The organism is Allobosea sp. FG18, assembly GCF_057809495.1.
This window is the reverse complement of sequence record NZ_JBMDKB010000016.1, coordinates 55,322-112,069: the sequence shown is the minus strand read 5'-3', so window position 1 is coordinate 112,069 and position 56,748 is coordinate 55,322. Positions and strand designations below refer to the sequence as shown.

Here is a 56,748-nt window from a genome sequence, read left to right as displayed (position 1 = left end):
CGGTGCCGGACGCCTTGAGTTTGCCGGGAGGTGCGGCCTTGATCGCATCGGCCAGCGCCTTGATGTCCTTGTAGGGGCCGGCGGTCGAAACCTGCACGCCCGGAGGGTCCTCGTTCATCAGCGCGAGCGAGGTATAGCTCGTCGATTTCAGGTCGGTCAGGCCCTGATGATGCATCATGGCGATCTCGACCGTCAGCATGCCGATATTGTAACCGTCCGGCGCGGCCGTCGCGATGGCCGAATGGCCGACCACGCCGGAACCGCCGGTGCGGTTGACGACGTTGACCGGCTGGCCGAGGTCCTTTTCCAGGAGCTGCGCGACGATGCGCGCGGTCGCGTCCGTGCCGCCGCCTGCGCCCCACGGACAGACCATGGTGATCGGCCGCGACGGATAGTTCGCCTGCGCGACGGCAGGTGCCGCGATCAGGCTCGCGCCGGCTGCGGCCGCGCCCTTGAGCACAGTTCGTCTGTCGATGAAATCGGTCATTCCCCAGTTCCTCCCGTTAAATCGATTTAGTGTCCGGGCGCTCCTCGTCCACGACGGGGCTCCCTTGATATGACGGGCGTCATCTGAGCCGATCGCGCGGCCAGTGACAACCCTCATTTTGGCCGAGGCTACAGCCCGCAGATGATGGGCTGGACGGCGCTCGAAACCCGCTCGACCACCGCGCCAGTGCTGAGCTCCGCCCCCGCCGCGGCCGCGGCCGTCGGCAGCGCGACGCCAGCCTTGCCCAGCATCGCCTGGATGGCAGTCGCATCGGCGAAGCCATAACTGCGCTGCGGCGCGACGCCCGCGATCAGGATCTTGTCGGAAGGGTTGTCGGTGACGATGCCGACGAGCCGCCCCTGCCGGTCGAAGGCCGGTGCGCCCGCCTGCCCCGGCTGGAGCGGCGCCTTGAGCGCCGGTTTGCTGGCGGCCTGCACACCCTGCCCGGGCAGGGCGACGGCGGCCCGCTTGCCGGCATCGTTGCCATAGGCCACCAGCACCAGCGCCTCGGAAGCGCCCGCGGCTTCGCTGCGCAGGCCCGGCGGCTTCGCCGCGCCCGTGCCCTCCAGATCGAGCAGCACGAGGCCACTCGCATCATCCTTCAGGCGCAGCTTGGCGTTGCGACTGCCGACGCGCAAGGTCCGGCAGTTATCGACCGCCGACGACGCGCTGAGCGCCACTCGCTCGTTGAGCGCCAGCGCGACGCCGTAGCGCTCATTCGTACGGGCAGCCGGCGCCAGCAACGACGACAATCCCGAGGACGGGCTGGCGGTGGCACCGGCGACCGCCGCAGGCTGGGCCGGAACCGCCCCGGTCGGGAAGGGCTCGAAACTCGCCGCGATCGCGATGACCAGCTTGTCGACGCTCGGCGCCAGCGCCTTGTCATAGCCGATCGAGAAACCGCGCAGGCCCTGCGGCCCGGCCGAAAGCCGGCGATAGAATCGGCCGGTCGGCGTCTCGCCGGTGACGACGAAGAAATCCGGCCGCAGCAGCTTGTAGGTGATCTTGCGCGGGCTGTTCGGGCTGACGGTGATCGCCTTCTCGAAGATCGCCGCGAGGTCCTCGCCGCCCGGCGGGGTGGTCGAGGTGTCGAGCGTCACCTTCTGGTCGGCGCTTTGCCAGCGGCTGCCGCCGGATGGCGTCACGTCGCGCTTCGGCAGCAGCTTCTGGGGGATACCGATCTGCACCCCGGTCTTGTCGTCGGCCAGCAGCTTGAACCCAGCCGCATCGCGCGCCGCCTGTGCGGCCTTCGCCAACGCCGCCCGCTCGGCCGCTGGCAGCAGGCCGTCGGCCGGACCTCGCGCACCCTTGAAGGCATTGATCGCGCGGAAGGTCAGCGGCCCATAGGAGCCGGAAACCGCGCCGTTGAACTGCCCGGCCCAGATCAGGTCGTTCTGGATCGCCTTGCGCTCGGCCTCGGGCAAGGCCTCGAACCCTGCCTGCGCCGCGGCCATCTGCGGCGAGGGCCCGGCAGCCGGAGCCTGCGCGCCGGCAAGCGGCGCCGACAGAAGCGCAAGCACGAGCACCACGCTGCGGAGCAGTGTGATTCGCTGGGATCGGAGAATGGCGCGCGGCATGGGTCTCGTCCTTGAGAACGGGCGAAGCGGCTGCATTGAGCGTCAGAACGCGCCGCGCCGCAACCGGGAGATGGCATTTACGCGCGGGTCATCCCGGGCGACCGGAGGGAGACCCGGGATCCATGCCGGACCCTCTATCGGCAAGGCTCCGGCATGGATCCCGGATCTTCGCTTCGCTGCGTCCGGGATGACCCGCGCGTGAGGATCGGAATGGGTATCTCAACCGCTCAACACCGTGCGCCCTGCATTCGCATGACTTGAACACGCGCGGCACGGTGATAGCCTGCCGGCCCCGTCTCACGCCGTCATCGGCCTGAAGCCATGCCCGCTGATCCTTGGCTGGCCGATCGACGAAGAGGACCGACGATGACCCTGCTTTCCCGTCTCGCGCTCGCCCTCTCGCTCACGCTGGCGGCGGCCCCCGCCTTGGCCCAGAAGGCTTATGTCCGCAATGACCTGCTGGCCGACGGACAGCGCCTGGAAGAGCGCCTGAAGCGCGAGGTCGCGGCCGGGAACCGCTCGGCGGTGGATGCCATTCGCGCGGGCGAGATCGCGCTCGGGCGCGGCGATGCCCGCTCCGCCCTGCCCCAGGCCAATGCCGCCGTCGTCGCCGATTCCGGCAATGCCGCCGGCTGGCGCCTGATGGCCCGCGCCGCCAACGCGATCGAGCCGCGCGACTATCGCGAGCGCTGGGAATTGCGTGAGCGCGCCGTCGCCGCCGCCTATCTCGCCTATCAGCGCTCGACCAATCGCAATGACGAGGCCGCCTCGCTCGGCGTGCTCGCCCGCACCTTCGAGAAGAACGAGCTCTGGCGCCCGGCGCTGACCACCTATCGGCTCAGCCTCGACCTCGCCGCCAATCCCACCCTACAGAGCTCCTATGAGAGCCTGCGCGAAAAGCGCGGTTTTCGCCTGATCTCCAACAAGACGGATTCCGACGCCGCCTCCCCGCGCGCCTGCTTCGAGTTCTCGGAAGCCCTGGCCCGCGGCCGCGTCGATTTCGCGCCTTATGTGGCGATTTCCGGCGGCAAGGGCGATTTCGCCGTCAGCGCCGAAGATCGCCAGATCTGCGTCGACGGCCTCAAGCATGGCGAGCGCTATGCCATCGTCATCCGGCAGGGCGTGCCCTCGGCCATCCCCGACGAGACGCTGCTGAAATCGGCCGATTACGAGATCTATGTCCGCGACCGCACCCCCTCGGTGCGCTTCACCGGCAAGAACTACGTGCTGCCGCGCACCGGCCAGCAGGGCATTCCGGTGGTTTCGGTCAATTCCGGCAAGCTCGATCTCGAGGTCATGCGGATCGGCGACCGCAACCTGATCAACTCCGTCCATTCCGAGGATTTCCTCAGCCAGATCGGCTCCTATTCCGCCCGGCAGATTTCCAGCGACAAGGGCCAGACCGTCTGGACCGGCACGATGGACGTGAAGTCCGAGCAGAACCAGGACGTGATCACCGCCTTCCCGGTCACGGAGGCGGTCGGCAGCCTCAAGCCCGGCGTCTATGTGATGTTCGCCAAGCCCTCGGGCGGGCCCGCCGCAGCAGCGCCCAGCGACGACGGCGATTCCTATGATGATGGTTCGACCCGGGCGACGCAGTGGTTCGTCGTCTCCGATCTCGGCCTGACCTCCTTCACCGGGCCGGACGGCGTGCATGTGCTTGCCCGCTCGCTCGCCGACGCCAAGCCGATCGCCAATGCGACCTTGAGCCTGATCGCCCGCAACAACGAGGTGCTCGGCACGGCGAAGACCGACGGCAACGGCTATGCCCGCTTCGATGCCGGCCTCGGCAAGGGCCAGGGCGGCAATGCGCCCGGCCTCGTCACCGCCTCGCTCGCCGAGGATTACGGCTTCCTCGACCTCAAGCAGACCGCCTTCGACCTCTCGGACCGCGGCGTGAAGGGCCGAGTAGCCCCCGCCGGGCTCGACGCCTATCTCTACACCGAGCGCGGCGTCTATCGTTCGGGCGAGACGATCTATCTGACGTCACTGCTGCGCGACGCCAAGGGTGCTGCCGTCACCGGCCTGCCGCTGACCATCGTCGTTAAGCGCCCGGATGGCGTCGAATATCGCCGCCGGCAGGTCGAGGACCAAGGCGCGGGCGGCCGCGCCCATTCGATCCAGCTCGTCTCAGGCTCCGCGACCGGCACTTGGCGCGTCCTCGCCTACTCCGACCCGAAGGGCCAGGCGATCGGCGAGACCTCCTTCCTTGTCGAGGATTACGTGCCCGAGCGGCTGGAGCTGACGCTGACGCCGAAGGCGCCGCTGCTCCAGGCCGGCCAGCCGGCCGAGCTCGATGTCAACGCGCGCTATCTCTACGGCGCACCCGGCTCCGAGCTCGACGTCACCGGCTCGATGACCATCCGCGCTGCCGATGCCAGCGCCATCCCCGGCTTCAAGGACTATCAGGTCGGCCTCACCGACGAAGCCTTCGAGCCGATCCAGAGCGAGTTCGAGGAGAGCACCACGACCGACGCTGCCGGCAAGGCGACGATCTCGAACCCCGTCCAACAGGCCGACACCAACCGCCCGCTCGAAGTCGAGATGACCGTGCGCGTCGGCGAGCCCGGCGGGCGCGCCATCGCCCGCTCCGTCACCTTGCCGATCGTGCCCAAGGGCGCCGCCATCGGCGTGAAGAAGCTGTTCCGCGACGGCGATCTCGGCAACGGCCAGACCGCCAATTTCGAAGTCATCATGGCGACCGGCGACGGCAAGCGCCTCGCTCGGCCTGGCGTCAAATGGGTGCTGTCGAAGGTCCGCCGCAACTATCAGTGGTTCTTCCAGGACGGCCGCTGGAACTATGAGGGCGTCAAGACCACCCGCCGCGTCGCCGATGGCGAGATCGCGGTGGCGGAAGCGGCCGGCGCGAAGATCGCCGCGCCCGTCGAATGGGGCAATTACCGGCTCGATGTGACCTCGGATGGCAACGAGGCGGCCGAGACCTCGGTCTCCTTCAGCGTCGGCTATGAGAGCGACAAGACCGCCGATACGCCTGACGTGCTCGATGTAGCGCTCGACAAGGCTTCCTACGCCGATGGCGAAAGCCTGCAGGTCCGCCTCTCGCCGCGCTTCGCCGGCAAGGCGACGCTCGCCGTCGTCACCGACAAGGTCGCGGATATCCGCATCATCGACATCACGGAGGGCGGCACTTCGGCCAGCATTCCCGTGAAGGCCGAATGGGGCGCCAGCGCCTATCTCGTCGTGCTCGCCCATCGCCCGATGGACGCCGCCGCCAAGCGCCTGCCCGGCCGCGCCATCGGCCTCTCCTGGTTCCAGATCGGCAAGGAGACGCGCACGCTCGCGCTCGACCTCGGCGCGCCCAAGCTGGTGCGCCCGCTCACGACGCTGTCGCTCCCGGTCAAGGTCACCGGCATGAAGGCCGGCGAAGAGGCCTATGTCACGCTCGCCGCTGTCGATATCGGCATCCTCAACCTCACCCGCTACGAGAGCCCCGACCCGAGCAAGTTCTTCTTCGGCCAGCGCCAGCTCGGCCATGACCTGCGCGATCTCTACGGCTACCTGATCGACGGCATGCAGGGCACGCGCGGTGCGATCCGCACCGGCGGCGACGCCGCGCCCAAGATGGACGGCGAGAAGCCGACGCAGGAGCCGCTCGCCCGCTATTCCGGCGTGGTCAAGGTCGGGGCCGACGGCACCGCGAAGATCGATTTCGACATGCCGGCCTTCAACGGCTCCGTCCGCGTCATGGGCGTCGCCTGGTCGGCCGGCCGCACCGGCCAGGCCAGCGCCGATGTGATCATCCGCGATCAGATCGTCGCCCAGGCGACGCTGCCACGCTTCCTCGCCATCGGTGACCAGTCGCGGTTCCATCTCCAGGTCGACAATGTCGAGGGTCCCGCCGGTTCCTACACCGTCGATCTCGACGTGAAGGGTCCGGTGCTGGTCGCAGCCGACGCCACCCGCCGCACCATGCAGATGGGTGCCGGCGCCAAGACGCAGATGACGATTCCCGTCACCGCCGCAGGGCTCGGCCGCGCCGAATTCGACGTGCGCGTCTCCGGCCCGAACGGGCTCAGTACGGCGCAGAATCTCGCCGTGCGCGTGCAGCCTTCGGCCGCGACGATCGCGCGCCGCATCGTCCGCGCCATCCCCGGCAATGGCGGGGCGATCACCGTGTCGTCGGACCTTCTGGCTGATCTCGTGCCGAATTCCGGGCAGGTCTCTGTGACGGTCTCGCCCTTCGGCTCGCTCGACGTGCCCGGCCTGCTCAAGGCGCTCGACCGCTATCCCTATGGCTGCACCGAGCAGACCGTCTCGCGCGCCTTGCCGCTGCTCGCGGTCAACCAGCTCGCCTCGCTGGAGCAGCTCGCGCTCGACGACAAGGCCGATGAGCGCGTCGTCAACGCAATCGAGCGCGTGCTGGCGCGCCAGGGCGGCAACGGCTCCTTCGGCCTCTGGAGCGTCGGCGGCGACGATCTCTGGCTCGACGCCTTCGTCACCGACTTCCTGACGCGGGCCCGCGAGAAGCAGTTCGCGGTGCCGCAGATCGCCTTCAATCTCGCGCTCGACCGTCTGCGCAATCAGGTCGTCAACACCAGCGAGATCAACAAGGAAGAGGCGGCCGGCATCGCCTATGCGCTCTATGTGCTGGCCCGCAACGGCCGGCCGGTGATGGGCGACCTGCGCTATCTCGCCGACAACAAGCTCGGCGATTTCGCGACGCCGCTCGCCCGCGCCCAGATCGGCGCCGCGCTCTCGGCGCTGGGCGATCGCGGCCGCGGCCGCGCCGCCTTCGGCAGCGCGCTGGGCCTCCTCCAGCAGGCGAGCGATGACGGCCTCTCGCGGCCGGATTACGGCTCCCGCCTGCGTGACGGCGCCGGCGTGCTCGCCTTGATCGCCGAAGCCAATGGCGAGCGCGCCGATATCAGCCGCGCCGTCTCGATCGTCGACGCCACCCGCAACAGCGCCCGCTACAACTACACCTCGACGCAAGAGCAGATGTGGATGGTGCTGGCGGCGCAGGCCATGGCGAAGGACGCCGAGGGCATGACGCTGACGGTCGACGGTGCCGCCCGCAAGGGCGCGCTCTACCGCACGCTCTCGGCCGAGGCGCTGGAGGCGAAGTCCCTGACCATCGCCAATCCCAGCGCGGGCAATGCCCAGGCGGTGATCACCGTCGCCGGCATCCCGACCGCGCCAGAGCCTGCGCTGAACCAGGGCTTCGGGCTGGAACGCGTCATCTACACGATGAAGGGCGAGAAGGCCGATCCGGCCCGCCTGCGCCAGAACGAGCGCTATGTCGTGGCGCTGACCGTGACGGAGGCCGCGCCGCGCTATGGCCGTCTGCTGCTGGTCGATCCGGTCCCGGCCGGACTTGAGATCGAAAACGCCAACCTGACGGAAGGTGCCTCGGTCGCGGGTCTCGACTGGCTCAAGCAGGAGATCTACCCGGTCCATACCGAGTCGCGCGACGACCGCTATGTCGCGGCCTTCGAGCGCTCGGGTTCGAAGAGCGACAAGCTCTCCTACACCGTCGCCTATATCGCGCGCGCCGTCTCGCCCGGCCGCTATGTCTCGCCCGCCGCCGTGATCGAAGACATGTACCGGCCGTATCGCTTCGGCCGGACGGGCTTCGGCGCGGTGGAGATCACCTCGGCACGGTGATGGATGCGCAGCGCGAAAAGACGAGCGCATCGGAGCCCCCTCTCCCCTCGGGGGAGAGGGATGGGGTGAGGGCCGGCGCGGCGCTTGATCGTTTGCCCGTCCGTCTAGCCGCCCTCATCCGTCAGCGCTTCGCGCTGCCACCTTCTCCCCCGAGGGGAGAAGGGAGGGCCCCGCGCCACTTCCGCAAACTGAAGATCGCGACCGGCGCTCTCGCCGTCTCGGCTATCGCCGCAACAACAGCACTCGCCCTCTACGCCCGCTCCCTGCCCCCGCTCGACCTCTCGGCCGCAGCCGACCGCTCGACCGTCGTGCTCGACCGCGAGGGCAAGCTCCTGCGCCCCTTCCTCACCGCCGACGGACGCTGGAAGCTCCCCGTCACATCAGAGGATGTCGATCCGCGCTATCTCGCCATGCTCAAGGCCTTCGAGGACAAGCGCTTCGACCAACATCACGGCATCGACCCGCTCGGCATGCTGCGCGCCGCCGGCCAGATGCTGCTGAATGGCCGCGTCGTCTCCGGCGGCTCGACCTTGACCATGCAGGTCGCGCGCCTGCTCGAACCGCGCGAGGAGCGCACGCTTGCCGCCAAGCTCCGGCAGGGCGTGCGCGCAGTCGAGCTGGAGCAGCGCTTCGACAAGGCCCGAATTCTCGACCTCTACCTCACCCTCGCCCCCTTCGGCGGCAATCTCGAAGGCGTGCGCGCCGCGAGCTTTGCCTATTTCGGCAAGGAGCCGAAGCGGCTCTCGACCGCCGAGGCCGCGCTGCTCGTCGCGCTCCCGCAATCGCCCGAGACACGCCGGCCGGATCGCTTCGTCGAGGCTGCCCGCAGGGCGCGCGAGCGCGTGCTGGAACGGGTCGAGCAGGCGGGCCTCGCCACACGCGACGAGGTCGCCGCCGCCCGCAACGAGCCGATCCCGACCGCGCGCCGCCCCTTCCCGAACCTGAGCCCCCATATCGCCGAGCAGGCCGTGGCGGAGGCGCCGTCTGAGCGCGTCCAGAAGCTCTCGCTTGATGCGCGCTGGCAGGCCGCGCTCGAAGGGCTGGCCCGCGAGCGCAGCCTCGGCCTTGCGCCACAGGTCTCGATCGCGATCCTCACCGTAGACAACGAGACCGGCGAGATCCGCGCCTCGGTCGGCGGCGTCGATTACTTCGCGACGGAACGCGCCGGCGCGCTCGACCTGACGCGCGCGCTGCGCTCGCCCGGCTCGGCGCTGAAACCCTTCATCTACGCGCTCGCCTTCGACAACGGCATCGCCCATCCCGAGACGATGCTGGAGGACCGGCCGGCGCGCTACGGCATCTATATCCCCGAAAATTTCGACATGACCTTCCAGGGCATGGTCAGCGCGCGAAAAGCGCTCCAGCTCTCGCTCAATGTGCCTGCCGTTGAATTGCTCTCGGCGCTCGGCCCGCAACGCTTCCTGTCGCGCCTGCGTGATGCCGGCGTCGCCATCGCCATGCCCAGGGATAGCGGCGCGCCCGGCCTCGCAGTGGGTCTCGGTGGCCTCGGCATCACCTTGCAGGACCTGACCCGCGCCTATGTCGGGCTGGCGCGCGGCGGCGAGATGCTGCCGCTGCGCTTCCGCCAGCAGGCGACGCAAACCGGTCCAGCCCCGCGCCTCGTCGATCCCGTTGCCGCCTGGTATGTCGCCGATACCTTGCTCGGCGCGCCGCCGCCGCTGAACGCCGTGCCCGGCCGCATCGCCTACAAGACCGGCACCTCCTACGGCTATCGCGATGCCTGGGCCGCGGGCTTCGACCGCAAGCACACGATCGGCGTCTGGGTTGGCCGGGCCGATAACGGCGCCGTGCCTGGCCTCGTCGGGCGCACGGTCGCCGCGCCGATCCTGTTCGACGCCTTCGCCCGGCTCGGCATCGATCCGCGTCCCTTCCCGCAGCCGGCGGACGCCATCGTCGCCAGCACCGGCCATCTGCCGCCGCCGCTCAGGCATCTCCGGCAGGACGTCCCCAAGACCGTGACCGCGATGACGACGCCTGCGCTCAGGCTCGCCTTCCCACCGGACGGCGCCCGCATCGACCTCTCCGCCGCCGCGCTCGACGGCTATGGCCGGCTCAACCTCAAGGCCGCGGGTGGCTCGCCGCCCTATACCTGGCTGGTCGACGGCACGCCGGTGACCGAGCCGCAGCGCCGCCGCGAGACGCAGTGGCAGCCGCCGGGCAAGGGCTTCATGCGGATCTCGGTGATCGACGCGACCGGGGCGAGCGAAAGCGTGTCGGTGCGGCTGCAGTAGCGCCCCGCGCGTCATCCCGCATCTGCGCTGCGGCACGAAGTGCTGCAGCGCAGATGCGGGACCGTTCTCAGGAGAAAGCGCCGCTCCTGTGCAGGGAGCGCCCTTTCGTTTGAAGGGCGCCCTCTCGTCACGCGGTCCCGTGTCTGCGCAGCAGCACTTCGTGCCGCAGCGCGCACGGGATGACAGCGGGTGTCGATTACTCCGCCGGGGCCGGATGCGCGCCGAGAGCGCCATGCGCCTCGTCATGCGGGGCATGACGCGAGCCATGAACCTTGCGGGCGAGGTAACTATAGGCGACCGGCACCACATAGAGCGTCAGCAGCGTGCCGAAGGTCATGCCACCGACGATGACCCAACCGATCTGCGAGCGGCTCTCCGCGCCGGCACCGGTCGCGATGGCGAGGGGCACGGCGCCGAGCACCATGGCGCCGGTCGTCATCAGGATCGGCCGCAGGCGTAGCTCCGCCGCCTCGACGAGGGCGTCGATCGTCTCCTTGCCCTCCTCGCGCAGCTGGTTGGTGAACTCCAGGATCAGGATGCCGTGCTTGGTGATCAGGCCGACGAGCGTGATCAGGCCGATCTGGCTGTACACGTTCATTGTCCCGCCCGTGTAGTACAGCGCCGCGAGCGCGCCGGTCAGCGAGAGCGGCACCGAGACCATGATCACGACCGGATCGACGAAGCTCTCGAACTGCGCCGCCAGAACGAGATAGATGAAGCCCAGCGCCAGCAGGAAGACGATGAAGATGCTCGCGCCCGACTGCTTGAACTCGCGGCTCTGGCCGGAATAGTCGATCTGCACCGAGGAAGGCAGCACGCGCGCCGCGCCTTCCTCCAGCACCTTGAGCGCATCGCCGAGCGAATAGCCGGGCGCGGGGATCGCGGTGATCGTTGCCGAGCGCAGCTGGTTGAAGCGGGTCAGCTCCTTGGGCGCCACGTTCTCGTCGATCCTGACCAGGCTGGAGAGCTGCACCACGGCGCCGCCACGACCCATCATATAGATCGACTGCAATGCCTGCGGCGTATTGCGCTCTGAACCCTCGACCTGCAGCATGACGTCGTACTGCTTGCTGTTCATGTTGAAGCGCGTCACCTGCCGGCCGCCGAGCAGCGTCTCCATCGAGCGCCCGATGATGTCGACGCCGACGCCGAGATCGGCCGCCCGCTGCCGGTCGATCGAAACCTTGATCTGCGGCTTGTCGAGGATGAGGTTGGTCTCGACATTGGTCAGCACCGGCGAGTTCGAGACCTCGGCCATCAGCTGGTCGACATAGGACTTGATCTGCGTATAGGGCTCCGACGAGCGCAGCACGAACTCGACCGGCTTGCTGTTCGCCTGGCCCTGCCCGAGCGAGGCCGGGTTGGTCGCGAACAGGCGGATGCCCGGAATCTGCGACAGGCCCCGGTTGATCTCGGCGACGATGTCTTGCTGCTTGCGCTGGCGCTCCTCCCAGGGCTTGAGCCGCGCGAAGGCGACGGCGCGCGTCACGTCGGGGAAACCGACGATGACCAGGTAGGTGTCGACCTCGGGAACCTTCTTGAAATATTCCTCGACCTGACGGGCATACGCCGCCGTGAAGGAAATCGTGGCCCCCTCCGGGGCGACGCCGATGGCATTGATCGTGCCGCGATCCTCGACTGGCGCCAGCTCCGCGCGCAGGTGGGTGAAGAAGTAATAGCCGCCGCCGGCCACCCCGAGCGCCAGCAGGACGACCAGTGGGCGGATCGCGAACGCCCCGCGCAGCGAGGCCTTGTAGCCGCGCGACAGCCCGTCGAAGCCACGCTCGAGCACGTTGTAGAGCCAGTTATGCTTTTCGTGGTGGCGCAGCAGCTTGGCGCACATCATGGGCGTCAGAGTCAGCGCGACGAAGCCGGAGACCAGCACGGCGCCGGCCAGCGTCAGCGCGAACTCGATGAAGAGCTTGCCGGTGCGTCCGGTCGAGAACGCCATCGGCGCATAGACCGCGACCAGGGTCAGCGTCATCGCCACCACGGCGAAGGCAATCTCGTTGATGCCGCGGATCGCCGCCGGGGTCGGCTGCATGCCGTCCTCGATATGGCGGTGCACGTTTTCCAGCACCACGATGGCGTCGTCGACGACGAGGCCGATGGCGAGCACCATCGACAGCAGCGTCAGCGTGTTCACGGTGAAGCCGAACGCATACATCAGCGCAAACGAGCCGATCAGTGAGACCGGGATCGTCACCAGCGGGATCAGGGTCGCGCGGACCGAGCGCAGGAAGATGAAGATGATCAGCACAACCAGCACGATCGCTTCGATGATCGTCTGGTAAACCGCCTTGATCGAGCGGTCGATGAAGACCGAGGTATCGTAGGACTTGGCGATCGACATGCCCTCGGGCAGGTCCTCGATGATGCCCGGCAGGGCTTCCTCGATGCCGGCGGAGACGTCGAGCGGGTTCGCCGTCGCCTGCTTCACGATACCGATCGTCACCGAAGGCGTGCCCTTGAACCAGGCGGCATTGCGCTCCTCGCGCGCAGCGAGCTCGACCTTGGCGATGTCCTTGACCTTGACGGCGAAACCGTTGGCGTCCTTGACGACGATCTCGCGGAACTCCTCCGGCGTCGTCATGCTGGTCTGCGAGAGCACGGTGAATTCGCGGTCGTTGCTCTCGATCCGGCCTGACGGGATCTCGACATTCTGCGCCCGGACGGCCGCCTCGATCTGCTGGACCGAGATGTCGTAGGCCGAAAGGCGGGCGCGATCGAGCCAGATGCGCATCGCATATTGCCGCTGGCCGAGAATGCGGACCTCCGCCACGCCGGTCACGTTCTGGACCCGGTCGGAGATGAAACGATCGGCGAAATCGGTGAGCTCGAGCGGCCCGTGCCGCGAACTCGTCAGCGAGAGGTAGAGGATCGGCTGCGCGTCGGCCTCGACCTTGGCGATGACCGGTTCGTCGATCTCGTCCGGCAGGCGGCTGCGCACGCGGCTGACGCGGTCGCGCACGTCGGACGCCGCGACGTCGGGGTCGACATCCGGGCGGAAGCGCACCTGGATGAAGCTGCGCTCCTGGCGGCTGGCCGAGGAGATGATCTCGATGCCCTCGATACCGGCGATCGAGTTCTCCAGGATCTGCGTGACCTGCGTCTCGATGATCTCGGCCGAGGCGCCGCGATAATCGGTACGGACCGAGACGATCGGCTCGTCGATATTCGGATATTCGCGGATCGTCAGGCGGCCATAGGAGACGATGCCGATCAGCATCACCAGAAGGCTCAGCACCGTCGAGAGGACGGGCCGGCGGACGAAGAGTTCGAAGAGGCTCATGGGCCGGTCCTCAAAGCATTTTCGTAAAGAGCGGAGGCCGGTTTACGTGAAGAACCGAAGGTCCGCGTCAGCGAATATGCGATAAACAAAGAGATAGAGCATTTCGCGGAAAGCGCGAAAATGCTCTAGAGCTGGCTCGTCCGGACGACCTTGTCCTTGATCGCGATGATCGCGCCGTCGCGCAGCCGCATCTGGCCGGCGGTGATGATCTGCATGTCGGGCGTCAGCCCGCGGACGATCTCGACCTTGCCCGGCAGGCGCTTGCCCAGCTCGACCGTGACCTTCTTCGCCTTGCCCTTGTCGACGACGTAGATGATCTTGCCGACGGCATCCGGCACTACGGCCATCTCCGGTACGACGATCGCCTTCTCGCGATAGTCGACCGTGATCGCGAGCCGGGCGAAGAGGCCGGGCTTCAGCGCGAGATCGGCGTTCGGGATGTTGGCGCGCAGGCGGATCGCCCGGCCGTTGACATCGACCACCGGGTCGATCGCGTAGATCTGCCCCTGGAACCTCCGGTCCGGAACCGCATCGACCCGCATCTGCACGGGCTGGCCGACCTTGAGGCGGCTGAGATAGATCTCGGGCACGCGGAAATCGATCTTGATCGGGTCGATGCTGGTCAGCACGATCAGCGGCTTGCCGACCGAGACGTAGTCGCCGACGCCGACCGAGCGCAGGCCGACGACGCCGTTGAACGGCGCCACGATGGTCGACTGCGCCAGCTTGGCCTTGGCGAGCTGGACGCGCGCCTCGCTGGAAGCGAGCTTCGCCGCGGATTCGTCGAGCGCGACCTGCGTGCCCGAGCCGCGCGAGACCAGCCCCCTGAGCCGGTCATTGGTGTCGCGGGCGAGGCCGAGATCGGCCATTGCCTGCTTCAGCTCGGCATCGAGGATCGCCGTGTCGAGCTTGACCAGCTCCTGCGCGGCCTTGACGCGCTCGCCCTCGCGGAAGCCGAGGAAGATGACGCGGCCGGCGATTTCCGGCGCGATCACCACGGATTCATCGGCGGCGAGCGTGCCGAGCGCCTCGACCTCCTCGCTCACGGTCGCCAGTTCGACGGACGCGACCTCCACCGGAACGGCGCGCGGCCCCGAGACCGCGCTCGCCTGAGCCTGCTGGGTGCCGGCGCGCTGGTTGCGGTAGGCATAGTAACCACCGCCCGCGATGGCGGCGACGAGAATAAGGAGAACGAACCGCTTCATCAGGCTGGAGGCTCCGTTGCCGCCCATTGGTCTTAAATGGAACGAAAGGCATTGCTAAGATGCCGGCACGCCACAGCGGCACAAAAACAAAGGCTTTTGCGCCGATGCCGCATCGATCCGGCCTCGCAGGCATCAAAGCAAGATGCTTGCCGATAAGAAGCCCACCGTCACGGGCATCTCCGCCGCACACAGACATCCACCATCATCCTGCCGGGAAGCCGCTGATCGTCCAAGCGCATTCTCGAGACCTCACGAAACGTTGACCGGTCCACAGGTCGTACATCGTTCTTTTCAGGGCCGTCACGCCGCTGTCATCCGCGGCATTTAGGGCTCGCCGCGATCGAGACGCTCCCTCCCGCACCGCCGGACGGGGACGCGCTCATGCCCGCATCGTGCCCGAGAACCAGTCCATGCTCCGCATCGAAGGCCTGACCAAGCGCTTTGGCGACAGGAACGCGGTCGACACCGTCACCCTGACCGTCCCGAAGGGAGAGATGGTCGGCGTTATCGGCCCCTCCGGCGCCGGCAAGTCGACGCTCTTGCGCATGCTGAACCGCCTGACCGAGCCGACCGCAGGCCAGATCATCTGCGAGGAGCAGGACGTCACCGGCCTGAAAGGTGCCTCGCTCCGGCGCTGGCGCCGCGACACGGCGATGATCTTCCAGCAGTTCAACCTCGTCGGCCGCCTGGACGTGCTGACCAATGTCCTGCTCGGCCGGCTGAACCATCGTTCGGCGGCGCTGACGCTGGTCAAGAGCTTCTCCGAGGACGACAAGGTCCGCGCCATCGCGGCACTCGAGCGTCTCGATATGGGCCATCTGCTGGCGCAGCGCGCCGAGACGCTTTCGGGCGGCCAGCAACAGCGCGTCGCCATCGCCCGCGCCCTCGTCCAGGAACCGCGCATCATCCTCGCCGACGAGCCAATCGCCTCGCTCGACCCGCGCAATACCCAGGTCGTCATGGACGCGCTGTTCCGCATCAATCGCGAGGACGGCATCACCGTGATGTGCAACCTGCACGACCTCGACATCGCCGCGAAATACTGTGACCGCCTGATCGGCATGTCCGCCGGCAAGGTCGTGTTCGATGATGTGCCGCAGGCGCTGACCCGCGAGATCGCAGCTGAACTCTACGGCATCGAGGCCAAGGATGCCGGCGCCGAGGCGCTGGATGCGCTCGACGCCATCGCCGCCTCCGAGGCGAAGCGCGCCCGCCAGAAGATCGCCTGATTTCCAGAGATCGCCGGACCGGCCCGAAGGCCGTCGCCGCGAGAAGACCATCCCCGACTACAACCAGGAGCACATCGATGCTGACCCGCCGTCATACCCTCTCGCTCGCCGTCGCCGGCCTCGCGCTCGCAGCCGCTCCGGCCTTCGCGCAGGACTGGAAGGCCAAGTATCCCGAGCTCGTCTTCGCGATCATCCCCTCCGAGAACGCCTCCGGCGTCACCGAGCGCTACACCCCCTTCGTGCAGTATCTCGCCAAGGAGCTCGGCACCAAGGTCACCCTGCGCATCGCCAACGACTACGCCGCGATCATCGAGGGCCAGCGCACCGGCAACATCCACATCGCCTCCTACGGCCCGTCCTCCTTCGCCCGCGCCCGCATGACCGGCGCCAAGGTCGATGCCTTCGCCATCGAGACCAATCTCGACGGCACGAAGGGCTATCACTCGGTCTTCTACGTGAAGAAGGACTCGCCCTATCAGAAGGTCGAGGACCTCAAGGGCAAGAATCTCGGCCTCGTCGATCCGAACTCGACCTCGGGCAACAACGTCCCGCGCTTCGCGCTGAACGGCATGAAGATCGAGCCGGAAACCTTCTTCTCGAAGGTCGTCTATACCGGCAGCCACGAGAACGCGATCATCGCGCTCCAGCAGGGCACCGTCGACATCGCCGCCAACTGGTGGAACGACGAGCAGGAATCGAACCTGCAGCGCATGGCCCGCAAGAACATGGCCAAGGCCGAGGACTTCCGGATCATCTTCAAGTCCGAGCAGATCGTGAATTCGCCGATGGCCTATCTCACCGACATGCCGGAAGAGCTGAAGGCCAAGATCCGCGACGCCGTCCTGAACCTCGCCACCAAGGACAAGGCCGCCTTCGACAAGATCTATGAAGGCAAGCAGGGCCCGCTCGTCGCCGTCGACAACAAGGCCTACGACCCGATCATCGAGCTGAACAAGTTCGTCGACGAGCTCCGCAAGAAGAAGTCGTCGTAAGCAGCACGCCTGCTCTCGCCGTCATGGCCGGGCCTGTCCCGACCATCCACGTCTTCGCTGCGCCGATCGCATGCGTTGCTCAGGACGCGGATGCTCGCCACAAGGGCGAGCATGACGGCTGCGGCGCCACCCGCGCCCTCTCCGGCAACGGACGCAAAATCTCATGACCCTCGCGATCGACCGCAACGACCCGGCCATCCGGGCCCATGCCGAGGCCTATCGGCAGGCTTCGTCCGCCAAGCGCCGGCAGGCCCTGATCGGCATCGCCGTCTTCATCGCCTGCGTGCTCCTGTCCGCGCGCGGCGCGGAGGTTGATCTCGCCAAGTTCTTCGAGAACATCCACCGCTTCCCGAAATATATCTACGAGACGCTGCCGACGCTGCGCCTTTCCAGCCTCGGCACCGATCTCTCCGAATGGTATTGGGGCCTGAAGGGCTGGCTGAAGCTGCTCTGGCAGACCGTGCTCATCGCCTATGTCGGCACGATCCTCGGCGTCGCCGGCGCTTTCCTGTTCTGTTTCGCCGCTGCCGCCAATCTCGGCCGTGCCACCTGGCTGCGCTTCGCCGTGCGCCGCTATCTCGAATTCTGCCGCACCGTTCCCGAGATCGTCTTCGCGCTGATCTTCGTCATCGCCTTTGGCCTTGGGCCCCTGCCCGGCGTGCTGGCCATCGCGATCCACACCATGGGCGCGCTCGGTAAGCTCTTCTCCGAAGTCGTCGAGAATATCGACCTGAAGCCGGTCGACGGCGTCACCGCTGCCGGGGGGAGCTGGTGGCAGATCGTACGCTTCGCTGTGGTGCCCCAGGTGCTCTCCAATTTCGCGAGCTACGCGCTGCTGCGCTTCGAGATCAATGTCCGCGGCGCTTCGATCATGGGGTTCGTCGGCGCCGGCGGCATCGGCCAGGACCTGATCGAAGCCATCCGCAAGTTCTACTTCACCGATGTCAGCGCCATCCTGCTGCTGATCATCGTGACGGTCATGCTGATCGACTACGCGACCGAGCGGCTACGCCACGCCCTCCTCAGCCTGGAGCACGGCCGATGAGCCTCGCCCTCTCGACGGCCGAGCGCGCCGACATCCTGCGCCGCCACGACGCCGCGATCCGCGGCTCGCTCAAGACGAAGCTCGCCACGATCGGCACCATCGTCGCGCTGGCCGGCTTCTTCGTCTACGGGCTGACGACGCTCGAAACCTCGCTCTGGAAGATCATCGCCGGCTTCGGCAATCTCGGCACCTTCGTGATGTTGATGCTGCCGCCCGATCCCGGCTCCTTCGCCCGCGCCGTCATCTTCGTGAAGGCGCTGTTCGAGACCATCGCCATCGCCTTCCTCGGCACGGTCCTCGCGGCCATCCTTGCCTTGCCGCTCGGCTTCATCGCGGCGCGCAACGTCGTCGCCAACCGCATCGTGCATTTCCTCGCCCGCCGTTCGCTCGACACCGTGCGCGGCGTCGATGCGCTGATCTGGGCGCTGATCTGGGTGAATGTCGTGGGTCTCGGCCCCTTCGCCGGCATGCTCGCGATCATGACCAGCGATCTCGGCGCCTTCGGCAAGCTCTATTCGGAAGCGATCGAGGCCGCTGACCGCAAGCCGGTCGAAGGTGTCTCCTCGGTCGGCGGCGGCAAGGCGCATGAGATCCGCTTCGGCCTCTTGCCGCAGGTGCTGCCGGTGATCGCGAGCCAGGTGCTGTATTTCATCGAGTCGAACACGCGATCCTCGACCATCATCGGCATCGTCGGCGCCGGCGGCATCGGCCTCTATCTCGCCGAGACGATCCGCACGCTGGAATGGCAGCAGGTCTCCTTCCTGATCCTGCTCGTCCTCGCCGCGGTCTCGGCCATCGACTTCCTGTCGGGCAAGCTGCGCTTCGCGATCATCGGCAAGCGGGCGAGCTGACCTTTTCCTTCTCCCCTCGGGGGAGAAGGTGTCTGCGAAGCAGACGGATGAGGGTCGCGCGACCGGCCTCACCGGTCATCGGCTCGCCAAGCCTTCCCTCATCCGTCAGCGCTCCGCGCTGCCACCTTCTCCCCCAAGGGGAGAAGGGGAGTCCCCGAACGGCTCGATCACCATCTCCATGCGTTCGGCTGCGAAGACGCTTGAGACCAGATGCACCGGCGTCAGGTCCGGCAGCGCATCGACGGCTGTCGAGATCATCACGGCAGCCTCAGGCGCGATCTCCAGCAACTCCGCCTCGCCCTCGTCGGCCAGTCGCGCCGTAAGGCGCGTCGACAAGCGCACGTAATCTGCGATGCCATAGACCTTGAAGGCCGCCGTGATCGAGCCGGCCGCCTCGCGATAGGCCTTGTCGAAATCCGGGAAGCGCTCGACCGAGAGCCAATGCGTGCCGGCGCCCATCGGCACACCATCGGCGAGGCTGACGCCCCGCACCTGCCAGAGCGGCGTCCCGGTCTTCAGCTTGAGCGCCGCGCAGGCCGCAGCCTCCCCCACGACCACCTGCGCCGAGAGCATGCGGCTCGTGCCGGTGATGCCGAGCTTGCCCATATTGGTGCGCATGCTGACGCGCCGGCCGATCGGGTAAGGCAGACGCGGCGCCGTCACCTGCGTGCCGCGTCCGCGCGAGACCGTCACCAGCCCCTGATCCGCCAGATGGCGAAAAGCCTGTCGCACCGTATGGCGATGCACGCCGTAGCGCTCGGCCAGCGCAACCGAGGCCGGCAGCGTGTCGCCGAGCTTGTACTCACCGCGCCCGATCGCATCCGCCAGTTCATCGGCGATGCGCCGCCAGGCCGTTCCGCCGTCGCGCTCCGCCAGTGCCACATCCGTCATCAAAGTTTCATCCGAAAAGTATAGACCTTTACCATCAACTCCCCTAGCATAGTCTAGACATTCGGAACTGACCAGCGAGCCCGCGCCGATGACCCCAAGAACCCCGAGGCAAAGCTGGATGGCGACGCTGGCGCGCGCCTCCCGCAGCGAGATCGAAACCCTGCTCGGTGATCCGCCGAACCACGACCTGCTCAAGGCGCCGGAGACCGGCACCGTGATGGTCGAGGGTCGCGCCGGCGGCGCCGGCCGCCGCTTCAATCTCGGCGAGGCCACCGTGACGCGCTGCGTCGTGCGTCTCTCCAACGGACGGATGGGCTTCTCCTATGCGCTCGGCCGCGACGGCCGGAAGGCGCGGCTCGCCGCCCTGCTCGACGCCCGCCTCCAGGATGAGGCCGATGGCAGCGGATTGCATCAAGGCATCGCCATGCTCGCCGCGCGGCAGGCCTCGGCCCGCGACCTCGCCTCGCGCAAGGCGGCGGCGACCAAGGTCGATTTCTTCACGCTGGTCAGGGGCTCGTGATGTCGACTCAAGCCATGATCGCTCCCGGCTTCTCCGACCCGGTCTTCCAGCCGCAGGCTGCTTTCCGCGCCCTGCTCGCCGCTCTCTCCGAGCCCGGCACGCTGCAGCAAGTCGCGAGCGAGATCACGCCGCCGGAAGGTCTGGCGACAGCAACCGCAACCGCGCTGCTGACGCTCGCCGATTACGAAACCCCGGTCTGGCTACCGGAAGCCCTGCGCAACGGCCCCGCCGGTGCCTGGCTCCGCTTCCATTGCGCCGCCGCGCTCGTCGATAGTCCCGCCGAGGCCGCCTTCGCGGTCATCGACGGTACTGCCTCCGAGCCGAAGCTCTCGGCCTTCAACCTCGGCACCGACCAGTTCCCGGATCGCTCGACCACCGTAATCGTGCAGGTCACTGGCTTGGAGGGCGGCACTACCCTCGCCCTCGCCGGCCCCGGAATTCCCGGCACCCGAACGACTGCCCCGCAGGGCCTGCGCTCCGGCTTCACCGACGAACTGCGCGAAAACGGCGCGCTCTACCCGCTCGGCGTCGATGTCCTGCTGGCGCATGGCGAGCGCCTGATCGGCCTGCCGCGCTCGACACAGGTTGAGGAGGCTCGCTGATGTATGTCGCAGTGAAAGGCGGCGAGGCCGCCATCCTCGCCACGCATGACCTCGTCGCCGAGGCGCGCCGCGGCGATCCAGCCGTGCCGGAAATCACCGTCGCCCAGATCCGCGAGCAGCAGGCCCTGGCCTGCGCCCGCGTGATGAACGAGGGCTCGCTCTACGATCAGGACCTCGCCGCGCTCGCGCTGAAGCAGTCGCAGGGCGACGTGATCGAGGCCGCTTTCCTGATGCGCGCCTATCGCACGACGCTGCCGCGCTTCGGCTCCTCCGAACCGCTCGATACGGCCGCGATGGCGATCCGCCGCCGTGTCTCGGCGACCTACAAGGATCTGCCCGGCGGGCAGGTGCTCGGCCCGACCTATGACTACACGCATCGGCTCTTCGATTTCGCCCTGATGGAACCGCAACAGGCCCCCTCACCCCTCGGGGGAGAGGGATGGGGTGAGGGCATGCCGAGCGATGCGCAAGGTACGGTAGCGCCAAGTCTTCCCTCATCCGACCCGGCTTCGCCGGGCCACCTTCTCCCCCGAGGGGAGAAGGAAAGAGCTCCGCTCGACGCCACCATGCCGCGCGTGCCGGACATCCTCGGCGCCGAAGGCCTTATGGAGGCGGAAGAGCCGCCGGAAGGCGATCCGCGTCCCTTCGACCTGACGCGTGATCCCGTCTCCTTCCCGGCCGATCGCGATGTGCGCCTGCAATCGATGGCGCGCGGCGACGAGGGTTTCCTGCTCGGCCTCGGCTATTCCGTGCAGCGCGGTTTTGGCGGCACGCATCCCTTCGTCGGCGAGGTCCGGGTCGGCGAGGTTGCGGTCGAGTTCGTTCCGGAGGAGCTCGGCTTCGCTGTCGATCTCGGTGACGTCACCTTGACCGAATGCCAGATGGTCAACCAGTTCCAGGGTTCGAAAGAGGTGCCGCCGCAATTCACCCGCGGCTACGGCCTCGTCTTCGGCCATAGCGAGCGCAAGGCGATGTCGATGTCGCTGGTCGACCGCGCCCTGAAGGCGCGCGATTTCGGCGAGGCCACCAACTATCCGGCGCAGCAGGACGAGTTCGTCCTCTACCACGCCGACAATGTCGAGGCGGCCGGCTTCGTCGAGCATCTCAAGCTACCGCATTATGTCGATTTCCAGGGCGAGCTCGAACTGATCCGCCGCATCCGCAGGGAGCGCGAGGAGCGCCTTGCACAGGAACAGGACGCCATGCCGGAGGCTGCGGAATGACCATCCATCAGATGCCGGCGGACGATACAAAGCCGGCTTACAACTACGCCTATCTCGACGAGCAGACCAAGCGGATGATCCGCCGCGCCTTGCTCAAGGCCGTCGCGGTGCCCGGCTATCAGGTGCCGTTCGGTTCGCGCGAGATGCCCCTGGCTCGTGGCTGGGGCACGGGCGGTATTCAGATCACCGCCGCGATCATCGGTCCGGCCGATACGCTGAAAGTGATCGACCAGGGCGCCGACGACACCACGAACGCCGTCTCGATCCGCAGGTTCTTCGAGCGCACGGCCGATGCCCGCACCTGCGAGGCGACGGATAAGGCGACGATCATCCAGACCCGCCACCGCATCCCGGAAGCGCCGCTGAAGCCCGGACAGGTCATGGTCTATCAGGTGCCGACGCCCGAACCCTTACGCCGTCTGGAACCGCGCGAGGCCGAGACTCGCAAGATGCACGCCTGGGCCGAGTATGGGCTGATGCAGGTCAAGCTCTACGAGGACATCGCCCGCTACGGCGAGATCACCAAGACCTATGACTACCCGGTCATGGTCAATGGCCGCTACGTGATGGCGCCCTCGCCCATCCCGAAATTCGACAATCCGAAGATGCACATGTCGCCCGCGCTCCAGCTCTTCGGGGCCGGCCGCGAAAAGCGCATCTACGCGCTACCGCCCTATACCAGCGTGCGCAGCCTCGATTTCGAGGACCACCCCTTCCGCATCCAGAGCTGGGCGCAGCCCTGCGGGCTCTGCGGCGCGGACGACAGCTATCTCGACGAGGTCGTGATCGACGACCAGGGCGGGCGCATGTTCGTCTGCTCCGACAGCCATTATTGCGAGACCCGCCGGGCGGAAGGCCATCGCGGCACGATGCTGGGCGATGCCGCCGCAAGCGGCCTGGTCGAGGAGACCACCCCATGACGCTCCATGTCGCAGCGGCCGAGCTTGCGCTCGAACCCGCCCCCCTGCTCTCCATCGACGGCGTCAGCCGCTTCTATGGCGAGCGCATCGGCTGCGCCGATGTCTCCTTCGATCTCTGGCCGGGCGAGGTGCTCGGCATCGTCGGCGAATCCGGCTCTGGCAAGTCCACCCTGCTGCGCTGCCTCGCCGGCATCGACAAGCCCGACGAGGGCGAGGTGCTGTTCCGTGGCGGCGCCGAGCCGCTCGACATCTACTCGGTCTCCGAGCAGGAGCGCCGCCGTCTGATGCGCACGGCCTGGGGCATCGTCCACCAGAACCCGCGCGACGGCCTGCGCATGGATGTCACCGCCGGCGGCAATGTCGGCGAGCGCCTGATGGACCGCGGCGACCGGCATTACGGTGAGATCCGCGAGCGCGCGCTCGACTGGCTCCAGCGCGTCGAAATCGCCGGCACCCGCATCGACGACCGGCCGCGCCAGTTCTCCGGCGGCATGCAGCAGCGCCTGCAGATCGCCCGCGTGCTGGTCTCGGAACCGCGCCTCGTCTTCATGGACGAGCCGACGGGCGGTCTCGACGTCTCCGTGCAGGCCCGCCTGCTCGACCTCCTGCGCGTGCTGGTGCGCGATCTCGGCCTCGCCGCGATCATCGTCACCCATGATCTCGCTGTCGCGCGCCTCCTGACCGACCGGCTGATGGTGATGAAGGATGGCCGCGTCGTCGAGCAGGGCCTGACCGACCAGGTCCTCGACGATCCGCACCACGCCTATACGCAGCTTCTCACCTCGGCGGTGCTGAGTGTGTGACCTGTTCCCTTGTCATTCCGGGGCTTCGCGCAGCGAAGAACCCGGAACCCACGACCGGGTGAGATCTACGCCAATGGCAATCGGGACCGCGCGCCCAGTCGTGGGTTCCGGGTTCGGGCCTGACGGCCCACCCCGGAATGACAAGAACGATCCGTCACACCCTCGTCACCTCGCCGGCACAAGGCACTGACCCCATGACCACGATGATTCAGGTCGAGAACGTCGCCAAGACCTTCACCCTGCACAACCAGGGCGGAGCGCGTCTGCCCGTCTTCGACAACGTCAATTTCCATGTCGATGCCGGCGAGGCGCTGGTGCTGGCGGGTGCCTCCGGCGCCGGCAAGTCGAGCCTGCTGCGCATCCTCTACGGCAACTACAAGCCGACTTCAGGCGCGATCCGCATCACCCATGCCGGCCGGCCCGTCGACATCGTCGCCGCCGTGCCGCGCACCGTGCTCGACATCCGCCGCCGCACGCTGGGCTTCGTCTCGCAGTTCCTGCGCGTGATCCCGCGCGTCTCGACCCTCGACATCGTCCGCGACCCGCTGCTGGCGCGCGGCGCCACGCCGGAGACCGCGACCGAACGCGCCAAGGCCATGCTGGCCCGGCTCAACCTGCCGGAGCGGCTCTGGAATATCGCGCCCGCGACCTTCTCCGGCGGCGAGCAGCAGCGCGTCAATATCGCCCGCTCCTTCGTCGACCCCTCGGCGATCATGCTGATCGACGAGCCGACCGCTTCGCTCGACGCCGCCAATCGCGACGTCGTCGTCGAACTCATTGCCGAGGCGCGCGCCGCCGGCTCCGCCATCGTCGGGATTTTCCATGACGAGGCGGTTCGCGAACGCGTCGCGACGCGCTATCTCGACATCACCGCTTTCCGGAAGGCCTGACGATGCAGACCGTTCTCACCAATGCCAGGTTGATCCTCGAGAACGAGGTCGTCACCGGCACGATCGCCTTCGACCGGACCGGTATCACGGCTGTCGACCAGGGCAACTCGTCCCTGCCCGGCGCGATCGATGCCGGCGGCGACTATGTCGCGCCCGGCCTCGTCGAAATGCACACCGACAACATGGAAAAGCATTTCATGCCGCGCCCGAAGGTCTTCTGGCCGAACGGGCTGGCGGCGGCGCTCGTCCATGACGCGCAGATGGCCGCGGCTGGCGTTACCACGGTCTATGACGCGGTCTGCGCCGGCACGCCCTTCTCTGCCAAGGACTATCGCAAGGACATCTTCGCGGACGTGATGAAGTCGCTCGCCTATGGCAAGAGCGAGAACGTCTTCCGCATCGACCACCGCATCCATATGCGCTGCGAGCTGACGAGCCCGCACCTGCTCGCCGACATCGCGCCCTATCAGGACGACGAGCTCGTCCAGCTCGTCTCGCTGATGGACCACACCCCCGGCCAGCGCCAGTGGCGCGATCTCCAGCACCTCAAGACCTATGCGGTCGGCAACGGCAAGACGGTCGCGGAGTTCGAGGAGGACGTCGAGGTTCGCCAGCGCGAAGGCGCCGCCAATGTCGCGAAGAACTGGCAGGCCGTGGTCGACATCTTCCGCGCGCGCGGCATCCCGCTTGCGACCCATGACGACACGATCCCCGAACATGTCGAGGAAGGCGTCGCCTCCGGCGCGGTGATCTCGGAATTCCCGACCACGGTCGAGGCGGCGGCCGCCGCCAAGCAGGCCGGCCTCGCGACGGTCGCGGGCGCGCCAAACGTCGTGCGCGGCGGCTCGCATTCCGGCGGCGTCTCGGTTTCCGAGCTCGCCGAGAAAGGTCTGCTCGATGGCCTGTCCTCGGATTACGTGCCCGCGAGCCTGCTGCAGGCCGTGGTCAAGCTCAATGCCGACCACGGCATCGCGCTGCCGGAAGCCATGGGCATGGTGACCTGGAAGATTGCCGATATTCTCGGCCTGCGCGACCGCGGGCATCTCAAGACCGGCCTGCGCGCCGATCTCGTGCGCTTCAAGGTGCTCGGCGCGACCCCGGTGCTGGCCGCGGTCTGGTCGCAGGGCGAGCGCGCATTTTGAGCAAGCCGCGCTACGCCGTCTATTACGCCCCCGCCGCCGACAGCGCCCTCTGGCGCTTCGGTTCGGCGGTGCTGGGCTATGACGCATTGACCGGCGAGGATCTGCCTTTCGCGATCCCGCCGGGCTGCGATCCGGCGACCTGGCCGGGCTTCACTGAAGAGCCGCGGCGATACGGTTTCCACGCCACGCTGAAGGCACCTTTCGAACTCGCCTATGGCCGCAGCGAGGAGCAGTTGCGCGCGTTCGCCCGCAATCATGCGGCCGGGCTCGACGCCGTGGAGCTGGAGGGGTTGAGCGTGACCGCACTCGGCTCCTTCGTCGCGCTGACGCCCTCCGCCCCGAGCGAGGCTCTGCAGCGCTTCGCCTTCTCGATCGTGCAAGCCTTCGAACTCTTCCGCGCGCCACTCTCCGAAGCGGACAAGGCGCGGCGCCTCAAGAGCCCGCTTACCCCGGCACAGCACGCCTATCTCGAAGCTTACGGCTATCCTTATGTCGGCGACGCCTTCCGCTTCCACATGACGTTGACCGGCTCCCTGCCGGGCGACCAGACGGGGCCGGTGAAGCAGGCTCTTGAAACCGCCGGTGCCGCGGCGCTGCCGGCCGAGCCTGTCAGGATCGATCGCTTCGCGCTGTTCAGGCAGGATGATCGCGCCGGCCGCTTCCGCCTGCTCGATTCCTATTCCTTCGGCTAGGAGCCATGTCGTCCGAGCGCGCGCAGGACGGCCAGAAGCTCCTCCGCTGCCTCGGCAACGCTGCGGTCGTTCAGAATCGTGACGATCTCCGCACGCTCCGCCGTCAGGGGCGCCTCGCGCTTCAGGCGAGCCGCGATATCGGCCTCGGCCTCTCGCCCGCGCGCCGCCAGCCGCTGCGCCAGCACCGCGACCGGCGCGGTAATGTTGAGCACCACCACCCGCTCCGCCAGCCGCTCCGCCGTCGCAATGGCTGCGCGCGAGACATTGACGATCACCACGCCGCCCGTGCCGATGCCGGCAAGCTCGGCCGCCGGAATGCCGTAGCTCAGCCCATGCGCCTGCCAGCTCAACGCCAACCCGCCCTGCGCTTCGATCTCGCGAAAACCCGTCTCGTCGCAGGAATCGTGATCCTCGGCCCCGGCCATGGCCGGCCGGGTGATCAGGCGGCGGGCGAAGCGATAGCCGGGATTACCGGCGAGGCCCGCCCGCGCCGCCTCCATCAACGTGTCCTTCCCCGCTCCGGAGGGACCGACCACGAGAACGAGCACGCCCGTCTGCACGGCGGGAATCGCGATATCTGGAGAGGATGAGGACATGGCTACGAAGAAACTGGGACTCGAACCGCTGATCGACCCGACTGCCCAGGTGAGGCAGGCGACGCTCGGCCGCTACACCGCGATCGGCGCGCGCACCGTCTTCGCCGAGTCGACGATGGGTGACTACTCCTATGTCGTGAACGACGCGAATGTCATTTACACGACAATCGGCAAATTCTGCTCGATCGCGGCAATGACACGGATCAATCCCGGCAATCATCCGATGCATCGCGCCAGCCAATCGCATTTCACCTATCGCGCCGCCGCCTATTTCGACGATGCGGAGGACGACGAAGCCTTCTTCGACTGGCGCCGGGCCCATGCCGTGACGATCGGCCATGATGTCTGGATAGGCCATGGCGCGATCGTTCTCGCCGGCCGGAGCATCGGCACGGGGGCGGTGGTTGCGGGCGGCGCCATCGTCACCAAGGACGTCGCGCCCTACACGATCGTGGCCGGCAATCCGGCAAGACCGATACGGCGACGGTTCACGGAAGAAATTGCGGAAAGACTGCAGAGCCTCGCCTGGTGGGATTGGGAGCATGCACGGCTGCGCGCCACTCTCCTCGATTTCCGGCACCTTTCGGTCGAGGACTTTCTCGATCGCTACGAAGCAGGCTGAGCGCCCCCCTGTCGTTGCGCATTTTGTCGCACGTGCCCCCCACGCAGGTTGGCTTCTGCTTCGCAATGCACAATAATGCGGAATAACTCGTATAAATTGATCCATATCAAAAAATGCACTCATAGGTTGTTAACCTCGAAGAGCCATGGTCGGTCTCCGGCGGGAACAGTTTCCGCCCGAGGCTGAGGACCTCCTGATGTCGGCACTGGATCATCTCGCCAAGCGGCTCGCCTTCATGCAGCTCGGCCCGGAGGCGCAGGCGCGCATACGCGACGTCGGTGATGCCCTGGGCTCGTCCGTTCCGGGCGCACTCGACGCCTTCTACAAGCAGCTGCGCGCCTTTCCCGAAACGAAGGCGTTCTTCAGCAACGAACAGCACATCGAAAGCGCCAAGCAGCGCCAGGGCAAGCACTGGAGTGGCATCGCCACCGGCACCTTCGACGAGCAATATGTCGGCGCCGTCACCCAGGTCGGAAGGATCCATGCCCGCATCGGGCTGGAGCCGCGCTGGTATATCGGCGGCTACGCACTGATCCTCGAAAAGCTGCTCGCCGGTGTGCTCGAAGCGCGCTGGCCCAGGAATGCATTGGGCAGGCGCATGCCCGGCGCCGAGGAGCGATCGGCCGAGATCGGCGCCATCGTCAAGGCGGCATTGCTCGACATGGACTATGCCATCACCGTCTATCTCGAAGCCTCCGAGGAGGCCCGGCTGAAGGCCGAGGCCGAGGCCCGCGCCCTCGAACAGGCCAAGGCGGCCGAGCGTGAGCAAGCCATCGCCTGCGTCAGCCAGAGCATGGCCGCGCTCGCCGAGGGCGACCTGACCTATCGCATGAGCGCCGAAATCCCGGCCGAATATTCCGAGATCCGCGACCATTTCAACGGCGCGATGGCGCGTCTCCAGGAGATGGTCGGCACGATCAAGGCGACCTCGGCCGCGATCGCCTCCTCCTCGCAGGAGATCAGCACCGGCGCCCAGGACCTCTCGATGCGCACCGAACAGCAGGCCTCGGCGCTGGAAGAGAGCGCTGCGACGACCGAGCAGCTCGCGGCTTCGGTCAAGACTTCGACGCAGGCCTCGCGTGAATCCGTTTCGCTCGCCGACGAAGCCCGCAATGTGGCGCGCACCGGCGGTGATATCGTCCGCGAGGCCGTCGAGGCGATGGCCCGGATCGAGGGTGCTTCGAAACGCATCTCGGAGATCACCGACGTGATCGACGGCATCGCCTTCCAGACCAACCTGCTGGCGCTCAATGCCGCCGTCGAGGCGGCCCGTGCCGGCGATGCCGGCCGCGGCTTCGCGGTCGTCGCCGCCGAGGTCCGGGCGCTGGCCCAGCGTTCGGCCGGCGCCGCCAAGGACATCACAGGCCTGATCTCATCCTCGGACGTAGAGGTCGCCGAAGGCGTCAAGCTCGTCCGCCAGGCGGGCGAGACACTCGACCGCATCGTCGCGGCCTCCGCAAAGGTCTCCAGCACGGTCGAGGAGATCGCCTCCGCCTCCAGCGAGCAGGCCAACGGCATCGACGAGATGAGCCAGACCGTCAGCCATATGGACGAGATCACCCAGCAGAACGCGGCGCTGGCCGAGGAAAGCGCCGCCTCGGCCCGCGTGCTGCTCGACCAGATCGAGCAGCTCAACCGGCTGGTCGCGGCCTTCCGGACCGAACAGAACGGGGCTGTCGGCAGCGCCACGATCCGGCGGCGCGCAGCCTAGCCTTCCCGGTCTGGCGGCAAACCTACCCGGCGAGCCGCCAGACCGAACTGCGCTTGATCTCGGCATCCTCCAGCGCGCGCGTCACCGGCACCTCATAGGTCGCGAGCGCTTCCAGCCTTTCGCGTGGCAGATAGCTGCGGCCGGGATCGCCGATCAGCACCGTTGCGCCTCGCGCCGACAGCCCGGACAACCAGCCGATGACGCGCTCGGCCATCTCGCGCTCGTAGCAGACGTCGCCGGCGCAGACGACGTCCCAGCCCTCGTCACGACCGATCAGGTCCTCACAGCGCGGCGTCACCGCGACACCGTTCGCCTCGGCATTGATGCCGATCGCCGCTGCAGCGAAGGCATCGATATCGCAGGCCTCGACCGGCGCCGCCCCGACCTTCGCCGCCGCGATCGCGACGAGGCCCGAGCCCGAGGCGAAGTCCAGCACCCGCCGCCCGGCGACGATTTCCGGATGATCCAGCAGATAGCGCGCCAAGGCTTGCCCGCCCGCCCAGGCGAAGGCCCAGAACGGCGGCGGCAGGCCGATCACGGCAAGCTCGTCCTCTGTCTTCTGCCAGAGCTCGGTCGCCTCCTCGGCGACATGCAATGCGAGCTCCGGCGCATACGGCACCGGCAGCAGCCTGGTGTGGGCGCGGATGAAGGCTTCGCGATCGAGGGCGGCGGCCTCGCTCATGCCGCGGCGTCCGGCGGGGCGCGGCCGAGCAGGCCGAGATAAAGCGCCTTTACTCCGTTCATCACGTCGCGCTCGGTATGCCCGTCGAGCAGGCGGGCGCGGGCGCTGTCGCCCATGCGCTCAACGAGGCGCGGAGCACCGGCGAGGGCGACGAGCGCCCGGGCGAGTGCCGCAGCATCGTCAGCCGGCACGACCATGCCGTCCTGCCCGTCGCGGACGAAGCTGCGGCAACCCGGCACATCGGTCGTCAGGATCGCCCGGCCGCAGGACGCGGCCTCCAGGATGGTGCGGGGCAGGCCCTCCCCGCCCCGCGAAGGCAGGATGCAGAGATGATGCGCCTTCCAGACACCCTCGATATCGCGCGTCGGCCCGGCCCAGGCGATGCCCGGCCGCGCCGCCCATTCCTTCAGCGTCGCCTCGGGGATAGCCTTGGGATTGGACGGGTCAGGCGCGCCATGGATGGTGAGCGTGACCTTGGCACCCTCGGCCCGCGCGAGCCGGACCGCCTCGACGGCAAGGTCGACGCCCTTGGACCAGAGCATACGCGCCACCAGCGCGACCTTGAGCGGCGGCGACGGCGGCATCGGCGAGGGCATCAGGATCAGCGGATCGACGCCGGCCCCGCCGACGATCACGACCTTCGTGGTGTCCTGCGGATCGAGCCCGAGGGTGACGGGGTCGTCTGGATTCTCGAACAAGAAGCGCACCTGCGGCCCGTCGATGGCGCCGCGCAGCCAGGTGATCGCCGCGAAGCGGGCCATCGCCGCGAGCGCGCCCTGTTTCGCGCCGAGGAAGCCGAGCCCGGTCAGCGCATAGACCCGGCGCTCGACGCCCGCCAGCTTGCCGGCAAGACCCGCGAGCGCGATCGGCTTCAGCGCGATACAATGCAGGATGTCTGGCTTCTCCGCCGCGATCAGGCGTTTCAGCGCCCCGATCTGCTTGAACAGCGCGCGCGGATCGAGGCTGCGCCGTTCCGCCTCCAGCCCGATCAGCCGCGCCCCGGTCGCCTCGATCACGCGCCGGTGGTTGCGCTCGCGTGCGATCACCGCGACATCGAAGCCGAGTTCGCGCGCCGCGCGCGCCATCGGCAGGAAATGCGAGGCGAAGAACCAGTCCTCGGTGACGACGAAAAGGAGTTTCGGGCGCGGCATCGCGCCATCAGGCCGATGCGGCGGCGAAGGTCAAGCCCACTGGCAGATCAGGGCCGCGCGGTCGCGACCGGCAGCACGCGAGCGAGCGCCGTCGGCGGATCGATCCGGCCGGCGCCATAGACCGGGTCGCGCCCGCGCGAGCCGAGATCGGTCGCGCTTTCGGCGAGCACCCGGCGGGCGCCATCCGAATCGAGCTCCGGCTGCTTTTCGAGCAGGAGCGCGACCAACGCCGTGACATGGGCGGCAGCGATCGAGGTGCCCGAGGTGAAGGCGTAGCGCCCGCCGGGCTCGGCCGTCAGCACGTCGACGCCGGGCGCTGCGATAGCAACGTAAGCACCGCGATTGGCGTCGCTGAAGACCTTGTCCTCGGCATCGGTCGCTGTCACCGCGATCACGCTCGGATCGGCGCCGGGATAGAGCGGAGCCGACCGCGCACCGCCATTGCCGGCGGCGGCGACGGTGATGACGCCGCGCTCCTTCGCGCCGGCGAGAGCCTTGGAGAGCAGGCGATCCTGCGGGCCAGCGAAGCTGAGATTGACCACCTTGGCGCGCTGCTGGACGACCCATTCGAGCGCGGTGACGATCTGGAACGACTTGCCGTTGGCGGAAGCCGCCTGCGGGCCGCCGAAGGCGCGGGCGACGATGAGGCGGGCCGCAGGCGCAATGCCCTGCAGCTCGCCATGGGCGACGATCGCCGTCGCCATCGAGGTGCCATGGGCATGCGGCGTCGCCAGCCCGTCGACCGCGTCGAGATAACCGAGGACCGAACCCCGGATCTCTGGATGCTCCATGTCGACGCCGGAATCGATCAGGCCGACCCGGATGTTGCGCCCCTGCGCAAACTTGCGCGCCTCGCTTAGCCGCAGCTTGTCGACCACATATTGCGGCGGCAGGATGCGCCGAACCGCCGCGCTACCCCGCGCCGCCGTCGTGGGGTCGGCCAGCCGCAGGCCCTGTGTCGGCGCACGCGTGCTCGCCTCCGAGGACGCGGTGGACGCGCCCGCCGGCGCGCCGGTGCCGGACAGCGAATCCTGCTGCAGTTCGAAGAGGAAGTTCGGCTGCGCCCCGGCGATATTGGTGTCGTCGCCCATCTCGGTGAGCACGGCGCGCAGGTCGCGTCCCGCCTCGAGCTTGGCCCGGATGATGGTGACGCCGGCGAGATCGAAGCGCTGGCGCGCAATCAATGTCGCGCCATAGCGGCGCAGCACGGTTTCCGCCTCGACATTGGGCGCGAGCTCGAACAGTACCTCGTCGGGCACGAAGCGGGTCTCGTCCAGGGCAGGGACGATGCTGCGCTGGGTCCGCGGCTGGAGCCAGGAGCCCGGCGGCACGCGCATCGAGCGATTGGTTCCGCCGGCCGATGGCTGCTGCGGGATCGTCGTCGGCGCGATCCGCTTGCCGTCGCCGCTCCCGACAGCCGTTTGGGCGGAAGCCAGCCCCGGCACGAGCGCCAGCACGCATGCGAGCAGGCCGGCACCGGCGAGGCACCGAACCGTGGATTTGCGGAGAGCAAACGGGGACGGCAGCATGACCTGACCCTCCTGCGACGACGACATCATGCCATGGCGCCTTGCAACCGCGCCAGCCGGATCACGGCGCCGGTGCGACGAAGCTGACGATCGCGCTCTCGCCCTTCATTCGCGTCGCGATCGCATCGAGCTGGGCGGAGGAGAGCGAGGCATCGCCGACGCGCACCTTGAAGAAGCCGTTGGCGCGCGGCCCGTCGACCACCGAGGCATCGAAACGCTTGAAGAAGGAGGCGATCTCGCCGGCCCGCGCCTCCGGCGAGAAGCTCAGCAACACATAGCTTTCCGAAGGCCGGGCGCCGGGAGCCGAGGCGGTCTGGAAGCCGGGGCCGCCATCACGCAGCGCAAGCCCGGTGATCGCCACGCCCTGCAGCGCGATCAGGGCGATGGCCCCAGCGCTGGCATAGGCGAGGCGGCGCGGCGACTGCGCGGCCAGAAGCCCGCCGAGCCAGCCGAGAAAGCCACGGCTGCTTTCCTGGGCGCGGGCTAGAAGAGGCACCGGACGGGCTTCGGCCTCGATACCGGCCATCAGCTTTTCGAGAGCGTTGTGAGAGGGAGCTCCGAGGCTCTCGTTGAGCAGCACCGTCTCGGCCATGTCGTCGCGGATGAGGTCGAGCCGGGCGGCGAGCTCGGCATCGGCGGCGAGCGCGGTCTCGACGCGGCGCTTGTCGGCGTCCGAGATCCGGCCATTGGCATAGAAGGGCAGCAGCTCCTCGAGCTCGCGGCGCTTCGGATCGCTGGCGATGCTGTCGTTCATCACGCCACTCCCTGGGCGGCGGGGCCGCGCCTCATGAAAACGGAAATCTTACGGCCAGCCGCGGTCGATGCCGGCTGCCTTGAGCATCTCGCCCAGCTTCTTGCGGGCGTGGAAAAGCCGGGTCTTGACGGTATTCTCGGGGATGCCGACGATCCGCGCGACCTCCTCGACGGAGGTCTCGTGGTAATAGACGAGGTCGATGACCTCGCGATGCTCGACCGAGAGCCGCTCGAGGCAGGCGCGGATGGCGAGACCCTTGTCCTGCTTCTGCAGCACGATCTCGGGGCCGTCGGCGTCGTCTTCGAGGCTTTCGGCATAGTCCTCGTCCAGCTCGGCATCGCGGCGCTTGCGCAGCAGCGACCAGGCCTTGTTCCGGGCAATGGCGAGCAGCCAGGTCGAGACCGAGGCGCGAGCCTCGAACCGGTCCGCCTGTCGCCACAGATCCATGAACACGTCACTGATCACATCCTCGGCAAGCGTCTCGTCGCGGACGAGCCGCAGCACGAAACGGTAGACCCGCACCTGATGCCGCGAAAACAGCACCTTCATCGCGAGCCGGTCACCAGAGGCGATCCGTTTGACGAGATCCTCGTCCGATTCCGTATGCATTGCCCCTCGAAGGCCAGGCATCCCGGCTCGCATCCGGTTGTCGCGGCGAGCGGGGAAAAGGTTCAACCCGGCGCGCACATTAATCTGCATGCGCGGATTTGCCGATAGGTCGGCGGGGATCGGAGAGGAGTTTTTTGCCCGAAAAGCAGCCATTGCGCGGCGCGGACGCTGCCAACACAGTTAAGCGGATATGAAAAGGGGCGCTCACGGCGCCCCAGATCGCATTCAGGTGTATGCGGAAATTCCTGGCCTCAGCGGCGCTTGCCGGCCGTGCGCATCTGCATGTACTGCACGGCTTCCAGCAGCACCTTGCGCGGACGCTCGGCATCGCGCTTGGCCTGTTCGGCCTTGCGGGCGACTTCGCGGGCGATCTCTTCCTGGCGCTTCTCTTCCTCGATGCGCGCACGCTCGATCGCTTCCAGGCGCTCCTTCTCGGCCCGGATCTTCGCCTTCTCGGCTTCGCGCTCGGCGCGAGCCTGGGCGATGGCTTCCCGCTCCTCGCGTCGCTGCACCATCACCGGGTCGTCGGCCTTCGGCCGGGCCTTGAAACGCTCGAGCAGCGCCTTCTTGGCATTGGCGGAATTGGACTGGCGGTCGGTAAAGCTGCGGTCGTTCGGGTTCTTCAAGGGTGATCTTCTCTCGGGTTGTTACGGGCGTTTACTCGGCCTGCGCGGGCGAGATAATCCAGATCCGGCCGGATTGGTATCGAAATCGACGCGCGGCAGCCCCGCTTCCAGCGCTTATCGGGCGGCAGGTCCTGCATACTGCACGCTTGAAACGCATGAGAACGGCAGGATCGGCACCCTTCAGGCGGGCGGGCCGGGTCCTGCATATGGGCAGCCCGCCCCGCCCTGTCAATGCAAACGGCCGGTGGCGGACGGTATTGGGGCTCGAAAAGCAGCTCTATGCTTTACAAGCGCCGCATTTTCCCCAACAGGCAGGGCGACTGCCGCAACAACGTCGTGCTCCCGTGAAGACGCCTCAGCTCTCCGATTTCCGTCGCATCGTCGTCAAGGTCGGCTCCAGCCTGCTGGTCGACCGCAGCCGCGGCCGCCTACGTCATGCCTGGCTCGCGGCCCTGGCCGAGGACCTCGCCGACCTGCACCAGCGCGGTGCCGACGTGCTCGTCGTCTCCTCCGGTGCGATCGCGCTCGGGCGCACCGTGCTCGGCCTGCCCTCCGGCCCGCTGCGGCTGGAGGAGAGTCAGGCCGCTGCCGCCGTCGGCCAGATCGCGCTCGCCCGCAACTGGGCCGAAGCGCTCGGCGCCCATGGCCTGACCGCCGGACAGGTGCTGCTGACCCTGGCCGACACCGAGCAGCGCCGCCGCTATCTCAATGCGCGCGCGACGCTAGGCCGCCTGCTCGACCTGCGCGCCATCCCGGTCATCAACGAGAACGACACGGTCGCCACCACCGAGATCCGCTATGGCGACAACGACCGGCTCGCCGCCCGGGTCGCGACCATGGCCGGCGCCGATCTTCTGGTGCTCTTCTCTGATATCGACGGGCTCTATACCGCCCCGCCCGCGAAGGATCCGGACGCACGGCATATCCCCGTCGTCGAGCGGATCACCCCGGAGATCGACGCCATGGCCGGCGGCGCGGCCTCCGAGCTCTCGCGCGGCGGCATGCGCACCAAGATTGAGGCCGGCAAGATCGCGGCGGCCGGAGGCACCCATATGCTGATCGCCGACGGCCGGGCCAAGAACCCGCTCGCCAGCGTCGCCGAGGGTGGCCGCTGCACCTGGTTCCTCACCGGATCGACGCCCGCCACCGCGCGCAAGACCTGGATCGCCGGCTCGCTGGAGCCGCGCGGTACGCTGCATCTCGATGCCGGCGCGGCCCGCGCGCTGCGCGGCGGCGCAAGCCTGCTGCCGGTCGGCGTCACGCGGATCGAGGGCGAGTTCGCGCGCGGCGACGCCGTGCTGATCCGCGATCCCGAAGGCCAGCTCCTCGGCCGCGGCCTCGTCGCCTATGACGCCTCCGACGCGGCGCTGGTGCTCGGCAAGGCCTCGCGCGATATCGAAGCCGTGCTGGGCTATCCCGGCCGCGCCGAGATGATCCACCGGGACGACATGGCGCTCGGGCTGGGCTAAGCTTCCTCACGGGCTGGCTTTCGCCAGCGAACCTTGGGCTTGAACGAGATGACCGGCGACAGCGCATTGCGCATCATCGCGACGAACGAGACGGCCGATGTCGGCCGCGTCATGCAGGAGCTAGGCCGCCGTGCCCGCACTGCCGCGCGCAAGGTCGCGCTCAGCCCGGCCGAACAGCGCAATGCGGCGCTCCTCGCCATGGCCGAGGCGCTGCGCGCCCGCACAGCCAAAATCCTCGCCGCCAATGCGCAGGACCTCGCGGACGGCAAGGCCGCAGGCTTGAGCGCTTCCTTCATGGACCGCCTCGCCCTCGACGAGAAACGCCTCGCGGCCATTGCGGACGCCGTCGCCGCGGTCGCCGACCTGCCCGATCCGCTCGGCCGCGTGCTGGCGGAATGGACCCGGCCGAACGGCCTGCGCTTCGAGCGTGTCGCGACGCCGCTCGGCGTCATCGCCGTGATCTTCGAGAGCCGCCCCAATGTGACGGCCGATGCCGGCGCGCTCTGCCTGAAGAGCGGCAATGCCGCGATCCTGCGGGCCGGCTCCGATTCCTTCCGCTCCTCGACCGAAATCGCCGCCGCGATGCGCGAAGGCCTGGAAGCCGCCGGCCTGCCCGGAGACGCGATCCAGCTCGTGCCGACGCGCGACCGCGCCGCGGTCGGCGAAATCCTCTCAGGGCTCAACGGCAATATCGACGTCGTCGTACCGCGCGGCGGCAAGAGCCTGGTTGCCCGCGTCCAGAGCGAGGCGCGCGTGCCGGTCTTCGCCCATCTCGACGGCAACTGCCATGTCTATGTCGATGCCAAGGCCGATCTCGCCATGGCCCGCGAGATCCTGCTCAACGCCAAATTGCGCCGCACCGGCGTCTGCGGCGCCGCCGAGACGCTGCTGGTTGACGAGGCCTGCGCCGCGACCCATCTCGCCCCGCTCGTCACCGCCCTGCTCGATGCCGGCTGCGCCGTGCGCGGCGATAAAGCCGCTCGCGCCGTCGATGCTCGCGTCACGACCGCCACCGAAGAAGACTGGGCAACCGAATATCTCGACCGGATCATCGCGGTGAAGACCGTGCCGGGCCTCGATGCTGCGATCGACCATATCGAGCGCTACGGCTCGCATCACACCGATGCGATCGTCACCGCTGACGAGGCCGCCGCCAGCCGCTTCCTCGCCGAGGTCGATTCCGCCATCGTCATCCACAACGCTTCGACCCAGTTCGCCGATGGCGGCGAATTCGGCTTCGGCGCCGAGATCGGCATCGCCACCGGCCGCATGCATGCGCGCGGCCCGGTCGGCGTCGAGCAGCTCTGCTCCTTCAAGTACCGCGTCCATGGCGCGGGCCAGACCCGGCCCTGAGGCGAAGCAGGACGCATGACGAGCGAGCTTACGCGCCTGCCGTCCCGGCTGCCCTCTTTTGCGCCCGGCCTGCGCATCGGCCTGTTCGGCGGCAGCTTCAACCCGGCCCATGACGGTCACCGGCTTGCGAGTCTGACCGCCCTGCGCCGGCTCCAGCTCGACCGGGTCTGGTGGCTGGTCACGCCCGGCAATCCGCTGAAGGACAATGCCAGGCTGCCCTCGCTAGCCGAACGCATCCACCAGGCGGAAAACGTCGCGGGCCATACCCGCATCGACGTCACCGGCGTCGAGGCGATGCTGCGCACGCGCTATACCGCCGACACGCTGCGCGCCTTGAAGCGGCGCTGCCCGGGCGTCAATTTCGTCTGGATCATGGGCTCCGACAATCTCGCCGGTTTGCACCGCTGGAACGAATGGCGCACTATTGCCCGGATGATGCCGATCGCGATCATCGACCGGCCCGGCTCGACCCACAGTGCCATGGCCTCGCCTGCCGCCAACTGGCTCTCGCGCTGGCGCCTGCCCGAAAGCCGGGCCGCGAGCCTGCCGCGCATGCAGCCTCCGGCCTGGGTCTTCCTGCATGGCAAGCGCTCAACGTTATCCTCGACGATGCTACGCCGGCAGGCCGGCCGCGATTGAACTCCGGCGCCTTCCGGCTTATTTTGGACCCATCGCGCCACACGCGCATCAGGATCGAGAGGATACGTCACTGACCCGTCAAACCCTTGGTGAAGCCGAGCCGAAGCCGCTTCCCCAGGCTGCCGTCGCGGACAATCCCTCTGCCGACAGCATCACCCTCGCCCTGCGTGTTCTCGAGGACATGAAGGCCGAGGACATCACGGTGATCGACCTCGTTGGCAAGACCTCGCTGGCCGACGCGATGATCATCGCCTCGGGCAACGTCAACCGCCATGTCGCCGCCATCTCGGATGCCCTGGTCGAAGCCCTCAAGGCTTCGGGACTGCCCACGCCCAACGTCGAAGGCGTCCCTGCCTGCGACTGGGTGCTGATCGATACCGGCGACATCATCATCCACGTCTTCCGGCCCGAAGTGCGCCAGTTCTACAATCTCGAGAAGATGTGGGGCACCGACCGGCCGAACGAACGCCTCGACAGCTGACGTTCGCTTCGCATGCGGCTCGCGGTCATCGCCGTCGGCCGGCTCAAGGATGGGCCGGAACGCGAACTCTGCGAGCGCTATCGTGAGCGCGGCCTCGCGCTTGGCCGCGGCATCGGCCTCAGCGGTCCCGACATCGTCGAGATCACCGAGGGCCGTGGCCGCCGCCCCGAGGAGCGCAAGCGCGAGGAAGCCCAAGCCATCCTTGCGAAAGTCCAGCCCGGCCTGATCATCGCGCTCGACGAGCGCGGCCGCCAGCTCGGCAGCGATGCCTTCGCCACCCGCCTCGCCACCGCCCGCGATTCCGGCACCGGCCATGCCAGCCTGATCATCGGCGGTGCCGACGGCCTGAGCGAGGAGATCCGCGACAGGGCTGACATCACGCTGGCTTTCGGCGCGCTGACCATTCCGCACCAGATCGTGCGGGCGCTCGTGCTTGAGCAGCTCTATCGCGCGATGACGATTATCTCCGGCCACCCCTATCATCGCGTATGACCTTGCTGATTCGCCCCGGACTGCGCGGCCTGTGCCTTGCCGCCCTGCTGGCGAGTTCGGCCGCCGCCCTCGCCCAGGCGCCCCAGCCCGACCCGGAAGCCCTGCAGCGCGAGGCGATGCAGAAGCTCGTCGAGAAGCAGGCCCGCGAAAGCGAGCTCAAGGCGATCGAGCAGCGTCTCGCCGGAAATACCGAGGCTCGCGCGAATCTCGAAAAGGAAGTGGCTGCGATCCGCGCCGATCGCGCCGCCCTCAACAAGGCGTTGCTCGACACCACCGCGAAAACCCAGACCGCCGAAGAACGCTTGGGCGCGCTGGAAAACCGGCTCGGCCTGCTGCAATCCAGCGAAGCCGCGATCCGGCGCTCACTCGAGGGCCGGCGCAACCTGATCGCCGAAGTGCTGGCCGCGTTGCAGCGCATCGGCCGGCGCCCGCCACCCGCCGTGCTGGTCCGCCCCGAGGATATCCTGGAAGCCGTGCGCGCCTCGATGCTGCTCGGCGCCGTCGTGCCGGACCTCCGGCAGGAGGTCGAGATCCTCGGCACCGACCTCGCCGAACTCGTGCGGCTGCGCCAGGGCATCGCCACCGAAAAAGGCCGGATCGGCACCGAGATGGAGCAGATCGCGGCCGAGCGCCAGCGCCTGGCCTCCCTGATCGAGGCGCGGCGCGAGCGCGAGGCCAGCGCCGCCAGGGATGTCGAGCAGCAAGCCGCTCTCGGCAAGGAGCTCGCCGGCCAGGCCCGCTCGATGCGGGATTTCGTCGAGAAGATCGAGAAGGAGATCTCCGTCGCCAACAAGGCGGCCGAAGCCGCCCGTCAGGCCATCGAGCAGGAGACCCGCGAGCAGCGCGAGCGCATGACGGCGCTAGCCTTCAAGGATCCGGCGCGGCTTGCCCCCAAGATCGCCTTCGCCGAGGCGAAGGGCCTGCTCTCCCTGCCCGTATCGGGATCACGATTGCGTGGTTTCGGCGATCCTGACGGTGCCGGCGGCACCATTCGGGGGATTTCTCTGGAAACCCGCGCCAACGCCCTAGTTTCGGCGCCTTCCGACGCTTGGGTAGTGTATGCGGGACCGTTCCGTTCGTTCGGGCAACTCTTGATCCTGAACGCCGGCGGGGGGTACTACATCTTGCTAGCCGGCATGCAGCGGATCGATGTCGCGCTCAATCAGTTCGTGCTGGCGGGCGAGCCGGTTGCGACGATGGGCGAAACGTCGGAAGCTGCCGCGACGACTGTAGGGGTGGGAACCGGGCAGCCGGTTCTGTATATCGAATTCAGGAAAGACGGCGTCTCGATCGACCCGACGCCGTGGTGGACGAAATCGCAAGGCGAAAAGGTTCGCGGATGATGCGCAAGGTTTCCCTCGTTCTCGCCGGCGCCATCATGGGCGCGGGCCTGACAGGACTGGCTACCCAGACGAGGCTGCTGTCCTCGACCAGCGCGGTCGCGGCCTCGGCCGAGGTCTATCGCAGCCTCAACCTGTTCGGTGACATCTTCGAGAAGATCCGCACCGACTATGTCGACAAGCCCGACGAGCAGAAGCTGATCGAGGCCGCCATCAACGGCATGGTCTCCTCGCTCGACCCGCACTCCTCCTATCTCGACGCCAAGTCCTTCCGCGACATGGACACCGACATGCGCGGCCAGTTCGGCGGCCTCGGCATCGAGGTGACGATGGAGGACGGCGTCCTCAAGGTCGCCAAGCCGATCAGGGACACGCCCGCTTCCAAGGCCGGCATCCTCGCCAACGACATCATCCGCCAAATCGACGGCGCCGAGGTGAAGGGCCTGTCCCTGACCCAGGCGGTCGAGAAGATGCGCGGACTGATCAACACCCAGGTCACGCTGAAGATCGACCGCCCCGGCAAGACCGAGCCGCTCGAATTCACCCTGACCCGCTCGACCATCGTCGTCCCGGCCGTCGAGGAGCGTGTCGAGGGCGATATCGGCTATATCCGCATCGGCACCTTCTCCGAGCAGACCTATGACGGCCTGCGCAAGGCGATCGAGAAGACCACGAGCGAGATCGGCGCCGACAAGCTCAAGGGCTACATCATCGACCTCCGCAACAACCGCGGCGGGCGCCTCGACCAGTCCGTGCTGGTCTCCGACGCCTTCCTCGATCGCGGCAAGATCGTCTCGACCCGCGGCCGCAACGCCGAGGAGACCCAGGTCTTCAACGCCAAGTCGGGCGACCTGACCAAGGGCAAGCCGGTCGTGGTGCTGATCAACGGCTCGTCCGCCTCGGCGGCCGAGATCGTCGCCGGCGCCCTGCAGGACCACAAGCGCGCGACCGTGATGGGCACGCGCTCCTTCGGCAAGGGCTCGGTTCAGACCGTGATCCCGCTCGGCGCGAACGGCGGCCTGCGCCTGACCACGGCGCGCTACTACACGCCGTCGGGCAACTCGATCCAGGCCAAGGGTATCACGCCCGATATCGAGATCCAGCAGGAGATCCCGCAGGAGATCAAGGACAAGCTCGTCGAGAACAAGGGTGAAGCCGCACTCAAGGGCCATCTCAAGGCCGGCGAGGGCGAGGAGCAGTCCGGTTCGAGCTCCTATGTCCCCTCCGACGCGACCAAGGACACCCAGCTCGTCGCCGCGCTGAACCAGCTCCGCGGCGTCAAGAAGGATGTCGCGGCCCCCGCCGACAAGCCCGCGACGCCCGAAGCGCCCAAGCAGCCGAACTGAGCCTGCGGGCTTCCGAGGCGACAGGCCGAGAGCCGGTCCGGCGCTCGTTTCCAGATCGATAACGCGTGACCGATCGGATTGCGATGCAATCTGATCGGCGCGTACTCTGACGCGCGGGCTGCTGATTCGGGTCCGCGTCGCAATTTCGAGGACGGCCTCTCTCGGCCGATACGCCGCTGACGGAGCTCAATCGACCGCTCGGCCAGGATCGCCCGGCGGCCTCTGGCAGGCCCTGGGGACGTTGGCTCGCGACGGCGGCGGCCGGCAGCGTTGGCGTGGCCATTCTGGGGCTCGTGCTGACAGTGGCGCTGCGCCGCGATCCCGATGGCGGCGAGCCGATCGCAGTGGCCTCGATCGAGAAGCGTTCTGCCCCCGTCTCCTCCGCCCCCGCCACCGCCGATCCCGCGGCTGCCACGCCCCGCGGGCCTGCCACCGCCGCCCAGCTCGAGAACAGCGCAGGGGTGACCGTGGTACGCGTCGGCGAGGACGCTCCGGAAGCCATCGTCATCACCATTCCCGACACGGCGCGCACGATCAAGCTCGCGACGGCCCCCGACAATCGCCTGGTCGAGCGCTCGCGTTACGGCCTGCTGCCGAAATCCGGGCCCGAAGGTGCGACGCCGGCCAAGATCTACGCCCGCCCGCTCGGCCCGGAACCCGCGACCAAGCCGGTCGGCCGTATCGCCATCCTCGTCGGCGGGCTCGGCATCAGCCAGAGCGGCACGGCCGACGCGATCGCGAAACTGCCGGCGCCGGTCTCGCTCGCCTTCGCGCCCTATGGCGCCGAACTCGAACGCACCGTCCAGCGCGCCCGCAGCGAAGGCCATGAGGTCTTCCTGCAATTGCCGATGGAGCCCTTCGACTATCCCGACAACGATCCCGGCCCGCATACGCTGCTGACCGGCCCGAAGGCGCCCGACAACCTCGACAAGCTGCATTGGGCGCTCGGCCGCTTTACCGGCTATGTCGGCATCGTCAATTTCCTCGGCGGCCGCTTTACCGCGGACGAAAGCGCGCTCTCCCCTGTCCTGCGCGAGCTTGCCGGCCGCGGCCTGATGGTCGTCGACGACGGCTCCTCCGCGCGCAGCCTGCTCGCCGGCTCGGCCGACCGCGCCCGCATCCCCTCCCTGAAGATCGACCGCGTCATCGACGGCGTCACCCGTGCCGACGCGATCGACAAGGAACTGGCCGCGCTCGAAAACCTGTCGCGCGAGCAGGGCATTGCGGTCGCAGCCGCGAGCGCCCTGCCGGTCTCGATCGAGCGGATCAACCGCTGGGCGCAGTCTCTGGAAGCCAAGAAGATCGCGATCGTTCCCGTCAGCGCCGCCCGCGACTTCCGTTCGCCCAAGAGTACCGGGTCGATCTCGACCGGATCGATCAAGACCACCGGATCGCTGCAATGACCGACAAGGCCCCCGAAGGCTACCGTCCCTGCGTCGGGCTCGCCCTCTTCAATGCCGAGGGCCTCGTCTTCGTCGGCCGGCGTGCCGACAAGACCAAGCGCGAGCATGTCGCGCCCGGCCATGCCTGGCAGATGCCGCAGGGTGGCATCGACGAGGGCGAGACGCCGCTGGAGGCCGCGCGCCGCGAACTCGCCGAGGAAACCAACGTCACCTCGGTCGAGCTTCTCGCCGAGGCGCCGGGCTGGCTCGCCTATGATCTGCCGGTCGATATCGGCAAGGAAGCCTGGAAGGGGCGCTGGCGCGGCCAGGCGCAGAAATGGTTCGCCTTCCGCCTCATCGGTTCCGAGGACGAGGTCGACATCCTGACCCCGGCCGGCGGGCACAAGGCCGAGTTCGACGCCTGGCGCTGGGCGCGTCTCGACGAGACCCCGGGGCTCATCATCCCCTTCAAGCGGGAGGTCTACCGGCAGGTCGCGCAGCATTTCGCGCCCTTCGCGGACGCCTCCGGCAAAAGGCGCTGAACGCGCGTCAGCCCATCGTGTAGACGACCCGCACGACCCAGTAGCTCTGGTAGAGGATATGCACGCTGGCGAGCGCGATATGGACCCAGCGCCGTGCGGAAACATATGCGACGAGACAGAGTGCCAGTCCGATCGGGACCTGCACGAGATAGTCGCCGCTGAGCTGGCTCCAGTGCTCGTTGCCCTTGATCAGGGTATCGACGACATCGAGCACGAAGGTTGCCGCCAGCAAGCCGAAGAACCAGTGCCGCCGCCGGATGAAGAAATCCTCGTAGCCGGCATATTCGGCGATATTGTCCGGGAACAGCAACGCCGAGATCAGATAGAGCACGACGGCATAGCCGATCAGGAAGAGATAGGCGCCGAAGCTCCAGACCGGGATGCGCGACAGGCCGAACTCCCACCACCAGAACAGCACGAGTTCGAGCAGGATCGAGCCGACCCAGAGCATGTGGAGCAGCGAGACCCGATACCGCCCGGGATGCTGTATGAAGCCGGCGATCCCCGCCAGCATCCGCGTGATGCCGAGGCCGATGACCATGCCCATGACGATGCGGACATGGGTAAATATTTCATGCGGCGAGACGGTCTCCATGCTTCGTGCTTAGAGCATGCCGCTTTTTCGCGGAAGCACCGTCATTCCGGACCGTCCGGTTCATCAATGTCGGCGCAGTCGGTCGAGGACCTCGCCATGCTGGCCGAGCTGCCGCTTGCCACGACGCAGCGATGGCCGGAATGGATCGTCAGCTCCCGGCCGTCCCAATCGGTGATCGCGCCGCCGGCATTGCGCACGATCGGCGCCATCGCGCAGTCGTCGGACGGGTCGAGCCCGCCATAGACGCTGATATCGAGTGCTCCACCCGAGACGCGGCCATAGGCATGGCAGGTTAAGCCGGCGTCAGCCCGAAGACCGCCTGTGCCGTCTGACCGGCCTTCAGAGCCTCTTCCCATTTCGCTTCCAGCACCAGCCGGGCCTCGGCATCGGCGATGCGGCTGCGGATCGTCGCTGGCGTCAGCGCCACCAGCCCGTCATCGTCGCCGATCAGGAGATCGCCGGGCGAGACGATCGTACCGCCGATCGTGACCGGGCGGTTGATCTCGCCCCGCTCCGCCGAGGACGGGCCGCGCGGCGTCACCGAGCGGGTGAAGACCGAGAAATCAGTCCAGCCGGCGAGCGTCCCGACATCGCGGATCGCCCCGTCGCAGACGAGGCCGACCGCGCCCTTACGGCGGATGTGACCGCCGAGGATCTCGCCGATCATCGCGCTCTCCGCATGGCCCGCCGCCGCGATGACGAGGACATCGCCGGGGCCGATAATGTCCATTGCCCGCACAACCGAGCCGAAATCCGGCGCCTCGCAGAAGGCGGTAACCGCGCGCCCGAACAGGCGCGGCTGCTGTCCGGGCGGCATCAGCGGGCGGATCGCCGGGTCGATCTGATTGAGGTTGCGGCCGAGATCGACCGCGACCGCGACGGGGATCGCCCGCCAGCGCGCAATCTCGGCCTCCGTCAGGTCGCTCTTCGGAGCGGGATAGATGATCACGGGCATGGTGCGGTCCTCAGCTATCGGTATCGGATGGGTAGGCTTCGCTCAGCCGCCTGCGCGCGACCCGAGATGGGCCTTCAGGACACGGCCGAGCGCCGTGATGCCGGCCACGAGCCGTTCGTCCGTCTGGGTCGAGTAGCTGAGGCGGGCATGGTTCGGCCGCTGGTCGAGCGCGAAGAAGGTCGCGCCGGGCACATAGGCGACGCGGGCCTCCGGAAGCGCGTGGTCGAGCATGAAGGCAGCGGCATCGAAGCCTTCCGGGAAGGTCAGCCAGGTGAAAAGCCCGCCGCTCGCATCCGTGCAGGCGATCTCCTGCGGGAAGCTCCGCCGGATCGTCTCCAGCATCAGGTTCTTCTTGTGGCGATAGGCGCTGCGGATCGCGGCGATATGCGCGTCGATGTCGTATTCCGCGAGGAAGCGAGAGGCGACCGCCATGTTGAGCGTGCTCGTCTGTGTATCGGCCGCGAGCTTGAGCAGACCGAGCTGCTCGATCAGCTCGGTCGAGGCGACAGCCCAGCCGAGCCGGAGGCCCGGCGCCAGGATCTTCGAGAAGCTGCCGAGATAGATCACCCGACCTTCGGTATCGAAACTCTTGATCGGCGGGATGCGCTCGCCCTCGAAGCGGATCTCGCGATAGGGCGAATCCTCGAGAATGATCAGGTCATGGGCGTTGGCGATCTCGACCAGGCGCTTACGCCGCGCCAGGCTCATGGTGACGCCGGTCGGGTTCTGGAAATCCGGCACGGTGTAGATGAACTTCGCGCCCGGATTGGCCTTCAGCGCTGCGTCGAGCGCTTCGACATCCATGCCGTCCTCGTCCATGCCGACGGTGACGTAGCGCGGCTCGCAAGGATTGAAGGCGATCAGCGCACCCAGGAAAGTCGGGTCCTCGACGACGATGATGTCGTCCTTGTCGATCAACAGCTTGGCGACAAGATCGAGCCCCTGCTGGCCGCCCTGGAGGATCAGGACCTCGTCATCCGAGCAGGAAACGCCGTCGCGCGTCATCCGCTCGGCGATCTGGCGACGCAGCAGCGGCATGCCGTTCGAGACGGTATATTGCAGCGCCTCCTGCCCGTTCTCAGCCAGCGTCTTGCGGAAGACCTGGTCCAGCCCCGCGATCGGAAACAGCGAGGCGTCGGGATAGCCACCGCCGAAGGAGATCACGCTGGGATCGGCGCCCAGCCGCAGCAATTCGCGGATGGCTGATGGCTTGACCCGGCTCATCCGGGCCGCAAGGCGATGCGTCATGGTGTAACTCTCCGGCACTCAGGCAGCGACGTTCAGCTCGACGGCGCCGATGCCTTCGAGTTCGAAGCGATAGGTTTCGCTTTCGGTCGGGAAGCGGGTGGTGACGAGGCTGCCAGTCATCACGATCTCGCCGGACTTCAGGCTCTGCCCCTTTGCGGCCAGCGCATTGGCGAGCCAGGCGAGCGGAGCGAACGGGTGGCCGAGGGCGTCCCGGCCATAGCCGCGGTCGACCTCCGTCCCATTGCGGCTGATCGTTCCCGAGACGGCGTCCAGCACCGGCCAGTCGCGGCAGAATGTCGACAGGATGACGCCGCCATTCCAGGAATTGTCGGCCACCAGCGAAAGCACGTCGAGCTCGGCATAATCGGCGGCCCGGTCGTCGACGATCTCGATCGCGGCGCAGACGCCGGCGACGTGCTCCGCAATGCTCTCCTGCGTCCAGGCCGGGCCTCCGACGGGAAGATCGCTGCCCATGCGCACCGCGATCTCGAATTCGAGGCCCATGCGGCCATAATCGGTGGTTGCGAGGCGGGCGCCGGAGTGATGCAGCCGGTCGGCCAGCACGACGCCGGCGATCGGGTGGCCGATGCCGCACATCGCCTGCATGCGCTGCGAGGTCAGGCCGATCTTGTAGCCGACGGGAGCGCCGCAGCGCGGCTTCAAGAGTGAGACATAGCGCTCCTGCACCGCATAGGAATCGTCGAGCGAGGTGATCCCGTTCGCCGCGGCGAAGGGCCGGAACTTTTCGTTGCGGTCATGCTCGTCGATCAGTCGCCGCGCCAACCCGTCCCTGTCCGTCATCCCATCCTCCTGTCCCGGCGCTACTGATGCCGGGGTGAAACGATCGATTCCCAAAAGCCCTAGGCGGCGGCCATGATCTCGGCGAAGCGCCGGACCGCCGGAGTTATGCGTTCCGGCACGGTATTGCCGAAGCCGAAGACGAACCCCGTAGCCGTGCGATCCTGCAAGCGGTAGCGCGACAGAGCGGGCGCATCGATGCCGCGCTGGCGTGCAGCGTCGGTAACGGCAGCGTCGTCCAGCGGTCCCAGCGCATGGGCCGTCAGATGCAATCCCGCGGTGACGTCGGGGATGAGGAGCCGATCGCCGAGAGCCTGCCTGAGGGCATCGACCAGGATCGTCGCCCGCTCGCGATAGATGAGCCGCATGCGCCGGACATGCTTTGCGAGAACGCCGCGTCCCATGATGTCAGCCACCATCTGCTGCAGCGGCGGCGGCAGATAGCAGGAAAACACCAGCTTCGCGCGATAGAACAGCTCGACCAGATCGGGCGGCAGCACCAGATAGGTCAGGCCGAAGGACGGCGAGAAGATCCGGTTGATATTGCCGATGAAGATGACGCGCTGATCGGCATCGAGCGAGAGCAGCGAGGGGAGCGGCTGGCGGTTGATGCCGATCGGGCTGCTGTAGTCGTATTCGATTACCCAGGCGTTCCGGGTTCGGGCCCAGGCCAGCAGCGAGAGCCGGCGCTCCATCGACATCGTCGAGCCATAGGGAAACTGGTTGGTCGGCGAGGCGATCACGATCCGGGCGTCGTCCGTCTCCGGCCCGAAGCGATCGGTGCTGAGGCCCTCCAGATCGACGCGCTGCGGCAGGATGCGGGCGCCGTTGGCCACCATGGCGGCTGTCCGCGTCGGATAGCCGGGGTCCTCGATGACGACGCCGTCGCCGGGATCGAGCAGCAATTGCGCCAGCAGGATGAAGGCCTGCGTCGTGCTGGCGACGACGGCTATCTGCTCCGGCCGGCAAGGCACGCCTTCGTATTCGCCCAGATATTTCGCGATCTGCTGGCGCAAGGCGGGCAGGCCCAGCCGCTCGCTGAAATTGAACTGCGGCCAAGGCTCCGAGCCCCAGTATTCGGCGGTGCTGCGGCTGATGTCCGCGAACGGCAATTCGTCGAGCGCCGGCAGCAGGGGGCTGAGATCATAGCCGAGCTCGCGCTCGCTCGGCAGCGCCAGCCCCATCAGGGCATTGCCGCGTGCGGCCAGCACACGCGGTTGCCGGGGTGGCTGCGGAGTGGGCGACGGCTCGCCGATCCGGCGGTGCATGTCTTCGGGCAGATCCTTCTCGATATAGGTGCCCGCCCCCGTGCGTCCATGCGCGTAGCCTTCGTTCTTCAGGCGGTTATAGGCGAGCACGATGGTCGAGCGGGAGACGCCGAGCTCGTCTGCGAGCTTGCGCGACGGCGGCAGGCGGACGCCGCGCGGGATCGCGCCAGCAACCACCAGCACCCGTATCTGCCCGGCGATCTGGTCGAAGAGCGGCTCCGGCCCGTCCGGCGCGACCGCGATCGTATTCCAGAAAGGGTAGTTGAAGCTCGCGTTCATATCCTGTCGCGGTCGGGGCGGGTCCGGTCGGTAGCTCTCGGCGATTGAGCGGCGCGTCGCGCGAGCGGTCAAGCATGTCACCGGATTGGTATGCTAGACTCGAAAGAATTGGTACTTGAGGCTGTTTTTAGCCGTCGGTACCGTCCCTGCCAATCGCGATCGGACAAAGCCGGTCATCCAGCGCAAGCGGAGGGGAAAACGTGTCTCGACCCGAGGCGAAGACCGTCCTCACGGCGGACGGCATCCATAAGAGCTATGGCGACTTCCCGGTTCTCAAGGGCGTCAGCCTGGCAGCCCGGGAGCGCGACGTCATCTGCATGATCGGGGCGAGCGGCTCGGGCAAGAGCACCTTCCTGCGCTGTATCAACCTCCTTGAAACGCCCGAAGCCGGCTCGATACACTTCGAGGGCGAACAGCTGAACCTCGGGCGCCGCGGCAATGGCACTGCGGCTCTGGACGCCCGCCAGATCAACCGCATCCGCAGCCGGATGGGCATGGTGTTCCAGAGCTTCAACCTCTGGAGCCACCTGACCGTCCTCGACAATGTCACGATCGCGCCGATCAAGGTGCTGGGCGTGCCCAAGGCGGAGGCAAAGGAGCGGGCCGAGGCCCTGCTCGCCAAGGTCGGCCTGTTCGACAAGCGCTTCCATTACCCCGCCCATATCTCCGGCGGCCAGCAGCAGCGCTGCGCCATTGCGCGTGCGCTCGCCATGGAGCCCAAGCTCCTGCTCTTCGACGAGCCGACCTCCGCCCTCGATCCCGAGCTGGTCGGCGAGGTGCTGGGCGTCATGCGCCAGCTCGCCGAGGAGGGGCGCACCATGATCGTCGTGACCCACGAGATGGGCTTCGCCCGCGAGGTCTCGAACGAGGTGCTCTTCCTTCACGAAGGGAAGATCGAAGAGCGTGACACGCCGGAAAACATCTTCGGCAATCCAACGTCCGAGCGGTGCAGGCGCTTCCTGCAGCGGGCTCTGTGAGGAGAAGAACCATGAAGAAGACAGCACTCACCCTGCTGACTGGCGCAGCGCTGCTGCTGGCCGGCTCCGCCTTCGCCCGCGAGGTCAAGGTCGGTACCGAATGCACCAACCCGCCCTTCAACTTTCGTACGGCGGGCGGAGAGCTGACCGGTTTCGACGTCGACCTCGCCCGCGAGATCGGCAAGCGCGCGGGCTTCGAGCTGCAATTCGTCTGCCAGGCATTCGAGGGGCTGATACCGGCCCTCTCGGCCCGCAAGTTCGATCTCATCCTCGCCAGCCTTTCGATCACGGAAGCGCGCCAGAAGAGCATCGATTTCAGTGTTCCCTATCGCGCCTCGACCGGCCGCTTCGTCGGCCCGAAGGGTTCCAAGCTGGAGCCCGTGACCGCGGATGGGAAGCCCAATCCCAAGGCGCTCGACGGCAAGGTCGTCGGCATGATCCGCGCCAGCACCTATGACCGCTACTTCACCGAGCAGTTCCCCGGCGTGCAGATCTCGCGTTACGAGAATTACGAGACCTTGCTGCTCGACCTCATCTCGGGCCGGGTCGACCTGATCATGGCCGGGCCGATCAAGATGGAAGGCTTCTTCGAGGACAAGCAGGGCAAGGACTTCGCCTTTGTCGGCCCCGAGCTGGAGAGCATCAAGTATTTCGGGCCGGGCGTCGGCGTCGGGCTGCGCAAGAACGAGCCGGAGCTGCTGGCCAAGGTCGACGAAGCGCTGAAGGGCATGTTCGCCGACGGCACCTTCAAGGCGATCAATCGAAAATACTGGAAGTTCACGGTCATGCCGAGCGTCTGGGCCGACTGAGCCACCCCGGCGGCAAGAGCATGATCCGATGCCGCAGGTGCCGGCCATGTCCGGCACCACCCTCCCCCTGACGGGAACGCAATATGACGGCAGACCTCTTTCAGGGTTGGGGCACCCAGCTCTTCTGGGGAACGATGGTCACGCTCAAGGTCGCGTTCCTGGCCTTGGCGGCGGGGCTCGTGATCGGGCTCCTGGTCGCGCTCGCCAAGCTCTCTTCGTCGCGGTTTCTGCGCGCGGCGGGCGATCTCTACACCACCTGCATTCGCGGCACGCCGGAGCTGCTGATCATCCTGCTCGTCTATTTCGGCAGCACCGTCGCCTTGTCGGCCGCGCTGCGCTGGATCGGCGGGCCGAACACCTCTTTCGAGATGCCGGCGCTCGGCGCAGGCGTGCTGGCGCTGAGCCTGGTCTTCGGCGGTTACGCGGCCGAGATCTTCCGCGGCGCCTTCCTCGCCATCCCGCCCGGCCAGATCGAGGCGGCCAGGGCTTTCGGCATGTCGCCGCTGACCCTGTTCGTCCATATCCGCCTGCCGCTGATGTGGCGCTACGCCCTGCCGGCGCTCGGCAACATCTGGATCTCGCTGATCAAGAACACCTCCCTGATCTCGGTGGTCGGCCTCGAGGAGCTGATGCGCGTCAGCTACATCGCGACCTCGGTGACGCGCAGCCCGTTCCACTTCTACATGCTCGCGGCGCTCATCTATCTCCTGCTGACGATCGCCAATTCCCTCATCATCGAATGGCTGGAAACCCGCGCGAACCGCGGCGTCCGGAGGGTCTGATCATGGACCTCTCGCTCATGATCGAGAGCCTCCCGCGTCTGCTGCAAGGCGCGGTCCTCACCCTCAAGCTCCTGCTGCTGACGGAGGTCATCGGCTTCGTCTGCGCGCTGCCGCTCGGCATCCTCTACGCCAATGGCAGCCGCGCCGCCCGCGCGCCGATCTACGGCTTCGTCTATTTCTTCCGCGGCACGCCGCTGCTGGTGCAGATCTTCATTGTCTATTACGGCCTCGCCCAGTTCGAGTTCGTGCGCCAGAGCTTTCTCTGGCCCTGGCTGCGTCAACCCTTCGTCTGCGCCCTGCTCGCCTGCGCGCTGCATTCGACCGCCTATACGACCAACATCCTGCGCGGCGCGATCCAGGCCGTGCCCGCCGGCGAGGTCGAGGCCGCACGTGCCTGCGGCATGTCGGCCTTCCAGGTCCAGCGCTTCATCGTGCTGCCGATCGCGCTCCGGCTCATGCTTCCCGCCTACAGCAACCAGGCGATCGGCATGCTGAAGGGCACCTCGCTCGCCAGCACGATCACGCTGATGGAGCTGACCGGCGTCGCCAACACCATCGTCGCCAGCACCTTCCAGCCCTACGAACTCTTCATCATGGCGGCACTGATCTACCTCGCGATCACCCTCGTGATCACGCGCTGCTTCAAATACCTCGAATACGCGCTCAGCAAGCACCAGCGCCCGCTCAAGAGCACAGCCGCGATATCCGTACAGGTCCGTCATGCCGACTAGCGACATCAGGAACTTCATCGCCTTCGCCCAGGGGTTGGCGGAAGCGAGCGGCACGATCATCCGCGACGCTGCCCGTCAGAACAACGCCTTCGTCTCCAAGGGCGACGACAGCCCGGTCACCGAGATCGACCGCGGCGTCGAGACGGAACTGCGCCGCCGCATCGGCGAGGCCTTCCCGGAACACGGCATCCACGGCGAGGAATTCGGCGCGCAGGCGACGGATGCCGAATATGTCTGGGTGCTCGACCCGATCGACGGCACCAAGGCTTTCGTCGCCGGCATCCCGGTCTTCGGCACGCTGATCGCGCTCACCCGCAAGGGCGTGCCCGTCCTCGGCGTCATCGACCAGCCGATGACGCGCGAGCGCTGGATCGGCGCCGACGGCTACCCGACCACCCTCAACGACATCCGCGTCGCCACCTCCGGCCGCAGACTCCTCCCGGAAGCCGTCCTGTCGACCAGCAATATCGAGCTCTACGATCCGCAGACCCTGCCGGTCTTCCAGGCGCTGCGCGCGTCGGTGCATTGGTGCGTCTATGGCGGGAGCTGCTATTCCTACGGACGGCTAGCCTCGGGCGGGATCGACATCGCGATCGACCGCTTCACCACCCCGCATGACGTCCTCGCCCATGTCCCGGTCATCGCCAATGCCGGCGGTGTCATCACCGACTGGAGCGGCGCGCCGCTGACGCTGCATTCGAGCGGGCACTGCCTCGCCGCAGCCAATCCCGACCTGCACCAGGCGGCGCTGCGCGCGATCGCCGCCCCGCGAGCCGGGATCATGCCGGCGGCATGAGCCGCCCGACCAGTGCACTCAACCCAGCCAGGTTAGCCGTCATGACCACCAAGTCCCGGACCCGCAGCGAGATCGTCGAGGCCATGAAGGAGGCCGCTCGGATCGGCGGCGCCTCGCTCGCCGAGAATTTCGCGCGTCTCTCGGCCCTACCCATCCTGGAAAAGGGCCCGTCCGACTTCGTCTCCGCCGCCGACATCGAATCCGAGCGCCTGATCGTCGCCCATCTCAACCGGGAGCTGCCCGAGGTCGCGGTACTCGGCGAGGAAGGCGCGGCCTCTCCCGACGCCGGCAGCGGGCTCAGGATCATCATCGACCCGCTCGACGGGACCAACAATTTCCTGCACGGCATCCCGCAATTCTCGGCCTCGCTCGCCCTGATGGAAGGCGACGAGGTGACGGCCGGCGTGACCTTCAATCCCCTGAGCGGCGAGATGTTCTGGGCCGTGGCCGGAGAGGGCGCCTATCTCGGTAATCGAAGACTGAACGGCTCCAGTCGCAAATCCCTCGCCCACGCGGTCGTCGGAACCTGCTTTCCCTATAACGGCAAGGGCGACACCGAGAAGGCCGCCCGCGAGATGGCGGCGATCATGCCGCGCGTCTCCGGCATCCGCAGCCCGGGTTCGGCGGCGCTGGAGATCGCCTATGTCGCGGAAGGTCGCTTCGACGGCTTCTGGACCTCCGGCGCCAAGCTCGACCTCTGGGACCTCGCCGCCGGCGTGATCATCGCGCGGGAGGCCGGCTGCCTGGCGACCGAGATCGATGGCGAGGGCGACCCCCTCCAATGCCGCAGCCTCGTCGTCGCGCCCCGGCAATTCCACGGGCAGTTCATCGATATTTTCCGCTCGACCCGTGCGACAGGCGCACTGAACAGAGCCGCTCTTGCCTAGCATCGCGCCCGATGTCCGGACGTGGGAGGGGATGGCGCACTAGCGTTGAGGCACCGACGGCCGGGTAGCGCGACGAACACCCACGGAAGCCCACGGCCCGGGCGAGGGCCCTGCTGGATCGCCGAGCCGTTGCCGCCGAGGGCGAACTGACCGGCATCAACAAACGCCGGCACGAAAGGCGCTACCGGTGAACATCCGCTGACATCCAACGCCGACTTCCGGGTGAGCGCGAATGTTGTTCAACAGCTGGACGTTCTGGTTATTCTTCGCCGTCGTGCTCCCCGTCTACTGGCTTCTGCCGTTTCGTGCCCAGACGTTTTTCATCCTTGGAGCCAGCTACTTCTTCTACGGATGGTGGGACTGGCGCTTCCTGCCCCTGATCGCCTTCTCGACGGTGATGGATTTCTACCTTGGCTTGCTCGTGGCTTCGGCGCCGTCGGACAAGGTCAAGCGGCGATACGTCTGGCTCTCGGTCGCCACGAACCTCGCGCTGCTGGGCTTCTTCAAATACTATAATTTCTTCACCGCCGAGGTCGTGGCGGCGCTCAACGCAGTGGGCCTCGACGTCTCGCCGCCGCTCATCCAGGTGATCCTGCCGGTCGGGCTCTCGTTCTACACCTTCCAGAGCATGAGCTACGTCTTCGACATCGCCCGCGGCGTCACCAAGCCGGCGACGAGCTTTTGGAACTTCGCGCTCTATGTGTCCTTTTTCCCCCACCTGGTCGCCGGCCCCATCATGCGCTCCGGCGCCAAAGGCCAGGACCCGCTCGGCAGAGGCCTCCTAAAGCAGCTCGAGATCCCCCGGGTCCGGCGCTCCGACGATTTCGTGGTCGGCTTGTACTACATTCTGATCGGTCTCTTTAAGAAGGTCGTGATCGGCGACAACCTCGCGCTGGTAGTGAACTCCATCTTCGGTCGCGATCCGTCCCAGCTCACCGGGGTCGAATGCCTGATCGGCGTGTACGCGTTCGCCTGGCAAATCTACGCGGACTTCTCGGGGTACAGCTCCATCGCACAGGGCATCGCCCGGTGGCTGGGCATCGACCTGATGGACAACTTCAAGTCGCCCTATTTCGCCATTTCGCCGAGCGACTTCTGGCGGCGCTGGCACATCAGCCTGTCGACATGGCTGCGCGACTACCTGTACGTCGCCCTCGGCGGCAATCGCGGGACCGGATACATGGTCATCCGCAACCTCATGATCACGATGCTCCTGGGCGGCATCTGGCACGGGGCCAACTGGACCTTCGTGTTCTGGGGCCTCTATCATGGCGTGCTGCTGTGCCTGTACCGGATCGCGGGGTGGGAGAAGGAGCGGCCTCTGAGCGCCTTCGCGCGCGGCTGGCGCATCGTGCTGATGTTCCACCTGGTCTGCTTCGGTTGGCTGCTGTTCCGGGCCGAGAGCATGCGGCAAGTCGGAACCTTCCTGCACCTGATGGCCACGGACTGGCGCGTGACGCCGGACGCCGTGTCCATGCTGCTCCTGATCGCCTTCTACGCCCTTCCGCTCTACCTGTTCGAGTACTGGACCGGCGTCCGAGCGAAGAATTCCCTCGCCCTGCTACGCAGCGCGTGGCCTGCCCGCGCGGCCGTCTACTCGTACGCCGTGTTGATGCTGATCTTCTTCCAATCGCCGAACAGTCACGAGTTCGTCTATTTCCAGTTCTGACGATCGAGGGGGGACGCCCGTGCTTCGAAGCGCTTTCGGCGGTGGATCCGACTGGAAGGTCCTCTCCTCCGTGCTGGCGATCCTTCTCGCCGGCGAACTCGGCCTGTACCTGGCCGAGCCCCGCCTGTCGCTCGACGTCCAGCACATCAGGAGCATTCCCACCATCGTGCGGAACTTCGAGGCGGCGCCGGGACCCGGCGTTCTCTTCCTTGGAAACTCGCTGACCCGGGCCGGAATCCGGCCCGACGTGGTCGAGGGCGCGTGGCCGCCCCACCGCCTGCCCCAGGCGAAGTTCGCCCTCGTCTACCCCGACGACACGAGACTGCTGGACTGGTTCTACGTGTATCGGCGCTTCGTCGAGCCGGCTCGATCCCTGCCGCGCGTCATCGTCATCTGCTTCGCCCAGAGCCAGCTCGCGGACGGCCAGCCCCTGCAGCCCGAGCGCCTCGGCAGTCAGTTCGCCGGGTTCCCCCTCCTCTCGGAGGCCTTCTCCGACGACGTCCTCTCCGCGAGCGACCGGATCAGCTACCTGCTCGGTGCGACTTCGAGGGTGTGGGCCAACAGGGAGCGGGTGCAGACGCGCGTGCTCGCGCTCATTCCCGGCTACGAGGCGCTGGCGCAGACGTTGAACGAGGCCGCGAGCGTGCGCCAGCGTGCCTCCGGGAACGGCCGGCCCGACACCTACACCCGGCTGGCGCGCTTCATCGAGAGGGCCGGGAAGGACGGCGTCGGCGTCGTCTTCGTCGCGACCCCCCTGCCCAGGCGCTTCCCGTTGCCCGACGACCTTCGAAGAACGATCCGCGACGGCGGTGCCGAACTGCTCGACCTGCAGGGAACGGAGCCCGCCGATCCGCGCGACTTCCCGGACGGCTACCACTTGTCCCCGACGGCGGCCGAGCGGTTCTCCGAGTCCCTCGGCGTCGCACTGGCGGCGAACGCCTACTTTCGGACGGCCCTCCTGGGAAGGCGCCCGGCGGACCATTCGAGGTCGGCCGCAGGCCGATCCGACCTGGCGGCAGTGGCGCACTGAGCGAAACCCCAGCGGCTCGCCGCGCCGGGGCGACGGGTCCCCGATTTAGTCTCGTTTGAGGGTTCGCCGAAACTCGATGGGCGCGACGCCGGTCCAGCGCCTGAAGTCGCCGTTAAGCTGAGTGAAGTGGCGAACGGCCATTTCGGCCTCGATGACCGTCTGCGGGCGTGGCTTTCGGCCGCCAGCCATGCCACTGCCTTCCTTCCATGCCGCCAGCGCCTTCGACAACGTCGGCCCGCGCTTCGCTTCCCCAGCCGCCAGATCGACACCCGGTGCGAAGAGGCAAGGCAGGACGTGTTCGACTACATCGAGATGTTCTACAACCCAAAGCGCAAGCACGTCAGGAACGGGATGCTGTCACC

At 67.4% G+C, this 56,748-nt stretch carries 51 protein-coding genes and 1 pseudogene (2 of these 52 only partly in view); 34 read left to right on the top strand and 18 right to left on the bottom strand.

From position 1 onward, the window contains the following. Together ACODTJ_RS18165 and ACODTJ_RS18160 are read right to left on the bottom strand one after the other, a co-directional pair. Positions 1–487 carry the 5' end (the start) of a tripartite tricarboxylate transporter substrate binding protein gene (locus ACODTJ_RS18165; protein ID WP_454655232.1) on the bottom strand. Its footprint begins 506 nt before the window's first position, so the window shows 487 of its 993 coding nt (coding positions 1–487); it begins with the start codon at positions 485–487; its stop codon lies off the left edge, out of view. A gap of 128 nt (positions 488–615) precedes the next feature. Next, positions 616–2,064, bottom strand: coding sequence for a S1 family serine peptidase (locus ACODTJ_RS18160; protein ID WP_454655231.1), 1,449 nt, complete (start codon positions 2,062–2,064; stop codon positions 616–618). A gap of 366 nt (positions 2,065–2,430) precedes the next feature. Here ACODTJ_RS18160 and ACODTJ_RS18155 point away from each other — a divergent pair, with 366 nt between their 5' ends. Together ACODTJ_RS18155 and pbpC are read left to right on the top strand one after the other, a co-directional pair. Beyond that, a complete protein-coding gene (locus ACODTJ_RS18155; RefSeq protein WP_488849559.1) occupies positions 2,431–7,689 on the top strand; it encodes an alpha-2-macroglobulin family protein in 5,259 nt (1,752 codons plus the stop codon). Beyond that, on the top strand, positions 7,689–9,941 hold the full coding sequence (pbpC, locus tag ACODTJ_RS18150) for a penicillin-binding protein 1C (protein WP_454655228.1): 2,253 nt from the start codon (positions 7,689–7,691) through the stop codon (positions 9,939–9,941). Before ACODTJ_RS18155 ends, pbpC begins: the two co-directional genes overlap by 1 nt. 196 nt (positions 9,942–10,137) lie before the next feature. Here pbpC and ACODTJ_RS18145 read toward each other — a convergent pair whose 3' ends face one another. Together ACODTJ_RS18145 and ACODTJ_RS18140 are read right to left on the bottom strand one after the other, a co-directional pair. Continuing rightward, positions 10,138–13,233 carry an efflux RND transporter permease subunit gene (locus ACODTJ_RS18145; RefSeq protein ID WP_454655226.1) on the bottom strand — a complete coding sequence of 1,032 codons (3,096 nt, stop codon included), beginning with the start codon at positions 13,231–13,233 and terminating at the stop codon, positions 10,138–10,140. Positions 13,234–13,358: 125 nt separating this feature from the next. After that, a complete protein-coding gene (locus ACODTJ_RS18140) occupies positions 13,359–14,438 on the bottom strand; it encodes an efflux RND transporter periplasmic adaptor subunit (RefSeq protein WP_454655224.1) in 1,080 nt (359 codons plus the stop codon). A gap of 410 nt (positions 14,439–14,848) precedes the next feature. Here ACODTJ_RS18140 and phnC point away from each other — a divergent pair, with 410 nt between their 5' ends. The 4 genes from phnC to phnE (ACODTJ_RS18120) all read left to right on the top strand — a co-directional run bounded on the left by phnC (position 14,849) and on the right by phnE (ACODTJ_RS18120) (position 18,555). Continuing rightward, a complete protein-coding gene (gene phnC, locus ACODTJ_RS18135; RefSeq protein ID WP_454655222.1) occupies positions 14,849–15,667 on the top strand; it encodes a phosphonate ABC transporter ATP-binding protein in 819 nt (272 codons plus the stop codon). A gap of 77 nt (positions 15,668–15,744) precedes the next feature. Further along, on the top strand, positions 15,745–16,659 hold the full coding sequence (gene phnD, locus ACODTJ_RS18130; protein ID WP_454655220.1) for a phosphonate ABC transporter substrate-binding protein: 915 nt from the start codon (positions 15,745–15,747) through the stop codon (positions 16,657–16,659). A gap of 163 nt (positions 16,660–16,822) precedes the next feature. Then, on the top strand, positions 16,823–17,704 hold the full coding sequence (gene phnE, locus ACODTJ_RS18125; RefSeq protein WP_454655218.1) for a phosphonate ABC transporter, permease protein PhnE: 882 nt from the start codon (positions 16,823–16,825) through the stop codon (positions 17,702–17,704). Next, complete coding sequence (gene phnE, locus ACODTJ_RS18120) at positions 17,701–18,555, top strand: phosphonate ABC transporter, permease protein PhnE (protein WP_454655216.1); 855 nt, start codon at positions 17,701–17,703, stop codon at positions 18,553–18,555. Before phnE (ACODTJ_RS18125) ends, phnE (ACODTJ_RS18120) begins: the two co-directional genes overlap by 4 nt. 105 nt (positions 18,556–18,660) lie before the next feature. Here phnE (ACODTJ_RS18120) and phnF read toward each other — a convergent pair whose 3' ends face one another. Continuing rightward, positions 18,661–19,446 (bottom strand): phosphonate metabolism transcriptional regulator PhnF, encoded by a 786-nt coding sequence (gene phnF / locus ACODTJ_RS18115; RefSeq protein WP_454655214.1) that lies wholly within the window; start codon positions 19,444–19,446, stop codon positions 18,661–18,663. 88 nt (positions 19,447–19,534) lie between these two features. Here phnF and phnG point away from each other — a divergent pair, with 88 nt between their 5' ends. From phnG to ACODTJ_RS18075, 8 genes are all read left to right on the top strand, one after another. Next, positions 19,535–19,966: a phosphonate C-P lyase system protein PhnG gene (gene phnG, locus ACODTJ_RS18110; protein ID WP_454655212.1), complete on the top strand. Its 432-nt coding sequence runs from the start codon at positions 19,535–19,537 to the stop codon at positions 19,964–19,966. Further along, positions 19,966–20,568: a phosphonate C-P lyase system protein PhnH gene (gene phnH, locus ACODTJ_RS18105; RefSeq protein WP_454655210.1), complete on the top strand. Its 603-nt coding sequence runs from the start codon at positions 19,966–19,968 to the stop codon at positions 20,566–20,568. Before phnG ends, phnH begins: the two co-directional genes overlap by 1 nt. Then, the gene (locus ACODTJ_RS18100; protein ID WP_454655208.1) at positions 20,568–21,791 is read left to right on the top strand and encodes a carbon-phosphorus lyase complex subunit; all 1,224 of its coding nucleotides are present in this window, start codon (positions 20,568–20,570) and stop codon (positions 21,789–21,791) included. The genes phnH and ACODTJ_RS18100 overlap by 1 nt, the downstream gene beginning before the upstream one ends. Further along, positions 21,788–22,711 carry an alpha-D-ribose 1-methylphosphonate 5-phosphate C-P-lyase PhnJ gene (locus ACODTJ_RS18095; protein ID WP_454655206.1) on the top strand — a complete coding sequence of 308 codons (924 nt, stop codon included), beginning with the start codon at positions 21,788–21,790 and terminating at the stop codon, positions 22,709–22,711. The genes ACODTJ_RS18100 and ACODTJ_RS18095 overlap by 4 nt, the downstream gene beginning before the upstream one ends. After that, on the top strand, positions 22,708–23,514 hold the full coding sequence (phnK, locus tag ACODTJ_RS18090) for a phosphonate C-P lyase system protein PhnK (protein WP_454655204.1): 807 nt from the start codon (positions 22,708–22,710) through the stop codon (positions 23,512–23,514). The genes ACODTJ_RS18095 and phnK overlap by 4 nt, the downstream gene beginning before the upstream one ends. A gap of 194 nt (positions 23,515–23,708) precedes the next feature. Continuing rightward, a complete protein-coding gene (gene phnL / locus ACODTJ_RS18085; RefSeq protein WP_454655202.1) occupies positions 23,709–24,404 on the top strand; it encodes a phosphonate C-P lyase system protein PhnL in 696 nt (231 codons plus the stop codon). Between the two features lie 2 nt (positions 24,405–24,406). Continuing rightward, positions 24,407–25,546 (top strand): alpha-D-ribose 1-methylphosphonate 5-triphosphate diphosphatase, encoded by a 1,140-nt coding sequence (locus ACODTJ_RS18080; protein WP_454655200.1) that lies wholly within the window; start codon positions 24,407–24,409, stop codon positions 25,544–25,546. Further along, positions 25,543–26,238 carry a DUF1045 domain-containing protein gene (locus ACODTJ_RS18075; RefSeq protein ID WP_454655198.1) on the top strand — a complete coding sequence of 232 codons (696 nt, stop codon included), beginning with the start codon at positions 25,543–25,545 and terminating at the stop codon, positions 26,236–26,238. The genes ACODTJ_RS18080 and ACODTJ_RS18075 overlap by 4 nt, the downstream gene beginning before the upstream one ends. Here the strand turns inward: ACODTJ_RS18075 and phnN are convergent. Next, complete coding sequence (gene phnN, locus ACODTJ_RS18070; protein WP_454655196.1) at positions 26,235–26,798, bottom strand: phosphonate metabolism protein/1,5-bisphosphokinase (PRPP-forming) PhnN; 564 nt, start codon at positions 26,796–26,798, stop codon at positions 26,235–26,237. The genes ACODTJ_RS18075 and phnN overlap by 4 nt on opposite strands. Positions 26,799–26,832: 34 nt before the next feature. On the opposite strand from phnN, the gene ACODTJ_RS18065 reads away from it, so the two are divergent. Both ACODTJ_RS18065 and ACODTJ_RS18060 read left to right on the top strand, forming a co-directional pair. Next, complete coding sequence (locus tag ACODTJ_RS18065) at positions 26,833–27,456, top strand: LbetaH domain-containing protein (RefSeq protein ID WP_454655194.1); 624 nt, start codon at positions 26,833–26,835, stop codon at positions 27,454–27,456. Between the two features lie 196 nt (positions 27,457–27,652). Continuing rightward, positions 27,653–29,167: a methyl-accepting chemotaxis protein gene (locus tag ACODTJ_RS18060; protein ID WP_454655191.1), complete on the top strand. Its 1,515-nt coding sequence runs from the start codon at positions 27,653–27,655 to the stop codon at positions 29,165–29,167. 22 nt (positions 29,168–29,189) lie between these two features. On the opposite strand, the gene ACODTJ_RS18055 is transcribed toward ACODTJ_RS18060, so the two are convergent. From ACODTJ_RS18055 to ACODTJ_RS18030, 6 genes are all read right to left on the bottom strand, one after another. Next, on the bottom strand, positions 29,190–29,849 hold the full coding sequence (locus ACODTJ_RS18055; RefSeq protein WP_454655189.1) for a class I SAM-dependent methyltransferase: 660 nt from the start codon (positions 29,847–29,849) through the stop codon (positions 29,190–29,192). Next, positions 29,846–31,000, bottom strand: a complete 1,155-nt coding sequence (locus tag ACODTJ_RS18050) for a glycosyltransferase (protein ID WP_454655187.1) — start codon at positions 30,998–31,000, stop codon at positions 29,846–29,848. Before ACODTJ_RS18050 ends, ACODTJ_RS18055 begins: the two co-directional genes overlap by 4 nt. Before the next feature lie 47 nt (positions 31,001–31,047). Further along, a complete protein-coding gene (locus ACODTJ_RS18045) occupies positions 31,048–32,529 on the bottom strand; it encodes a S8 family serine peptidase (RefSeq protein WP_454655186.1) in 1,482 nt (493 codons plus the stop codon). 61 nt (positions 32,530–32,590) lie between these two features. Beyond that, on the bottom strand, positions 32,591–33,283 hold the full coding sequence (locus ACODTJ_RS18040; protein WP_454655184.1) for a hypothetical protein: 693 nt from the start codon (positions 33,281–33,283) through the stop codon (positions 32,591–32,593). A gap of 48 nt (positions 33,284–33,331) precedes the next feature. Further along, the gene (locus ACODTJ_RS18035; protein ID WP_454655183.1) at positions 33,332–33,892 is read right to left on the bottom strand and encodes a sigma-70 family RNA polymerase sigma factor; all 561 of its coding nucleotides are present in this window, start codon (positions 33,890–33,892) and stop codon (positions 33,332–33,334) included. Positions 33,893–34,143: 251 nt separating this feature from the next. Next, complete coding sequence (locus tag ACODTJ_RS18030) at positions 34,144–34,518, bottom strand: DUF6481 family protein (RefSeq protein WP_454034762.1); 375 nt, start codon at positions 34,516–34,518, stop codon at positions 34,144–34,146. Positions 34,519–34,862: 344 nt separating this feature from the next. Here ACODTJ_RS18030 and proB point away from each other — a divergent pair, with 344 nt between their 5' ends. The 9 genes from proB (at position 34,863) to ACODTJ_RS17985 (ending at position 43,562) form a co-directional block, all read left to right on the top strand. Further along, complete coding sequence (gene proB, locus ACODTJ_RS18025; RefSeq protein ID WP_454655181.1) at positions 34,863–35,987, top strand: glutamate 5-kinase; 1,125 nt, start codon at positions 34,863–34,865, stop codon at positions 35,985–35,987. 111 nt (positions 35,988–36,098) lie between these two features. Continuing rightward, positions 36,099–37,340 carry a glutamate-5-semialdehyde dehydrogenase gene (locus tag ACODTJ_RS18020; RefSeq protein WP_454658939.1) on the top strand — a complete coding sequence of 414 codons (1,242 nt, stop codon included), beginning with the start codon at positions 36,099–36,101 and terminating at the stop codon, positions 37,338–37,340. 15 nt (positions 37,341–37,355) lie between these two features. Further along, positions 37,356–37,979, top strand: a complete 624-nt coding sequence (locus ACODTJ_RS18015) for a nicotinate-nucleotide adenylyltransferase (RefSeq protein WP_454655180.1) — start codon at positions 37,356–37,358, stop codon at positions 37,977–37,979. Positions 37,980–38,049: 70 nt separating this feature from the next. Continuing rightward, positions 38,050–38,460, top strand: coding sequence for a ribosome silencing factor (rsfS, locus tag ACODTJ_RS18010; RefSeq protein ID WP_454658938.1), 411 nt, complete (start codon positions 38,050–38,052; stop codon positions 38,458–38,460). A 12-nt stretch (positions 38,461–38,472) separates the two neighbouring features. Next, the gene (rlmH, locus tag ACODTJ_RS18005; protein WP_454655178.1) at positions 38,473–38,952 is read left to right on the top strand and encodes a 23S rRNA (pseudouridine(1915)-N(3))-methyltransferase RlmH; all 480 of its coding nucleotides are present in this window, start codon (positions 38,473–38,475) and stop codon (positions 38,950–38,952) included. Further along, a complete protein-coding gene (locus ACODTJ_RS18000) occupies positions 38,949–40,295 on the top strand; it encodes a murein hydrolase activator EnvC family protein (protein ID WP_488849558.1) in 1,347 nt (448 codons plus the stop codon). Before rlmH ends, ACODTJ_RS18000 begins: the two co-directional genes overlap by 4 nt. Continuing rightward, positions 40,295–41,638 carry a S41 family peptidase gene (locus tag ACODTJ_RS17995; protein ID WP_454655172.1) on the top strand — a complete coding sequence of 448 codons (1,344 nt, stop codon included), beginning with the start codon at positions 40,295–40,297 and terminating at the stop codon, positions 41,636–41,638. Before ACODTJ_RS18000 ends, ACODTJ_RS17995 begins: the two co-directional genes overlap by 1 nt. 275 nt (positions 41,639–41,913) lie before the next feature. Beyond that, complete coding sequence (locus tag ACODTJ_RS17990; RefSeq protein ID WP_454655170.1) at positions 41,914–43,041, top strand: divergent polysaccharide deacetylase family protein; 1,128 nt, start codon at positions 41,914–41,916, stop codon at positions 43,039–43,041. Continuing rightward, the gene (locus ACODTJ_RS17985; RefSeq protein WP_454655168.1) at positions 43,038–43,562 is read left to right on the top strand and encodes an RNA pyrophosphohydrolase; all 525 of its coding nucleotides are present in this window, start codon (positions 43,038–43,040) and stop codon (positions 43,560–43,562) included. The genes ACODTJ_RS17990 and ACODTJ_RS17985 overlap by 4 nt, the downstream gene beginning before the upstream one ends. Before the next feature lie 7 nt (positions 43,563–43,569). Here the strand turns inward: ACODTJ_RS17985 and ACODTJ_RS17980 are convergent, their stop codons facing one another. The 6 genes from ACODTJ_RS17980 to pdxR are packed head-to-tail and all read right to left on the bottom strand — an operon-like array spanning position 43,570 to position 48,705. Next, positions 43,570–44,157, bottom strand: a complete 588-nt coding sequence (locus tag ACODTJ_RS17980; RefSeq protein ID WP_454655166.1) for a hypothetical protein — start codon at positions 44,155–44,157, stop codon at positions 43,570–43,572. A gap of 41 nt (positions 44,158–44,198) precedes the next feature. After that, positions 44,199–44,513, bottom strand: coding sequence for an inositol monophosphatase family protein (locus ACODTJ_RS17975; RefSeq protein WP_454655164.1), 315 nt, complete (start codon positions 44,511–44,513; stop codon positions 44,199–44,201). After that, positions 44,450–45,112, bottom strand: coding sequence for an RraA family protein (locus ACODTJ_RS17970; protein ID WP_454655162.1), 663 nt, complete (start codon positions 45,110–45,112; stop codon positions 44,450–44,452). The genes ACODTJ_RS17975 and ACODTJ_RS17970 overlap by 64 nt, the downstream gene beginning before the upstream one ends. A 42-nt stretch (positions 45,113–45,154) precedes the next feature. Continuing rightward, positions 45,155–46,360, bottom strand: coding sequence for an aminotransferase-like domain-containing protein (locus tag ACODTJ_RS17965; protein WP_454655160.1), 1,206 nt, complete (start codon positions 46,358–46,360; stop codon positions 45,155–45,157). 18 nt (positions 46,361–46,378) lie between these two features. Beyond that, on the bottom strand, positions 46,379–47,161 hold the full coding sequence (locus ACODTJ_RS17960) for a 2-keto-4-pentenoate hydratase (RefSeq protein ID WP_454655158.1): 783 nt from the start codon (positions 47,159–47,161) through the stop codon (positions 46,379–46,381). Between the two features lie 59 nt (positions 47,162–47,220). Next, a complete protein-coding gene (pdxR, locus tag ACODTJ_RS17955) occupies positions 47,221–48,705 on the bottom strand; it encodes a MocR-like pyridoxine biosynthesis transcription factor PdxR (RefSeq protein WP_454655156.1) in 1,485 nt (494 codons plus the stop codon). Between the two features lie 200 nt (positions 48,706–48,905). Between pdxR and ACODTJ_RS17950 the strand changes: the two genes are divergently transcribed. The 9 genes and pseudogenes from ACODTJ_RS17950 to ACODTJ_RS17910 form a co-directional block, all read left to right on the top strand. After that, positions 48,906–49,682: an ABC transporter ATP-binding protein gene (locus tag ACODTJ_RS17950; protein ID WP_488849557.1), complete on the top strand. Its 777-nt coding sequence runs from the start codon at positions 48,906–48,908 to the stop codon at positions 49,680–49,682. A gap of 11 nt (positions 49,683–49,693) precedes the next feature. Beyond that, a complete protein-coding gene (locus ACODTJ_RS17945; RefSeq protein WP_454655152.1) occupies positions 49,694–50,491 on the top strand; it encodes a transporter substrate-binding domain-containing protein in 798 nt (265 codons plus the stop codon). Between the two features lie 83 nt (positions 50,492–50,574). Further along, entirely contained in the window at positions 50,575–51,273 is a 699-nt protein-coding gene (locus ACODTJ_RS17940) for an ABC transporter permease (RefSeq protein ID WP_454655150.1), read from the top strand. A gap of 2 nt (positions 51,274–51,275) precedes the next feature. Beyond that, entirely contained in the window at positions 51,276–52,004 is a 729-nt protein-coding gene (locus ACODTJ_RS17935; RefSeq protein ID WP_454655148.1) for an ABC transporter permease, read from the top strand. Continuing rightward, positions 51,994–52,800, top strand: coding sequence for an inositol monophosphatase family protein (locus ACODTJ_RS17930; protein WP_454655146.1), 807 nt, complete (start codon positions 51,994–51,996; stop codon positions 52,798–52,800). Before ACODTJ_RS17935 ends, ACODTJ_RS17930 begins: the two co-directional genes overlap by 11 nt. Before the next feature lie 41 nt (positions 52,801–52,841). Next, entirely contained in the window at positions 52,842–53,687 is an 846-nt protein-coding gene (locus ACODTJ_RS17925; protein ID WP_454655144.1) for an inositol monophosphatase family protein, read from the top strand. Between the two features lie 232 nt (positions 53,688–53,919). Continuing rightward, positions 53,920–55,356 carry an MBOAT family O-acyltransferase gene (locus tag ACODTJ_RS17920; protein ID WP_454655142.1) on the top strand — a complete coding sequence of 479 codons (1,437 nt, stop codon included), beginning with the start codon at positions 53,920–53,922 and terminating at the stop codon, positions 55,354–55,356. Between the two features lie 70 nt (positions 55,357–55,426). Continuing rightward, entirely contained in the window at positions 55,427–56,386 is a 960-nt protein-coding gene (locus ACODTJ_RS17915; RefSeq protein ID WP_454655140.1) for a hypothetical protein, read from the top strand. Positions 56,387–56,662: 276 nt separating this feature from the next. Continuing rightward, positions 56,663–56,748, top strand: a pseudogene (locus tag ACODTJ_RS17910) (IS3 family transposase) (its annotated part continues 31 nt past the right edge of the window); the annotation flags it as partial.

Excerpts from the sequence above, each read along its gene's own strand:
- ACODTJ_RS18160 (WP_454655231.1), bottom strand. The coding sequence starts at position 2,064 with ATGCCGCGCGCCATTCTCCGATCCCAGCGAATCACACTGCTCCGCAGC.
- ACODTJ_RS18155 (WP_488849559.1), top strand. The coding sequence starts at position 2,431 with ATGACCCTGCTTTCCCGTCTCGCGCTCGCCCTCTCGCTCACGCTGGCG.
- pbpC (WP_454655228.1), top strand. The coding sequence starts at position 7,689 with ATGGATGCGCAGCGCGAAAAGACGAGCGCATCGGAGCCCCCTCTCCCC.
- ACODTJ_RS18145 (WP_454655226.1), bottom strand. The coding sequence starts at position 13,233 with ATGAGCCTCTTCGAACTCTTCGTCCGCCGGCCCGTCCTCTCGACGGTG.
- ACODTJ_RS18140 (WP_454655224.1), bottom strand. The coding sequence starts at position 14,438 with ATGAAGCGGTTCGTTCTCCTTATTCTCGTCGCCGCCATCGCGGGCGGT.
- phnC (WP_454655222.1), top strand. The coding sequence starts at position 14,849 with ATGCTCCGCATCGAAGGCCTGACCAAGCGCTTTGGCGACAGGAACGCG.
- phnD (WP_454655220.1), top strand. The coding sequence starts at position 15,745 with ATGCTGACCCGCCGTCATACCCTCTCGCTCGCCGTCGCCGGCCTCGCG.
- phnE (WP_454655218.1), top strand. The coding sequence starts at position 16,823 with ATGACCCTCGCGATCGACCGCAACGACCCGGCCATCCGGGCCCATGCC.
- phnE (WP_454655216.1), top strand. The coding sequence starts at position 17,701 with ATGAGCCTCGCCCTCTCGACGGCCGAGCGCGCCGACATCCTGCGCCGC.
- phnF (WP_454655214.1), bottom strand. The coding sequence starts at position 19,446 with ATGACGGATGTGGCACTGGCGGAGCGCGACGGCGGAACGGCCTGGCGG.
- phnG (WP_454655212.1), top strand. The coding sequence starts at position 19,535 with ATGACCCCAAGAACCCCGAGGCAAAGCTGGATGGCGACGCTGGCGCGC.
- phnH (WP_454655210.1), top strand. The coding sequence starts at position 19,966 with ATGTCGACTCAAGCCATGATCGCTCCCGGCTTCTCCGACCCGGTCTTC.
- ACODTJ_RS18100 (WP_454655208.1), top strand. The coding sequence starts at position 20,568 with ATGTATGTCGCAGTGAAAGGCGGCGAGGCCGCCATCCTCGCCACGCAT.
- ACODTJ_RS18095 (WP_454655206.1), top strand. The coding sequence starts at position 21,788 with ATGACCATCCATCAGATGCCGGCGGACGATACAAAGCCGGCTTACAAC.
- phnK (WP_454655204.1), top strand. The coding sequence starts at position 22,708 with ATGACGCTCCATGTCGCAGCGGCCGAGCTTGCGCTCGAACCCGCCCCC.
- phnL (WP_454655202.1), top strand. The coding sequence starts at position 23,709 with ATGACCACGATGATTCAGGTCGAGAACGTCGCCAAGACCTTCACCCTG.
- ACODTJ_RS18080 (WP_454655200.1), top strand. The coding sequence starts at position 24,407 with ATGCAGACCGTTCTCACCAATGCCAGGTTGATCCTCGAGAACGAGGTC.
- ACODTJ_RS18065 (WP_454655194.1), top strand. The coding sequence starts at position 26,833 with ATGGCTACGAAGAAACTGGGACTCGAACCGCTGATCGACCCGACTGCC.
- ACODTJ_RS18060 (WP_454655191.1), top strand. The coding sequence starts at position 27,653 with ATGTCGGCACTGGATCATCTCGCCAAGCGGCTCGCCTTCATGCAGCTC.
- ACODTJ_RS18055 (WP_454655189.1), bottom strand. The coding sequence starts at position 29,849 with ATGAGCGAGGCCGCCGCCCTCGATCGCGAAGCCTTCATCCGCGCCCAC.
- ACODTJ_RS18050 (WP_454655187.1), bottom strand. The coding sequence starts at position 31,000 with ATGCCGCGCCCGAAACTCCTTTTCGTCGTCACCGAGGACTGGTTCTTC.
- ACODTJ_RS18045 (WP_454655186.1), bottom strand. The coding sequence starts at position 32,529 with ATGCTGCCGTCCCCGTTTGCTCTCCGCAAATCCACGGTTCGGTGCCTC.
- ACODTJ_RS18040 (WP_454655184.1), bottom strand. The coding sequence starts at position 33,283 with ATGAACGACAGCATCGCCAGCGATCCGAAGCGCCGCGAGCTCGAGGAG.
- ACODTJ_RS18035 (WP_454655183.1), bottom strand. The coding sequence starts at position 33,892 with ATGCATACGGAATCGGACGAGGATCTCGTCAAACGGATCGCCTCTGGT.
- ACODTJ_RS18020 (WP_454658939.1), top strand. The coding sequence starts at position 36,099 with ATGCAGGAGCTAGGCCGCCGTGCCCGCACTGCCGCGCGCAAGGTCGCG.
- ACODTJ_RS18015 (WP_454655180.1), top strand. The coding sequence starts at position 37,356 with ATGACGAGCGAGCTTACGCGCCTGCCGTCCCGGCTGCCCTCTTTTGCG.
- rlmH (WP_454655178.1), top strand. The coding sequence starts at position 38,473 with ATGCGGCTCGCGGTCATCGCCGTCGGCCGGCTCAAGGATGGGCCGGAA.
- ACODTJ_RS18000 (WP_488849558.1), top strand. The coding sequence starts at position 38,949 with ATGACCTTGCTGATTCGCCCCGGACTGCGCGGCCTGTGCCTTGCCGCC.
- ACODTJ_RS17995 (WP_454655172.1), top strand. The coding sequence starts at position 40,295 with ATGCGCAAGGTTTCCCTCGTTCTCGCCGGCGCCATCATGGGCGCGGGC.
- ACODTJ_RS17985 (WP_454655168.1), top strand. The coding sequence starts at position 43,038 with ATGACCGACAAGGCCCCCGAAGGCTACCGTCCCTGCGTCGGGCTCGCC.
- ACODTJ_RS17980 (WP_454655166.1), bottom strand. The coding sequence starts at position 44,157 with ATGGAGACCGTCTCGCCGCATGAAATATTTACCCATGTCCGCATCGTC.
- ACODTJ_RS17975 (WP_454655164.1), bottom strand. The coding sequence starts at position 44,513 with ATGGGAAGAGGCTCTGAAGGCCGGTCAGACGGCACAGGCGGTCTTCGG.
- ACODTJ_RS17970 (WP_454655162.1), bottom strand. The coding sequence starts at position 45,112 with ATGCCCGTGATCATCTATCCCGCTCCGAAGAGCGACCTGACGGAGGCC.
- ACODTJ_RS17965 (WP_454655160.1), bottom strand. The coding sequence starts at position 46,360 with ATGACGCATCGCCTTGCGGCCCGGATGAGCCGGGTCAAGCCATCAGCC.
- ACODTJ_RS17960 (WP_454655158.1), bottom strand. The coding sequence starts at position 47,161 with ATGACGGACAGGGACGGGTTGGCGCGGCGACTGATCGACGAGCATGAC.
- pdxR (WP_454655156.1), bottom strand. The coding sequence starts at position 48,705 with ATGAACGCGAGCTTCAACTACCCTTTCTGGAATACGATCGCGGTCGCG.
- ACODTJ_RS17945 (WP_454655152.1), top strand. The coding sequence starts at position 49,694 with ATGAAGAAGACAGCACTCACCCTGCTGACTGGCGCAGCGCTGCTGCTG.
- ACODTJ_RS17940 (WP_454655150.1), top strand. The coding sequence starts at position 50,575 with ATGACGGCAGACCTCTTTCAGGGTTGGGGCACCCAGCTCTTCTGGGGA.
- ACODTJ_RS17935 (WP_454655148.1), top strand. The coding sequence starts at position 51,276 with ATGGACCTCTCGCTCATGATCGAGAGCCTCCCGCGTCTGCTGCAAGGC.
- ACODTJ_RS17930 (WP_454655146.1), top strand. The coding sequence starts at position 51,994 with ATGCCGACTAGCGACATCAGGAACTTCATCGCCTTCGCCCAGGGGTTG.
- ACODTJ_RS17925 (WP_454655144.1), top strand. The coding sequence starts at position 52,842 with ATGACCACCAAGTCCCGGACCCGCAGCGAGATCGTCGAGGCCATGAAG.
- ACODTJ_RS17920 (WP_454655142.1), top strand. The coding sequence starts at position 53,920 with ATGTTGTTCAACAGCTGGACGTTCTGGTTATTCTTCGCCGTCGTGCTC.